Source organism: Pseudoxanthomonas yeongjuensis (assembly GCF_010093345.1).
GTDB classification, from domain to species: domain Bacteria; phylum Pseudomonadota; class Gammaproteobacteria; order Xanthomonadales; family Xanthomonadaceae; genus Pseudoxanthomonas_A; species Pseudoxanthomonas_A yeongjuensis.
This window is the reverse complement of the sequence record NZ_PDWT01000003.1, coordinates 115,004-172,674: the sequence shown is the minus strand read 5'-3', so window position 1 is coordinate 172,674 and position 57,671 is coordinate 115,004. Positions and strand designations below refer to the sequence as shown.

General features: G+C 65.7%; 48 protein-coding genes, 2 pseudogenes and 1 riboswitch (2 of these 51 running past the window's edge). Of the genes and pseudogenes, 14 read left to right on the top strand and 36 right to left on the bottom strand.

The features are described 5' to 3' along the window. A protein-coding gene (ilvC, locus tag CSC74_RS10520; protein ID WP_162314417.1) for a ketol-acid reductoisomerase crosses the window boundary here: on the bottom strand, positions 1-474 show its 5' portion. It extends 549 nt beyond the left edge of the window; the window shows 474 of its 1,023 coding nt (coding positions 1-474); the start codon lies at positions 472-474; its stop codon lies off the left edge, out of view. Positions 475-863: 389 nt separating this feature from the next. Here ilvC and ilvD point away from each other — a divergent pair, with 389 nt between their 5' ends. From ilvD to CSC74_RS10495, 5 genes are all read left to right on the top strand, one after another. Beyond that, positions 864-2,747, top strand: a complete 1,884-nt coding sequence (gene ilvD, locus CSC74_RS10515) for a dihydroxy-acid dehydratase (protein ID WP_162314416.1) — start codon at positions 864-866, stop codon at positions 2,745-2,747. 3 nt (positions 2,748-2,750) lie between these two features. Beyond that, positions 2,751-2,852, top strand: a riboswitch (TPP riboswitch). A gap of 111 nt (positions 2,853-2,963) precedes the next feature. Then, positions 2,964-4,841 (top strand): phosphomethylpyrimidine synthase ThiC, encoded by a 1,878-nt coding sequence (gene thiC, locus CSC74_RS10510; RefSeq protein ID WP_162314415.1) that lies wholly within the window; start codon positions 2,964-2,966, stop codon positions 4,839-4,841. A 128-nt stretch (positions 4,842-4,969) separates the two neighbouring features. Continuing rightward, positions 4,970-5,554, top strand: a complete 585-nt coding sequence (locus tag CSC74_RS10505; protein WP_162314414.1) for a DUF4136 domain-containing protein — start codon at positions 4,970-4,972, stop codon at positions 5,552-5,554. A 117-nt stretch (positions 5,555-5,671) separates the two neighbouring features. After that, positions 5,672-6,367, top strand: a complete 696-nt coding sequence (locus tag CSC74_RS10500; protein ID WP_162314413.1) for a two pore domain potassium channel family protein — start codon at positions 5,672-5,674, stop codon at positions 6,365-6,367. Positions 6,368-6,660: 293 nt separating this feature from the next. Continuing rightward, a complete protein-coding gene (locus CSC74_RS10495; protein WP_246193187.1) occupies positions 6,661-9,426 on the top strand; it encodes a TonB-dependent receptor plug domain-containing protein in 2,766 nt (921 codons plus the stop codon). A gap of 60 nt (positions 9,427-9,486) precedes the next feature. Here CSC74_RS10495 and CSC74_RS10490 read toward each other — a convergent pair whose 3' ends face one another. Then, positions 9,487-11,091, bottom strand: a complete 1,605-nt coding sequence (locus CSC74_RS10490; protein WP_162314411.1) for a tetratricopeptide repeat-containing sulfotransferase family protein — start codon at positions 11,089-11,091, stop codon at positions 9,487-9,489. Between the two features lie 471 nt (positions 11,092-11,562). Between CSC74_RS10490 and CSC74_RS10485 the strand changes: the two genes are divergently transcribed. The 4 genes from CSC74_RS10485 to CSC74_RS10470 all read left to right on the top strand — a co-directional run bounded on the left by CSC74_RS10485 (position 11,563) and on the right by CSC74_RS10470 (position 19,808). Beyond that, on the top strand, positions 11,563-13,839 hold the full coding sequence (locus CSC74_RS10485; RefSeq protein ID WP_162314410.1) for a winged helix-turn-helix domain-containing protein: 2,277 nt from the start codon (positions 11,563-11,565) through the stop codon (positions 13,837-13,839). 144 nt (positions 13,840-13,983) lie between these two features. Then, the gene (locus tag CSC74_RS10480; protein WP_162314409.1) at positions 13,984-14,913 is read left to right on the top strand and encodes a helix-turn-helix transcriptional regulator; all 930 of its coding nucleotides are present in this window, start codon (positions 13,984-13,986) and stop codon (positions 14,911-14,913) included. Positions 14,914-14,962: 49 nt separating this feature from the next. Continuing rightward, positions 14,963-17,734 carry a TonB-dependent receptor gene (locus CSC74_RS10475; RefSeq protein ID WP_162314408.1) on the top strand — a complete coding sequence of 924 codons (2,772 nt, stop codon included), beginning with the start codon at positions 14,963-14,965 and terminating at the stop codon, positions 17,732-17,734. A gap of 205 nt (positions 17,735-17,939) precedes the next feature. Then, complete coding sequence (locus tag CSC74_RS10470; RefSeq protein ID WP_162314407.1) at positions 17,940-19,808, top strand: sulfotransferase; 1,869 nt, start codon at positions 17,940-17,942, stop codon at positions 19,806-19,808. A gap of 75 nt (positions 19,809-19,883) precedes the next feature. Here CSC74_RS10470 and ppa read toward each other — a convergent pair whose 3' ends face one another. The 3 genes and pseudogenes from ppa to CSC74_RS10460 form a co-directional block, all read right to left on the bottom strand. Beyond that, a complete protein-coding gene (ppa, locus tag CSC74_RS10465; protein WP_162314406.1) occupies positions 19,884-20,432 on the bottom strand; it encodes an inorganic diphosphatase in 549 nt (182 codons plus the stop codon). A 264-nt stretch (positions 20,433-20,696) separates the two neighbouring features. Beyond that, positions 20,697-21,086 (bottom strand): OmpA family protein, encoded by a 390-nt coding sequence (locus CSC74_RS17670; protein WP_281349758.1) that lies wholly within the window; start codon positions 21,084-21,086, stop codon positions 20,697-20,699. Further along, positions 21,081-23,123 (bottom strand): annotated as a pseudogene (locus CSC74_RS10460) (sodium-translocating pyrophosphatase); the annotation flags it as partial. The gene CSC74_RS17670 and the pseudogene CSC74_RS10460, both read right to left, overlap by 6 nt. Before the next feature lie 313 nt (positions 23,124-23,436). Here CSC74_RS10460 and fnr point away from each other — a divergent pair. Further along, entirely contained in the window at positions 23,437-24,201 is a 765-nt protein-coding gene (fnr, locus tag CSC74_RS10455; protein WP_162314404.1) for a fumarate/nitrate reduction transcriptional regulator Fnr, read from the top strand. A 181-nt stretch (positions 24,202-24,382) separates the two neighbouring features. On the opposite strand, the gene CSC74_RS10450 is transcribed toward fnr, so the two are convergent. From CSC74_RS10450 to CSC74_RS10395, 12 genes are all read right to left on the bottom strand, one after another. Beyond that, positions 24,383-25,108 carry a sulfite exporter TauE/SafE family protein gene (locus CSC74_RS10450; RefSeq protein WP_162314403.1) on the bottom strand — a complete coding sequence of 242 codons (726 nt, stop codon included), beginning with the start codon at positions 25,106-25,108 and terminating at the stop codon, positions 24,383-24,385. Next, positions 25,098-25,319, bottom strand: a complete 222-nt coding sequence (gene ccoS, locus CSC74_RS10445; RefSeq protein ID WP_162314402.1) for a cbb3-type cytochrome oxidase assembly protein CcoS — start codon at positions 25,317-25,319, stop codon at positions 25,098-25,100. Before ccoS ends, CSC74_RS10450 begins: the two co-directional genes overlap by 11 nt. Then, positions 25,316-27,745: a heavy metal translocating P-type ATPase gene (locus tag CSC74_RS10440; protein WP_246193153.1), complete on the bottom strand. Its 2,430-nt coding sequence runs from the start codon at positions 27,743-27,745 to the stop codon at positions 25,316-25,318. Before CSC74_RS10440 ends, ccoS begins: the two co-directional genes overlap by 4 nt. Positions 27,746-27,756: 11 nt before the next feature. Next, a complete protein-coding gene (locus tag CSC74_RS10435; protein ID WP_162314401.1) occupies positions 27,757-28,281 on the bottom strand; it encodes a FixH family protein in 525 nt (174 codons plus the stop codon). After that, positions 28,281-29,834, bottom strand: a complete 1,554-nt coding sequence (locus tag CSC74_RS10430) for a 4Fe-4S dicluster domain-containing protein (protein WP_162314400.1) — start codon at positions 29,832-29,834, stop codon at positions 28,281-28,283. The genes CSC74_RS10435 and CSC74_RS10430 overlap by 1 nt, the downstream gene beginning before the upstream one ends. A gap of 6 nt (positions 29,835-29,840) precedes the next feature. Beyond that, positions 29,841-30,137 carry a hypothetical protein gene (locus CSC74_RS10425; RefSeq protein WP_162314399.1) on the bottom strand — a complete coding sequence of 99 codons (297 nt, stop codon included), beginning with the start codon at positions 30,135-30,137 and terminating at the stop codon, positions 29,841-29,843. Further along, entirely contained in the window at positions 30,134-31,093 is a 960-nt protein-coding gene (ccoP, locus tag CSC74_RS10420) for a cytochrome-c oxidase, cbb3-type subunit III (RefSeq protein ID WP_246193151.1), read from the bottom strand. Before ccoP ends, CSC74_RS10425 begins: the two co-directional genes overlap by 4 nt. Next, positions 31,090-31,245, bottom strand: a complete 156-nt coding sequence (locus CSC74_RS10415) for a cbb3-type cytochrome oxidase subunit 3 (protein WP_162314398.1) — start codon at positions 31,243-31,245, stop codon at positions 31,090-31,092. Before CSC74_RS10415 ends, ccoP begins: the two co-directional genes overlap by 4 nt. Before the next feature lie 3 nt (positions 31,246-31,248). Then, positions 31,249-31,863, bottom strand: coding sequence for a cytochrome-c oxidase, cbb3-type subunit II (gene ccoO / locus CSC74_RS10410; RefSeq protein ID WP_162314397.1), 615 nt, complete (start codon positions 31,861-31,863; stop codon positions 31,249-31,251). A 9-nt stretch (positions 31,864-31,872) separates the two neighbouring features. Continuing rightward, the gene (ccoN, locus tag CSC74_RS10405) at positions 31,873-33,348 is read right to left on the bottom strand and encodes a cytochrome-c oxidase, cbb3-type subunit I (RefSeq protein ID WP_162314396.1); all 1,476 of its coding nucleotides are present in this window, start codon (positions 33,346-33,348) and stop codon (positions 31,873-31,875) included. Positions 33,349-33,483: 135 nt separating this feature from the next. Beyond that, positions 33,484-33,690 carry a twin transmembrane helix small protein gene (locus CSC74_RS10400; protein ID WP_162314395.1) on the bottom strand — a complete coding sequence of 69 codons (207 nt, stop codon included), beginning with the start codon at positions 33,688-33,690 and terminating at the stop codon, positions 33,484-33,486. Further along, the gene (locus CSC74_RS10395; protein ID WP_162314394.1) at positions 33,687-34,034 is read right to left on the bottom strand and encodes a hypothetical protein; all 348 of its coding nucleotides are present in this window, start codon (positions 34,032-34,034) and stop codon (positions 33,687-33,689) included. Before CSC74_RS10395 ends, CSC74_RS10400 begins: the two co-directional genes overlap by 4 nt. Positions 34,035-34,136: 102 nt before the next feature. Here CSC74_RS10395 and CSC74_RS10390 point away from each other — a divergent pair, with 102 nt between their 5' ends. Next, positions 34,137-35,552, top strand: a complete 1,416-nt coding sequence (locus CSC74_RS10390; RefSeq protein ID WP_162314393.1) for an aminotransferase-like domain-containing protein — start codon at positions 34,137-34,139, stop codon at positions 35,550-35,552. A 153-nt stretch (positions 35,553-35,705) separates the two neighbouring features. On the opposite strand, the gene azu is transcribed toward CSC74_RS10390, so the two are convergent. From azu to CSC74_RS10365, 5 genes are read right to left on the bottom strand one after another with little or no spacing between them, the layout of a single operon-like run. After that, complete coding sequence (gene azu / locus CSC74_RS10385) at positions 35,706-36,164, bottom strand: azurin (protein WP_162314392.1); 459 nt, start codon at positions 36,162-36,164, stop codon at positions 35,706-35,708. Positions 36,165-36,202: 38 nt separating this feature from the next. Beyond that, complete coding sequence (locus tag CSC74_RS10380) at positions 36,203-36,781, bottom strand: SCO family protein (RefSeq protein ID WP_162314391.1); 579 nt, start codon at positions 36,779-36,781, stop codon at positions 36,203-36,205. Continuing rightward, on the bottom strand, positions 36,778-37,548 hold the full coding sequence (locus CSC74_RS10375; RefSeq protein WP_162314390.1) for a formylglycine-generating enzyme family protein: 771 nt from the start codon (positions 37,546-37,548) through the stop codon (positions 36,778-36,780). The genes CSC74_RS10380 and CSC74_RS10375 overlap by 4 nt, the downstream gene beginning before the upstream one ends. 3 nt (positions 37,549-37,551) lie before the next feature. Then, the gene (nirK, locus tag CSC74_RS10370) at positions 37,552-39,069 is read right to left on the bottom strand and encodes a copper-containing nitrite reductase (RefSeq protein ID WP_162314389.1); all 1,518 of its coding nucleotides are present in this window, start codon (positions 39,067-39,069) and stop codon (positions 37,552-37,554) included. Then, positions 39,066-39,497 (bottom strand): cupin domain-containing protein, encoded by a 432-nt coding sequence (locus CSC74_RS10365; RefSeq protein WP_162314388.1) that lies wholly within the window; start codon positions 39,495-39,497, stop codon positions 39,066-39,068. The genes nirK and CSC74_RS10365 overlap by 4 nt, the downstream gene beginning before the upstream one ends. Before the next feature lie 390 nt (positions 39,498-39,887). On the opposite strand from CSC74_RS10365, the gene CSC74_RS10360 reads away from it, so the two are divergent. Both CSC74_RS10360 and CSC74_RS10355 read left to right on the top strand, forming a co-directional pair. Then, entirely contained in the window at positions 39,888-40,055 is a 168-nt protein-coding gene (locus CSC74_RS10360) for a hypothetical protein (RefSeq protein ID WP_162314387.1), read from the top strand. A gap of 7 nt (positions 40,056-40,062) precedes the next feature. Beyond that, entirely contained in the window at positions 40,063-40,308 is a 246-nt protein-coding gene (locus CSC74_RS10355) for a DUF6522 family protein (RefSeq protein WP_162314386.1), read from the top strand. A 417-nt stretch (positions 40,309-40,725) separates the two neighbouring features. Here CSC74_RS10355 and CSC74_RS10350 read toward each other — a convergent pair whose 3' ends face one another. The 7 genes from CSC74_RS10350 to hemN all read right to left on the bottom strand — a co-directional run bounded on the left by CSC74_RS10350 (position 40,726) and on the right by hemN (position 47,886). Then, complete coding sequence (locus CSC74_RS10350; RefSeq protein WP_162314385.1) at positions 40,726-41,127, bottom strand: SirB2 family protein; 402 nt, start codon at positions 41,125-41,127, stop codon at positions 40,726-40,728. Positions 41,128-41,227: 100 nt separating this feature from the next. Further along, positions 41,228-42,490 (bottom strand): NnrS family protein, encoded by a 1,263-nt coding sequence (locus tag CSC74_RS10345; protein WP_162314384.1) that lies wholly within the window; start codon positions 42,488-42,490, stop codon positions 41,228-41,230. Positions 42,491-42,494: 4 nt separating this feature from the next. Then, positions 42,495-42,695 carry a hypothetical protein gene (locus tag CSC74_RS10340; RefSeq protein ID WP_162314383.1) on the bottom strand — a complete coding sequence of 67 codons (201 nt, stop codon included), beginning with the start codon at positions 42,693-42,695 and terminating at the stop codon, positions 42,495-42,497. A 104-nt stretch (positions 42,696-42,799) separates the two neighbouring features. Further along, entirely contained in the window at positions 42,800-45,127 is a 2,328-nt protein-coding gene (locus CSC74_RS10335) for a nitric-oxide reductase large subunit (protein WP_162314382.1), read from the bottom strand. Between the two features lie 90 nt (positions 45,128-45,217). Further along, positions 45,218-45,697 (bottom strand): pyrimidine dimer DNA glycosylase/endonuclease V, encoded by a 480-nt coding sequence (locus CSC74_RS10330; RefSeq protein WP_162314381.1) that lies wholly within the window; start codon positions 45,695-45,697, stop codon positions 45,218-45,220. Positions 45,698-45,707: 10 nt separating this feature from the next. Next, positions 45,708-46,460, bottom strand: a complete 753-nt coding sequence (locus CSC74_RS10325; protein ID WP_246193149.1) for a helix-turn-helix domain-containing protein — start codon at positions 46,458-46,460, stop codon at positions 45,708-45,710. Between the two features lie 19 nt (positions 46,461-46,479). Beyond that, the gene (gene hemN / locus CSC74_RS10320) at positions 46,480-47,886 is read right to left on the bottom strand and encodes an oxygen-independent coproporphyrinogen III oxidase (RefSeq protein WP_162314380.1); all 1,407 of its coding nucleotides are present in this window, start codon (positions 47,884-47,886) and stop codon (positions 46,480-46,482) included. A gap of 141 nt (positions 47,887-48,027) precedes the next feature. Between hemN and CSC74_RS10315 the strand changes: the two genes are divergently transcribed. Continuing rightward, a complete protein-coding gene (locus CSC74_RS10315) occupies positions 48,028-48,546 on the top strand; it encodes a hypothetical protein (RefSeq protein WP_162314379.1) in 519 nt (172 codons plus the stop codon). A 52-nt stretch (positions 48,547-48,598) separates the two neighbouring features. On the opposite strand, the gene CSC74_RS10310 is transcribed toward CSC74_RS10315, so the two are convergent. The 7 genes and pseudogenes from CSC74_RS10310 to CSC74_RS10280 all read right to left on the bottom strand — a co-directional run. After that, positions 48,599-49,189: a DUF2846 domain-containing protein gene (locus CSC74_RS10310; protein WP_162314378.1), complete on the bottom strand. Its 591-nt coding sequence runs from the start codon at positions 49,187-49,189 to the stop codon at positions 48,599-48,601. A 4-nt stretch (positions 49,190-49,193) separates the two neighbouring features. Next, on the bottom strand, positions 49,194-49,934 hold the full coding sequence (locus tag CSC74_RS10305) for a hypothetical protein (RefSeq protein ID WP_211369619.1): 741 nt from the start codon (positions 49,932-49,934) through the stop codon (positions 49,194-49,196). A 179-nt stretch (positions 49,935-50,113) separates the two neighbouring features. After that, the gene (gene alr / locus CSC74_RS10300) at positions 50,114-51,376 is read right to left on the bottom strand and encodes an alanine racemase (RefSeq protein WP_211369618.1); all 1,263 of its coding nucleotides are present in this window, start codon (positions 51,374-51,376) and stop codon (positions 50,114-50,116) included. Between the two features lie 58 nt (positions 51,377-51,434). After that, positions 51,435-54,332, bottom strand: coding sequence for a TonB-dependent receptor domain-containing protein (locus CSC74_RS10295; RefSeq protein WP_162314376.1), 2,898 nt, complete (start codon positions 54,330-54,332; stop codon positions 51,435-51,437). Positions 54,333-54,950: 618 nt separating this feature from the next. Then, positions 54,951-55,964 (bottom strand): serine hydrolase domain-containing protein, encoded by a 1,014-nt coding sequence (locus tag CSC74_RS10290; protein WP_162314684.1) that lies wholly within the window; start codon positions 55,962-55,964, stop codon positions 54,951-54,953. Positions 55,965-55,997: 33 nt separating this feature from the next. Next, positions 55,998-56,576, bottom strand: a pseudogene (locus CSC74_RS10285) (M15 family metallopeptidase); the annotation flags it as partial. 267 nt (positions 56,577-56,843) lie between these two features. Beyond that, positions 56,844-57,671 carry the 3' portion of a 6-phosphofructokinase gene (locus CSC74_RS10280; RefSeq protein WP_162314375.1) on the bottom strand. Its footprint extends 429 nt past the window's final position, so only the last 828 of its 1,257 coding nucleotides appear in the window; its start codon lies off the right edge, out of view; the stop codon is at positions 56,844-56,846.

Genomic DNA, 57,671 nt, shown 5'->3' with positions numbered 1-57,671 from the left:
GGCCAGGGCCAGCGCTTCGGCATTGCCGCTCTTGTCCTGGTGCACGGCATAGATGCAGGGCACGCCGCGGCCGATCTCGTATTCGCGGCGGACCAGCGCGCCCGGGCCTTTCGGCGCCACCAGTACGACGTCGATGTCCTCGCGCGGCTTGATCAGGTCGAAATGCACGTTCAGGCCATGCGCGAACAGCAGGCAGGCGCCGGGCTTCAGGTTGTCCTTCAATACCTCGTCGTAAAGCTTGCGCTGGACCATGTCGGGCGTCAGCACCGCGACCAGGTCGGCGTCCTTGACCGCTTCAGCCGGCGTCTTCACCACGAAGCCATCGGCTTGTGCCTTGGCCGTGGTCGGGCCGCCCGGGCGCAGGCCGACGGTGACGTCGAAACCGGATTCGCGCAGGTTCAGCGCATGCGCGCGGCCTTGGCTGCCGTAGCCGACGATGGCGATCTTGGTGTTGGGAAGGGTGCTGGTGGTCATTGCGCTGGATTCCATGGAAGGTTGAAGGGAAGGGCTGGAGAACGTGTTTGAAAGGTCCGAAAACAAAAAACCCCGCACTTCTCAGTGCGGGGTTTTGCGAATCTGGCGAGCTTTTCTGCTTACGCGCCGGTTCGTCCCGCACCTGTTGGCGAGGTAATAAGTACGAGTACGAGGAGCGAGGCCGCCGCGCCGTGGGGCGCAGTCGTGTCGGTCATCGGGGGCATGTGGCGTTGCAGCATGGGTGTAGAGAAACATGCGCCAATGAGCATTGTCAAGCGCCTCCGCGCCAACATCGACGAATGGATGGCGAACGGAAATATAGTTGCAACTGAAACATTGGAAACGCCGCAGAATCGACGTCCCCACTCGCGATCCCTTTGCATACCCGCATGCCCGACTATCGTTCCCGCACTTCCACCCACGGCCGCAACATGGCCGGCGCCCGCGCACTGTGGCGCGCCACCGGCATGAAGGACGAGGATTTCCACAAGCCCATCGTCGCCATCGCCAATTCGTTCACCCAGTTCGTGCCGGGGCACGTGCACCTCAAGGACCTGGGGCAGCTGGTCGCGCGCGAAATCGAGCGCGTCGGCGGCGTGGCCAAGGAGTTCAACACCATCGCCGTGGACGACGGCATCGCCATGGGCCACGACGGCATGCTGTATTCGCTGCCCAGCCGCGAGATCATCGCCGACTCGGTCGAGTACATGGTCAATGCGCATTGCGCCGACGCGCTGGTATGCATCTCCAATTGCGACAAGATCACCCCGGGCATGCTGATGGCCGCGCTGCGCTTGAACATCCCCACCGTGTTCGTTTCCGGCGGGCCGATGGAAGCGGGCAAGACCAGACTCTCGGAACACGGACTGGACCTGGTCGATGCGATGGTGGTGGCCGCCGACGAGAACTCGTCCGACGCGAAAGTAGCCGAATACGAACGCAGCGCCTGTCCGACCTGCGGCTCGTGCTCGGGCATGTTCACCGCCAATTCGATGAACTGCCTGACCGAAGCGCTGGGCCTGGCCTTACCGGGCAATGGGTCCACGCTGGCCACGCATGCCGATCGCGAACAACTGTTCCTGCGCGCGGGCCGGCTGGTGGTCGAACTGTGCCATCGCTGGTATGGCAGCGAGGATGCCTCGGCGCTGCCGCGCTCCATCGCCAGTTTCGAGGCCTTCGAGAATGCGATGACCCTGGACATCGCCATGGGCGGTTCCACCAACACCATCCTGCACCTGCTCGCTGCCGCGCAGGAGGGCGAGGTCGCCTTCGACCTGCGCGACATCGACCGGCTGTCGCGCAAGGTGCCGCAGCTGTGCAAGGTGGCGCCGAACATCCAGAAGTACCACATGGAAGACGTGCATCGCGCCGGCGGCATCTTCTCGATCCTCGGCGAGCTGTCGCGCGGCGGGCTGCTGCACACCGGGGTGCCGACGGTGCACGGCAAGACGCTGGCTGATGGCATCGCGCAGTGGGACGTGACCCGGACCGAGGACGAAGCGGTGCACACTTTCTTCAAGGCGGGACCGGGCGGCATCCCGACGCAGGTGGCCTTCAGCCAGGCCACGCGTTGGCCGACGCTGGACACCGACCGCAGCAACGGCTGCATCCGCGATGTCGAACACGCCTATTCGCAGGAAGGCGGCCTGGCCGTGCTGTACGGCAATCTCGCCGTCGATGGTTGCGTGGTGAAGACCGCGGGCGTGGACGAATCCATCCATGTGTTCGAAGGCAACGCCAAGGTGTTCGAGAGCCAGGATGCGGCGGTGAAGGGCATCCTTGCCAATGAAGTGGTCGCCGGCGATATCGTGGTGATCCGCTATGAAGGGCCCAAGGGCGGTCCGGGCATGCAGGAGATGCTGTACCCGACCAGTTACCTGAAATCCAAAGGCCTGGGCAAGCAATGCGCGCTGCTGACCGACGGGCGCTTCTCCGGCGGCACATCGGGTCTTTCGATCGGGCATGCCTCACCGGAGGCCGCCGCGGGCGGGGCGATCGGCCTGGTCCGCGAAGGCGACCGGATCCTGATCGACATCCCGCAGCGCTCGATCAACCTGCTGGTCTCCGGTGAGGAACTGGCCGCACGTCGTGCCGAGCAGGACGTCAGGGGCTGGAAGCCGGCCGAGCCGCGCCCGCGCAAGGTCACCACCGCACTCAAGGCCTATGCCCTGCTGGCCACCAGCGCCGACAAGGGCGCGGTACGCGACAAGACGCTGCTGGACGGCGAGCCGGCGCGCCCCGGCTCCGACACTCCATTGTGGGGTGTGTTCTAATTCGTCCCGAAGCGGGGGTATCGCCGGCCTTGGCCGGGGATTGAGACAGACCCTTCGAACCTGATCCGGTTAAGACCGGCGTAGGGAAGCTTCGCAGGATGAACATGTAGGAGGGGCTTCAGCCCCGATGCTTTTAAAGCTGTCGGGGCTGAAGCCCCTCCTACAAGTGCAGTCCATGCGCCGCCGCTTCGTCCCGCAGCCTTTTGGACGAACGCCATGAACGCAGTGCCTTCCTCGCTGTTGCAGCAGACCGAGCAACTTTCCGAATCCGTGACCCGGCCGATCCCCGGTTCGCGCAAGATCTTCGTGCAGGGTTCGCGCCCGGACCTGCAGGTCGCGATGCGCGAGATCGCCCAGACCCAGACGCCCACGCTGTTCGGCGGCGAGGAGAATCCGCCGATCACGGTCTACGATCCATCCGGCCCTTACACCGATCCCGATGCGCGCATCGACCTGCGCAGCGGCCTGCCGGCGTTGCGCGCGAAGTGGATCGAAGAGCGCGGCGATACCGAGCGGCTGTCGCAGCTGAGTTCCGAGTTCGGCCGTGGCCGCGAGACCAACGCGCGCCTGGATGCGGTGCGTTTCCCCGGCCGCACGTTGCCGCGCGTGGCCAGGGCCGGCGCCAACGTCAGCCAGATGCACTACGCGCGCAAGGGCATCATCACCCCGGAAATGGAATACGTCGCCATCCGCGAGAACCAGCGCCTGGACGCGGTGCGCGATGCGCTGTTGCTGAAGCAGCATCCCGGCGAATCCTTCGGCGCCAGCATCCAGAAGTCCATCACCCCCGAATTCGTGCGCGATGAGATCGCCCGCGGCCGCGCGATCCTGCCGAACAACATCAACCACCCGGAAAGCGAGCCGATGATCATCGGCCGCAACTTCCTGACCAAGATCAACGCGAACATCGGCAACAGCGCCGTGTCTTCCGGCATCGCCGAAGAAGTCGAGAAGCTGGTCTGGTCGATCCGCTGGGGCGGCGACACGGTCATGGACCTGTCCACCGGCAAGCACATCCATGAAACCCGCGAGTGGATCATCCGCAATTCGCCGGTGCCGATCGGTACGGTGCCGATCTACCAGGCGCTGGAAAAAGTCGACGGCCGCGCCGAGGAACTGACCTGGGAGATGTTCCGCGACACCCTGGTCGAGCAGGCCGAGCAGGGCGTGGACTATTTCACCATCCACGCCGGCGTGCTGCTGCGCCACGTGCCGCTGACCGCCAGGCGCGTCACCGGCATCGTCTCGCGCGGCGGATCGATCATGGCCAAGTGGTGTCTGGCCCACCACAAGGAGAACTTCCTCTACACCCATTTCGAGGACATCTGCGAAATCATGAAGGCCTACGACGTGGCCTTCTCGCTCGGCGACGGCCTGCGCCCTGGCTGCATCGCCGATGCCAACGACGCGGCCCAGTTCGGCGAACTGGAAGCGCTGGGCGAGCTGACCAAGATCGCCTGGAAGCACGATGTGCAGACCATGATCGAAGGCCCCGGCCACGTGCCGATGCAGATGATCAAGGAAAACATGGACAAGCAGCTGGCCGAGTGCGGCGAGGCGCCGTTCTACACTCTCGGTCCGCTGACCACCGACATCGCGCCGGGCTACGACCACATCACTTCCGCCATCGGCGCGGCGATGATCGGCTGGTTCGGCACCGCGATGCTCTGCTACGTGACGCCGAAGGAGCACCTGGGCCTGCCGAACCGGCAGGACGTGCGCGACGGGATCATGGCCTACAAGATCGCCGCGCATGCCGCGGACCTTGCGAAAGGCCATCCGGGCGCGCAGGTGCGCGACAACGCGTTGAGCAAGGCGCGCTTCGAGTTCCGCTGGGAGGACCAGTTCCACCTGGGGCTGGATCCGGAGAAGGCGCAGGAATTCCACGACGAGACCCTGCCCAAGGACGCGCACAAACTGGCCCACTTCTGCTCGATGTGCGGCCCGCATTTCTGTTCGATGAAGATCACCCAGGACGTGCGCGATTACGCCGCCGAACATGGCGTCGAGGAAACCGCGGCGCTGGAGGAGGGCATGGCGGAGAAGTCGGCGGAATTCCGGGCGGCCGGTGCGCAGGTCTACCACCAGGGCTGAACACGGCCGGGGAAGGGGTTGCGACCCTTCCCCGGTCTTCTCCGTACCTGTTTTCACCAGGGGCGAATGGACCGGTGGTAGGTTCAGGCCCGCCATGAAACACCACTTCGGATAATGGGAGACAGGCCATGCAGCTTTCAAGACGTTTCGCCATCCAGGCAATGGGATTGTTGGTGCTGGCGCTCGCCGGTTGCGCGACCGGCCCGAAGATCAGCAGCGAGGTCGACCCGGAAGCGGATTTCGGTCGTTACCGCACTTTCGGCTTCTATGCGCCCCTGGCACTGGAGAAGGAAGGCTATGCCACCCCCACCACCGACCGCATCAAGGCGGCGGCGCGCGCGCAGATGGAATCGCGCGGTTACGTCTTCAGCGCCGGGCAGCCGGACCTGTGGGTGAACCTCAACGCCTATATGCAGGAGAAGACCGACGTCACCTCCATTCCCACCGTCGACTACAACTACTACTACAGCTACCGCGCGCGCAGCTATTTCGCGGTGCCGTACTGGCGCGACCGGACCGATGTGCGCCAGTACACGGAAGGCACCTTGAACGTGGACCTGGTCGACCGGGCGAAGAACAGGCTGGTGTGGGAAGGCATCGCGGTAGGCCGGGTATCGAAGGTCAAGCCGGAAGAGCGTGGGGCGCGGATCGATTCGGCGGTGGCCGAGATCTTCGCGCGCTTCCCCTACCGTGCGTCCGCTTCGACGCCCTGATCCTGGCGTCGCGAAGTCCGTTGCGGGCGCGTTCCCGGTCCACCGCAGGCCGGCGCACGGTTTGAACTTGCGCGTGCGCATGGTCTACTGCCGCCTGGCAATGGCGGGAACCTGCGGATGGCCCTGTACACCCGATTGAAATGGCTGGTCACCGCACGCCGTCATCCGTCTGCGTTCCTGCTGGCGGTGCAGCTGTTGGGCGTGCTGTTGTACCCGGCGATGGAAAACACCGATGCCGGGCGCGCGATGTTCGGCGCCTTCGGCATCGTGGTGTTGGCGCTGGCGTTGTGGGTGGTCAACCGCAGCCGGTCGATCAACTGGATCGCGTGGTGCCTGGCGATCCCCGCGGTGGGGTTGTCGCTGCTATCGGTATGGGCGGAATATCCGGGCCTGCTGGTCTATGCGCACCTGCTGGAAGGCGCGCTGTATTTCTATACCGCCGCCAGCCTGACCCGATACATGCTCGACGACCACAAGGTCACCAGCGACGAACTGTTCGCCGCGGGAGCGACCTTCACCCTGCTGGCGTGGGCGTTCGCATTCTGCTTCTCGGTGTGCCAGCAGTGGTATCCGGGCAGCTTCATCGCCGCGGTCGCTCCGCAGGATCCGCGCAGCTGGGTGGAATTGCTGTTCCTCAGCTTCAGCGTGCTTTCCAGCGTCGGCCTGAGCGATATCGTGCCGGTGCTGCCGCAGGCGCGCGCGCTGGTGATGCTGGAATCGTTCGCCGGGGTCATGTACATCGCGCTGGTGGTATCGCGGCTGATCGGGCTGACGACGTTGCGCAGGGCCTCAAGGGACGCCGACCAGAAATAACCGCACTGGCACGATGCGATGCCGCTGATTGGGCAAGCATGTAAAAGTCCTGGGAGCCCGCTTTGCTGTCGCCAGGAAAACCGGCCGAAGCATTACTGCGCGTATCGGGTAGCCGATGTATAACGCCAACATCCGTCAATCACGACAGCAATCCCCATCAAATGCGGCCCCGGCCCGGATGTCATCGTACGGACTCTCGCGGAATGCGATGCCGTTCGATAGCAAAGGGGAAATAGATGGACCGAAAGATTCTGGCTACCGCAATATGTGCGGCGCTCGCGCTTCCGCTGACGATGCAGATCGCCAAGGCGCAGGAAGCGGAGCCCGCCACTTCCCAGGATCCCGCGCGTGACGAAGGGAAGGATCCGGACGTTGCAGAACTGGATCGCGTCCTGGTAACCGGCTCGCGCATCCCGCGCTCGCAGGTGGAGACCGCATCGCCGGTGATCGTGATCACCTCGGAGGACATCCAGAAACAGGGTTTCCGCAACGTATCCGACGTGCTGCGCGCGCAGCCGCTGGCGACCGGCGCCGTGCAGGACAACCAGTACGCGGGCAGCTTCACGTCCAACGCGACGACCATCAGCCTGCTCGGCCTGTCGCCCAGCTTCACCCTGATCCTGATGGATGGACGGCCGTTGGCCGACTATCCGCTGCTGTACAACGGCCAGAGCAACTTCACCGACCTGACCAGCATTCCCACCGCGATGGTGGAACGCATCGAGATCCTGCCCGGCAACCAATCCTCGATCTACGGGTCGGCGGCGATCGCCGGCGTGGTCAACATCATCCTCAAGAAGCGCCTGGACGGGATGCAGCTGGACGCGCGCGTCGGCGGCTATTCCGACGGCGGCGGCGACAACGAGCGCCTGCAGTTGACCGGCGGCAAGGCCTGGGACGACCTGGACATCACCTATGGCCTGCAATACAGCCACCAGAAACCGATCTACATGCGGCAGCGCGACTTCACCGACACGACGGACGACAATCCGAACCCGGACCTGCGCTATGCCAGCCGCACATTCATCATCCTCAACGGCTTCACCAACCAGTACGACGACCCGGGTACGGCTTGCGACAACGTCGCCGACAACTTCGACGGCACCACCATCCGCGATTTCCGGCCCGGCCGCGGCTTCTTCTGCGGCAGCCGCGCCCAGCCCGGCTACGCCACGCTGCTGAACGAGGAAAGCGGAGTTTCGGCGTACTTCAATTCGACCTACCGCCTGAACGACGACGCCAACCTTTATGCCAGCGTGCTGTACGGACAGAACACGGCGAAGAACGATTCCGGCTCCCGTTTCTGGATACCGAACTACAACGACAACACCGGCGGCTATATCTGGAACCAGACCGAGCAGACGCTGGAAACCTACCAGCACATCTTCTCGCCGGAAGAGCAAGGCATCACCAACTACACCACCAAGTCGCGTTCCTACAACTTCGCGGTGGGCGTCAACGGCACCATCGCCGATTCCCGTTGGGATTACGACGCCTACTACAGCCGCTCCGGCTACGAAGTGAAGTCGGACCAGCTATGGCCGCTGGTGGACGAAATGGATGCGTTCTTCCAGGACCAGTTCCTGGGGCCGCAACTGGGGACCTACTACGGTTATCCGGTCTACGAGCCGAACAAGTCCGCGTTCTACCAATCGATAACGCCGGCGCAGTTCCGTGCGTTCTCGGGCAATATCAAGAACACGTCCTCCACCTGGACCCACAACCTCAACCTGCAGTTGACCAATGCCGACCTGTTCCAGTTGCCTGCGGGCTCCGTCGGCGTGGCGGGCGTGGTCCAGTTCGGCTACCAGAACTGGGACAACCCGGTCGATCCGGGCGTGAGCGGGGACGATTTCTTCGGCCTCAGCGGCACCAGCGGGAAAGGCAGCCGCGCCAACCGCGCGGTCGGCGTGGAGTTCAACATTCCGCTGCTGAAGACGCTCAGCGCCAACCTGTCGACGCGCTACGATTCCTACAAGAACATCCGCGCGGGTTCCGACGCCAAGGCCACCTACAAGATCGGCCTGGAGTTCCGTCCGATCGACAGTCTGCTGATCCGCGGCAACTACGCCACCGCGTTCCGCGCACCGGACATGGGCTATGTATTCACCGGGGGTAACGGCTTCTTCTCGCAGCAGACCGACTACTACAAGTGCGAAGAATACGGCGAGCCCGGCGAGCCCTGCGATTTCGACGGGCAGTCGCTGGAGGGCGTGCAGGTAGCCAACCCGGACCTGAAATCGATCAACGCCAAGTCCTATGGCTTCGGTTTCGTCTGGTCGCCGAACGAGCGCTACACGCTTCGTGCCGACTACTACAACGTCAAGATCGAGGACGAGGTTCTGCCGCAATCGTTCTCGCGCACGCTGTTCGACGAGAACGAATGCCGGCAGGGTCGGCTCGACATCGATTCGCCCACCTGCATCGACGTGCTGTCGCGCGTGCAACGCGGCCCCCTCAATGCCAATCCGCTGCTGAGCGAAGCGGTGCAACTGGTCACGATCAAGGCGATCAACATCGCCGAGGAACAGATCAGCGGCATCACCGCCGGTGGCAGCGCGCGCTTCGACTGGGGTCGTTGGGGCGAATTCGGCTTCGGCCTGGACTACAACGTCACCCTGGACCATACCACCGTGACCTTCCCGGGCGATCCGGAAACCGATCTGCTGTCGCCAGCGCAGGCCTTGAGCGCCGAATTCAAGACCGTGCTCACCGGAGACATCAGCTGGGAGAAGGGCGACTGGTCGGCCAATGTGCATGGAATCCGCTACGGTTCCCTGCCCAACTACGCCGCGCAGTTTGGCGTCGACACCACCCCGGGAACCTCGCAAGGCCGCGTCGGCCCGCACATGCTCTACAACGTGAGCTTGAGTTACGACCTGAGCGAGAAGAGCGCGCTCAGCCTGACGGTCAACAACGTGCTCAACACCCGGCCGCCGTTCGACCGCACCTACGACGGCTCGCAGGGTTTCGCGCCGCCGTTCTACAACATCTTCGCCTACAACGGCTATGGTCGTGCCTTCTGGCTGCAGTACCGGATCGATTTCGGCACGAACTAGCGGCGACCCGGGAAAAGAATGGGCCGGGTTCGCCGGCCCATTGCTTTTTTGCGGTCGATGCTAAGCCAGTGCGTGCCGTAGCGGTTGGAGCTGGCGCTCATAGCGGCACCATTCGCCCAGTGATCGCTGGTGGATGGGCATCCGCACTTGTGCGCTGCTCAGGGTCGCGACCGGGGACTCGTTGCCGGTGGTGTCGAGGCAGGCCGGTTCGTAGGCAAGGCCGCAGAATCCAAGCAGCTTCCGGGCCGCCGATTCTGTGTCCCGCACCAGTTCGTCGTAGTCGACGTCCAGCACGGCGCCCGGCAGGGTCCGATGCCAGTGCTGCATGAGCCTCTGGTATTGCCGATGGTGATGGCCAAGCGATTCCAGATCGTAGCTGTAGGCGTAGGCGTCGCCGAACAGTGCGCGGTAGTTGGAGAAACAGACATCCATCGGATCGCGGACCATGTGCAGGATCCGGGCGTGCGGCAAGGCGCGACGGATGAAGCCGATGAGCATGAAATTGGGCGGCAACTTGTCCACGTAGAAGCGACGGCCTTGCGCGCGCCACCGGGTCTGCTCCAGGTAGCGACGACCGAGCAGCGGGAAGTCCAGGTGCGCACAAGCCCCGAGCAAGGGCAGGTCGACCAGGGCATGGCCGTGCAGGTTGGCCGCCCAGCGCAGTTGCCGCGGGAAATCCGCAAGTTCGCCGGCAGGCGCGACCATGGAGTGATTGCCGAGGATGCGTTCCAGCAACGTGGTTCCCGAGCGGGGCATTCCCACGATGAAGATCGGAACGGGGCCTGCCGGTGTCGCCTCTTCCGCCGCAACGCTCTCCGCGTCGAACCCCGTGACCAGCGCATCGAAGATCGCGCGTTCGGTGGACGGGTCATGGCCAAGCCGGCTTCGCATGACTTCATTGCCGCGTTGCAAGGCGGACCACGCCTCCTCGTATCGGCCCAGGTCGTCCAGTTCCTTGTGCAAGGCGAACTCGAAGGCGGCGTGGTCTTCGCTTCCTTGTTCCACCGCCGCGAGCCGCGAGCGGATGAATCGGACATGGTTGCTGGCCACCGTCTGCCTGCGCACGCGCGCCAGGGTCAGCGATGCGCGGCCGAAGGTGGGCCCCATCGCCAGGCAGGACTCCATTTCCGCTTCGGCCTCGGCGATCCGCCCGTTGAACTGCAACTGCAGCGCATGGAAGTAGCGGAAATCCGCGCCGTCCAGCCCGAGACCGCGCGCGCGTTCCATCAACGCCAGGGCCTCCGCATGCTGCCCCAGGCCCTGGAAAACGTGCGCCAGCATGAGCAGTGCCCGTGCATTGGCGGTGCGTGCGATTTCCGGATGCAGCAGGCATGCGTGTGCGGCACGGGTTTCACCGACCCGGGAAAGCGCCTGGGCGACGCGGCCGATCGCGTCGATGTCGTCCGCAAGCGACGCAGCCGCTTGCTGCAGATGGGCGACGGCGTCGCGCACGCTTCCGGTCGCCAGGGAAACGCTGGCCAGCAGGAGCAGCACGGGTACGGCCTCGACTTGGCTGCGCAGCAGCGCATCGAGGGCGTGGGTGGCCTCGTCCCAGCGGCGCTGCGCTATGTGCGCCCGCGCCTGCGCCCAGAGTCGTTGCCCGGTCGGCGCCGGACCGGCAGCGGCGGGCCGTGCTTGCCGGGAAAGAAGGCCGTTCTGCGTCATTTTCAGGGTCCGGAATGCCATGGGTCGCCACGTGACCTAGAGTGCCGCAAGCGGGAGCGGACCGGCGTCGAGGAAGGCCAGCCGCCAAGCTCGGCAAAGCTCGATGCCCGCGGATTCATGCAAGCATGAACAGGGCCACGACTGCGGTAGTGGCCCATACCTGTGGCACATGCGCGCGATGGCGGCCGGCCGGATGCTCGGGGCCGGCAGTGCGGTGCGCGCCAATCCTGCAACCAGGCCCGCAAAAAAAATTGCGCCCGAAGGCGCGAGGGGTGAGCCAGGTGCGGACGGAGAGAGAGGTCGTCGGCGGCTCGATAGCCAGATCTTATGGTTCCAACTCTACCCATCGCGCCACGCCGGCGTTATTCAAGACGCCAACAGGTGTTTTGCGTATCTTGTCGACAATATCGCAGGATGAAACCTCGCTTTGCCCGATCGATGATCCAATCAGAATAGGAATTCATTTCCCCCATGCTGAACCCACGCTCCTATCCACTGCATCAGGAATCGGACCGGCTGAAGGTAGGCGAGTTCGTGGTCGATCTGCCGCGTCGCGAGGTGGTTTCCGTGTCGCAGGCGGAACCGGTCCGGCTCACGGTCAAGGCGATGCATGTGCTGCTGGCGCTGGTCGGCCAGCACGGCAAGGTGGTCAGCCGCGAAGCGTTGCTGGAATGGGTGTGGCCGGACACCCTGCCGACCGACGACGTGCTGACCCAGGCCATCGGCCAGTTGCGCAAGGCCTTCGCCGACGACCGCGATGCGCCGCGTTACCTGGAAACCATTTCCAAGGGCGGTTACCGGTTGCTGGCGCCGGTGCAATGGCTGGATGCGGGAACCGTCGAAGCCGCGGCGCCGATCGTTCAGATCGCGCCGCCGGCGATCGCCGGCGGAACTCCGGTGCGTTCCACAACGACCGGTCGAAAGCCGGCACGCTCACGCCTCGTTCCGGTCGTGATCGCAGTGGCCTGCCTGGCTGTCGCCGGGGCCTGGTATTACCTGCGTGGCGACAGCAGCGAGGTGGCGACGAAAACCGTGGCCGCCGCCAAGGCCGATGCCGCGCCGGAATCGCTGGCCTTCACCACCATCACTTCCCGGCCCGGACGCGAAACCAACCCCAGCCTCTCGCCCGATGGGGCGTTGGTGGCCTACGAGCAGATGGACGAAGAGAACTACGGGCGGATCATGCTGCAGGCCAGCGCGCACGTGCCGGCCCGCGCCCTGACCAATCCACCGCCCGGCCACAGCGACGTGATGCCGGTGTGGTCGCACGACGGCCGCCGCCTGGCCTTCGTGCGCTACGACCAGTCCAGCCACTGCCGGATCATGACCGTGGCCTCGAGCGGCGGCAACGAACGCGCGATCGCCGACTGCTTCGGTGGCGGCGCTTCCACCTACGACTGGACGCCGGACGACAGCGGCCTGTTGATGGGCACGGTGGTCAAGCCCGCCAGCGAACCCAGCAGTCCGCTGCGCCTGCTGGACATCGCCAGCGGCAAGTGGCGCACCTTCGATTACGCGATCTCCAACGGCGACATCGACCTCGACCCGCGCTATTCGCCGGATGGGCAGTGGATCGTGTTCCGGCGCAACATCTCGCTTTCCGATCTGTGGAAGATGCCCGCCAGCGGCGGCAAACCGCAGCGCCTGACCAGCATCAGGAGCGACATCCGCGGCTGGGACTGGCTGCCCGATGGCAGCGGCCTGATCTTCAGCTACATCGGCAGCGCCACCTTCATGCATCGCTACGACATGGCGAGCGGCCGGATCACTCCGCTGGAGATGAGCGAAGTCGCATTGACCCCCGACATCGCCCGCGCTTCGCCGTCCATGGTCTTCACCGTGGACCGTTCGATGGCCGGGATCTTCCGCGTATCGCTCACCGAGTCGAAGGATGGACAGCCGGTGCGCGAACGCGTGTTCGATTCCAGCCGCTCGGACATGCTGCCCGCGATCTCGCCGGACAACCGCATGCTGGCCTTCCTCTCGGACCGCGGCTCGCGCCAGGCGCTGTGGATCGGCGAGCTGGACAAGCCCGATGCCGCCAGGGAAATCGAATCGTTCATGCCGGTGCCGCGGCATAACCCGGTGTGGTCGGAGGACAGCCGCAAGCTGCTGGTCATCGGCAAGCCGGCGACCCAGCAGGTGCTGTACGAAGTGGACGCGGAAAGCGGCCGCGCCGAGGCCTTGCCGGTGCCCGCGTCCAGCCCGATCTACGCCGCCTATACCGACGACCCCAAGCGACTGCTGGTGGGCGCGGACAGCGGCGAAGGGCGTCTGCGCGTGGTCCTCTACGATCGCTCGGTCTCGCCCTGGCGCGAACTGGCCAGCCTCGAGGACGTGGCTTTGGTGAAATACGACGCGGCCCACCGCCAGGTCTATTTCACCCGCATGTCCAAGCCCGGGTTGTGGCGCACCGACATGCAACTGGGCGGAGCCGAGGTGGTCGACGCGTTCCGGCCACGCGTCCCCAGTGAGTACAAGCGCTGGAGCATCGGCCCCGACGGGGTCTATTTCCTGGACTGGAACGAAGGTTGCGCCACCGGCTGGATCAAGATGGGCGAGCCCAGGTCGCGCTCGCCCCTGTGCCTGGAGCGGAAGATCGAATCCTGGCCGCTGGGTCCCAGCCTGGATCGTTCGGGCAAGTACCTCTACGTCACCATGGACGTCAGCAACAGTTCCGATATCGGTCTGGCGGACCTTTCAGCCATGACTTCCGGCACGGCCGCGGCGACAACCGCCAAGCGTTGACGCTGCGCCGACTCATTCGCAAGTCGTTGAAGCGGGTAGGTTTCGGGGCGGCACAGAAAGATATCGGAAAAATTTCGGCCCGAATTCCTGAGATTCGGGACCGCATGGATCAAACCAGTGGCCAATCCCCCAACAGGAATGGCCATGAAGATGCAAACCGCGTGGATCGATCGCAACCAGCTGCTCGAGGCCGCTGGCGACTACTGCAACCCGGAACTGATCAGCGTGATGGCGGCCAGCCGCACCGGCAGCATCGTCGCGCAGGCTTCGCTCGTTTCGTTCTGGGTGGTGGTGCGCGGCAGCGCCGACCTGGATGCGAGAGAAGGTCGCTTCCATCTGCAGGCCGGCGAATGGGTCGTGCTGGAACCCGACTCCCGCCCCTCCGTCTACGCCAGCCGCAGCAGCCTGGTGCTGGGGGTGATGATGCCGCCGGCGATGCGCGCGCGGATCAGGCAGTTCACCCACCTCGACCTGCACACCGGGCGCGGCAGGCTGGGCAAAGGCGAGATACGCCAATGCGTGCAGCTATGGCGGCAGACCGGGATATTCGGCAGGAGCGGTCGCGCCGTGCCCGGCGATGACGTCAATCCGCTGGTGCCGCTGCTGCGCCACATCTGCAACGTGCAGTACGACTTCCGGCGGATGATCGACCACTGCCCGGGGCGTTCGCTGCGGCGCAAGAGCCAGGTGTTCGACCGCATGCAGCGCGCGCGGCTGTTCCTGGAAGGCAACGTCGACCGCAACGTGCGCCTGGCCGAGCTGGCCGAGCTGAGCAACGTCTCGACCTGGTATTTCACCAAGATCTTCCATGCCCTGTACGGCGAAGGACCGCAGGCGATGGCCGCGCGCCTGCGCCTGAGCCATGCCGCGCACCTGCTGCAAGGCACTTCGCTGTCGGTCGGCGAGGTCGGTGCGGTATGCGGATTCGAGAACAACTGCAGTTTCTCCCGCGCCTTCCGCGAACGCTACGGATTGCCGCCATCGACCTACCGCCTGAACGCAAAGGCCTTCACGACAGATCATGCAAACCCACGCAGCCGCGAACGCAAAGCAGTCCTCGCCTTCGGTACGTAACTTCGTCGGGCGTTAACACACTCATAACGAATACCGGAGAAATAACCTGATGATTCACAGAAAATTACGCCACGCATCGTTGTCGGCGGGTATCGCGATGGCCCTCTTCGCACCCTGCGCTTTCGCCCAGGATGCGGCGCCGGCCGACGAGACGACCAACCTGGACAAGATCGTGGTGACGGGTTCCAACATTCCCCGTACCAATACCGAGACCGCGTCGCCGGTCCAGGTCATCACCCGCCAGGAAATAGACCGTACCGGCAAGAACACGGTCGCCGAATACCTGCAGACCCTGACCGCCGATGGCGCCGGCTCGATTCCCAAGAGCTTCGGCAATGGTTTCGCCGGCGGTGGCGCGGGCGTCTCGCTGCGCGGCCTGGGCGCCGGTTCCACCCTGGTGCTGTTGAATGGCCGCCGCCTGGCGCCGTTCGGCCTGGCCGACGACGGCCAGAAAGTATTCACCGACCTCAGCACCATCCCCCTGGAGGCGGTCGAGCGCATCGACATCCTCAAGGACGGCGCCTCGGCCATTTATGGTTCCGACGCGATCGCCGGCGTGGTCAACATCATCCTGCGCAAGGATTTCACCGGCGTGGTGGTCAAGGGTTCGGTCGGTACCTCCGGCGACAGCGACGGCGACCAGCGCAAGGGTTCGATCACCGCCGGGTTCGGCGACCTCGCCGAGGACGGCTTCAACTTCTTCTTCAGTCTGGAAGGTTCCAAGACCGATGCCATCGGCATCAGCGACCGCGGCAATCGCAAGTGGATCGGGACTGGCGACATCCGGCCATGGGGCTATGCGATAGGCACCAACCTGCCGGGTCGCATCACCGGCGGCGGCACCGGCGCGGGCGGCGGTCCGACCGGCGCCATCGAGAACCCCAACACCGGTCTTTTCGAATCGCTTCCCGGCTGCGCAGCACTTTCCGATGTGACGCCGCAGGATCCGGCGGGCGGCTGCCTGTGGGATGTGGGCCAGTTCCGCGACCTCTCCCCGAAGGAGCAGTTCGTCAATTTCTTCTCGCGCGGCACCTTCGCGTTCAACGACAGCGCCGAGCTGTACACCGAGTTCAGCTACTCCAAGAAGAAGACCGAATTCAACAACACCCCGTCCGGCGTGTCCGGCGCCTGGGGTTATCCGGGCGGCCCGGTCAACGCTTCCGATCCGGGCCCCGGCGCGGTCATGCTCGGTGCCGACCACCCCGACAATCCCTACGGTGAAGCCGTCAGGCTGCGCTACACCGCGTTCGACGTGGGGCCGCGCGTGATCAACAACGACAGCCAGCTGGTGCGCTTCCTGGTCGGCGCACGCGGCAGCTGGGGCGCGTGGGACTACGACGCGGGCCTGATGCATTCGGAAACCAGCCTGACCAACAAGCGCAATGGATTCCTGCAGTACAGCCACGTGCTGACCGCATTGAGCGACCCCAACAGCCCGGTCGGGTACTGGCGCATCGGCGACGATGCCGGGCTCAACAGCCAGGCGTTGTACGACTACATCGCGCCGACGATCAGCGCCAAGGGCGACACCAAGCTGGATGCCTTCGACGCCAAGGCCTCGCGTTCGCTGATGGACTTGTCCGGCGGTTCGATGGGCCTGGCGCTGGGTGTCGAGTGGCGCAGGCAATCGGTGTCGCTGACGCCGCAGACCTTCACCGACCTGGGCGATATCATCGGCCTCGGCTACTCGGCCTATACCGGTACCGAGGAAGTGGGAAGCGCTTACGCCGAGCTGGTCGCACCGGTGCTCGAATCGCTCGAGCTCAATGCCGCCGTGCGTTTCGACAGTTACAAGGGTGGCGAGAATTCGACCACGCCCAAGCTGGGCATCAAGTGGAAGCCGGCCGACTGGATCGCCCTGCGCGGCACTTATGCCGAAGGCTTCCGCGCGCCGAACCCGGCCGAGAACGGCGTCGGTGGCCTGGCGGCCTTCAGCACCGCGGTGGATCCGATCCGTTGCGCGGCGCCGGGCCACGAGCCGCAAGACTGCGAAGCCGGTGCGATCGCGCTGATCACCTCGCCCAATCCTGATCTGAAGCCCGAGCAGTCCAAGAGCTACACCGTGGGCCTGGTGCTGGATCCGACGCCCACCACCTCGCTGACGCTGGATGCGTTCCGGATCAAGCGCGAGGACGAGATCTTCGGCGGCAGCGCCGATGCGGCGATCGAGGCCGGTGGCGCCAACGTGGTCCGCGGCACCAACAACATTCCCGGCACGCCGGGCAGCGGCACCATCCTGGCGGTGCTGGTCGGCTACGAGAACGCCAGCGCCACCACGGTGGAAGGCCTGGATTTCGACATCCGCCAGCGCTTCGACATGGGCAATGCCGGCAAGCTCTCGCTGGACCTGCAATGGACGCACCTGTTCTCGTTCGAGCGCGAGGACGTGGACGGGTCGAAGCACGAGTTCGTCGGCACGCACGGCAACTGCGACGTCACCAACTGCATCGGAACGCCCGAGAACAAGGCCAACTTCGGCGCGACCTGGGATATCGGCAAGTTCAGCGTGAGCAGCGTGGTCAACTGGCGCGACAGCATCAAGAACATCGCCGAGGAAGGCGCGGCCTGCGCCAACCGCTTCGCCGACGGCACCACGCCGGCGCCGAAGGGTTGCGTGCTGAAGTCGTTCTACACCATCGACCTGTCGGCCCGCTGGAAGCCGACCGATGCGTGGGAGATCTTCGGCTCGGTGGCCAACGTGACCGACCGGATCGCCCCGCTGGATCCGCTGACCTACGGCGCGATCAACTACAACCCGCTGGACTTCAGCGGCGCCATCGGCCGCTACTTCACGGTGGGGGCGAAGTACACCTTCAACTGAGCAGCGATACGCGCACAAGGCAAAGGCCCCGGCATGTCCGGGGCCTCTGTTTTTCGCAAGGATCGCGGCCCGGTCCGAATAAACGCCTAAAACTAGGCGGAAACATGCAATTTCCCCGAGAAATACCGCAATCCGGCCGCTTCCGGCTTTACTCCCATGCGTGCGGGCAGCAGAATTACACCGCTGTTTTCCCGCCGAGTACCCGATGAAGCTGCAGGTCCCGTTCGTCCAGTTGCCCATTTCCTTCGATGCTGCCGCTCTGGCCGCGGAGGTCTCGCGGATAGACGAAACGACCTGGCGCTCGCATCCCGACGGGATTCCCGGCAACAGCGCGCTGACCCTGATCACCACCGGCGGCGATCCCGACAGCGACGAATTGTCCGGACCGATGCGTCCGACGCCCGCGCTGTTGCAGTGCCCGCAACTGATGCAGGTGCTGGAGGCGCTCGGCGCCACCTGGGGCAGGAGCCGGTTGATGCGCCTGTCCGGGCAGTCGGAAGTGACCCCGCATGTCGACGTCAACTATTACTGGCGCGAACGAATGCGCGTGCATGTGCCGCTGGTCACCACGCCGGGAGTGCGCTTCCAGTGCGGCGAAGGCGAAGTGAACATGGCCGCGGGCGAGTGCTGGATCTTCGATACCTGGCGGCGGCACCGCGTGCTCAACCCGGGCAACGACCAGCGCATCCACCTGGTCGCCGACACCGTCGGCGGCGATGGTCTGTGGAACCTGATCAACAACGGACGCGCACCGGGGCAGAACCGGCCCGGCTGGACTCCGCAAGCGATGGTGCCGCGGCAGGGGCATGAGGCGCGGCTGGATTTCGAGAGCGTCAACGCACCGCTGGTGATGACGCCGTGGGAAGTGCGCGACCACATCGTGTTCCTGTTGGCGGATGCCGTGCCTGCGCCGCAATTGCCGGCACTGCAACAGGCGTTGCTGGCTTTCTCCCGGCGCTGGCATGCGCTATGGTCGTGCCATGGCGAAAGCCGCGAGGGCTGGCCGCGCTATCGCGCATTGCTGGACGCGACCTGGCAGGACCTGCTCGCCAAGGGCGTGGACCAGTTGGGATTGAAGAACGAACTGGGGCTGGCGCGTGCGTTGTCCTCCTACGTCTTCGACATGGCCCTGGCCGACAAGGACACGCGCAGCGATGCCGCCAGGCTCGACCGGCACGGCGAATACGCCGCCAGGAACGCGACCGCAGCCGTTGCACCGGCGGTGCACACGGCCAAGGGCGGCGCCGATCCGCGATTCGACCGCCCGGTGTTCATCGTCAGTCCGCCGCGTTCGGGTTCCACCTTGCTGTTCGAGACACTGTCCGCTGCGCCGGAGGTGTTCACCATCGGCGACGAAAGCCACCAGTTGATCGAAGGCATACCGGGACTGGCGCCAGGGCAGGGCAATCATGACTCCAATCGTCTGCTGGCCGCCGATGCGACGCCCGAGGCGGCGGCCAGCCTGCGCGAGCGGTTCTTGCGCGAGCTACGCGATCGCGACGCGCGCGCGCCGGGCGCCGCTGCCGTGCGCATGCTGGAGAAGACCCCCAAGAACGCCCTGCGGGTGCCGTTCCTTGCGGCGGCGTTCCCGGAGGCGCGCTTCATCTACCTGCATCGCGATCCGCGCCAGGTGCTGGGCAGCATGATCGATGGCTGGCAGTCGGGTCGCTTCGCGACCTATCCGAAGCTCCCGGACTGGCAGGGATTGCCCTGGTCGTTCCTGCTGACTCCCGAGTGGCGCGAACTCAGCGGCCTGCCGCTAGGGGAAATCGTCGCCCGGCAGTGGGATTGCACGACGCGGATCCTGCTCGACGACCTGGAGGCATTGCCTGCGGAGCGTCGCATCGCGATCGACTACGGCCAGCTCCTGGCCGACCCGCAAGGCCAGGTCGCGCGCCTGTGCGAATGGGCGGATTTTGACTGGGACAAGCCGCTGGGCAAGCAGTTGCCGCATTCCCGTTCCACCACCTCGATCCCGGATCCGGAAAAGTGGCGGCGCCATGCGGACGAGATAGAACCGCGGTTGCGGGCGTTGCAGGCTACGGTCGAACGCGCGGCGGCCATGCTGGGCTAGGTTTCGCGTGTGCCGCAAGGGGAATGCGCTCGCGCATTCCCCGCATGTGCGCACCGGGCATATGCCAGTACGGGTTCAGAACTTGGGCTTTTCCACGCTCGATTCGTAGCGGGTCATCGAGTCGCGCAGGATCTGCTTCGCCTCATCCGCGCCGCCCCAGCCGTCCAGCTTGACCCACTTGCCCTTCTCCAGGTCCTTGTAGTGCTCGAAGAAGTGGCCGATGCGCTCGAGCCAATGCGGGGACACCTGGCCGATGTCGTCGATGTGCGAGTAGCCGTTGAACACCTTGGTGATCGGCACGGCCAGGATCTTCTCGTCGCCGCCGGCCTCGTCGCTCATGCGCAGCACGCCGACCGGACGGCAGCGGATCACCGAACCGGGGATCAGCGGCAGCGGCAGCACCACCAGCACGTCGGCCGGGTCGCCGTCGCCGCATTGGGTATGCGGCACGTAGCCGTAATTGCAGGGGTAGCGCATCGGCGTGGAGAGGATGCGGTCGACGAAGATCGCGCCGCTTTCCTTGTCCACTTCGTATTTCACCGGCTCGGAATCCTTGGGGATCTCGATGACGACGTTGATTTCGTCGGGCGGGTTCTTGCCGGTGGAAACGTGGTCCAGGCCCATGCGGTGCTCCGAAAGCTGCGTTGTAAGTGAGGGTCGGCATTCTACGCGCTTGCGTGTTGCGTCGCAGCAGGGGTTGTTCCGGCAAGGAAAAGGACCTTCCCTGTAGGAGCGCCCATGGGCGCGAGCCCTTCGAACAGGTCGCGAAAAGCCCAGGAGCTCGCGCCCATGGGCGCTCCTGCAGATAACGATGCTCCCGGAAGGTTCGAGAGCCAGGAAAAAGGCGGCCATGGCCGCCTTTTTCCACTTGCTCGCCTCGATTGGGGCCTATTCGACCAGAACCTCGACCCGTCGGACTTCGTCGGCACTGCCGTCGCCGGTGCTGAGCACCGGCTTTTCCAGCACGATTCGGTCTTCGCCGATGCCGTTTGCGATCAGCAGCTGCTGCACGGTCTGGGCACGCTGCTTGGCGAGCTCCTCATTGCGGGCCGCACTGCCGGTGGCATCGTGGTAGCCGGAAACGCGTGCCTTGCTGTCCGGGTTGGCCTGCAGGGTCGCCAGCACCAGGCCAAGTGCGGCCTCCGCGTCGCTGGGCGTAGCGGCATCGACTGCGAAATACAGCTTCGCCAAGTGCGCCGGGTCCGCGCTGGCGCTGATCGCCGCAGGCGCATGCGCGTTGGCATCGCTGCTTCCCAGCCAGCCATTGACCGGCAACACCGGCACCAGCAGCAGGGCGACGATGTTGATGATCTTGATCAGCGGGTTGATCGCCGGGCCGGCGGTGTCCTTGTACGGATCGCCGACGGTGTCGCCGGTGACCGCGGCCTTGTGCGCCTCGGAACCCTTGCCGCCGTGATGACCGTCCTCGATGTACTTCTTGGCGTTGTCCCAGGCGCCGCCGCCGGTGGTCATCGAAACCGCCACGAACAGGCCGGTCACGATGGTGCCGATCAGCAGTCCGCCCAACGCCTGCGGGCCCAGCAGCATGCCCACGATCACCGGCACCGCGACCGGCAGCAGCGAGGGCACGACCATTTCCTTGATCGCCGACTTGGTCAGCAGGTCGACCGCCTTGCTGTAGTCGGGTTTGCCGGTGCCTTGCATGATCCCCGGGATCTCGCGGAACTGGCGGCGCACTTCCTCCACCACCGAACCGGCCGCGCGGCCGACCGCTTCCATCGCCATCGCCCCGAACAGATACGGAATCAATCCGCCGATCAGCAGGCCGATGATGACCATGTGGTTGGACAGGTCGAAGGTGAAGACGCTGTCCGGATGCGCGGTCTGCAGGTTGTGGGTGTAGTCGGCGAACAGGACCAGCGCGGCCAGCGCGGCCGAACCGATCGCATAGCCCTTGGTCACCGCCTTGGTGGTGTTGCCGACCGCATCCAGCGGATCGGTGATGTTGCGGATCTCCGGCGGCAGCTCGGCCATTTCGGCGATGCCGCCGGCGTTGTCGGTGATCGGGCCGTAGGCGTCCAGGGCCACGATCATGCCGGCCATCGACAGCATCGCGGTGGCGGCGATGGCGATGCCGAACAGGCCGCCGAGCGCGTACGCGCCCCAGATCGCCGCGCAGATCACGATCACCGGCAACGCGGTGGATTTCATCGAGATGCCTAGGCCGGCGATGATGTTGGTGCCGTGGCCGGTCGTGGACGCGGCGGCGATGTGCTGCACCGGCTTGAACTGGGTGCCGGTGTAGTACTCGGTGATCCACACGATCAATCCGGTCAGCACCAGGCCGATCAGCGAGCAATGGAACAGCGCTTGTCTGGTGATCGCCACGCCGTCGCTACCGGTCAGTCCCTGCGGCAGCAGGTTGTCGGTGACGAACCAGAACGCGACCGCCGACAGCACCGCCGAGACGATCACGCCCTTGTACAGGGCGCCCATGATCGAGCCGCCTTCCTTCACCTTGACGAAGAAGGTGGCGATGATCGAGGCGATGATCGACACCCCGCCCAGCACCAGCGGATACAGCACCGCCTTCGGATCGCCGGCGAAGCTCAGGCCGGCCAGCAGCATGGTCGCGATCACCGTGACCGCATAGGTTTCGAACAGGTCCGCGGCCATGCCGGCGCAGTCGCCGACGTTGTCGCCGACGTTGTCGGCGATCACCGCCGGGTTGCGCGGGTCGTCCTCGGGAATGCCGGCTTCGACCTTGCCCACCAAGTCGGCGCCGACGTCGGCGCCCTTGGTGAAGATGCCGCCGCCGAGTCGGGCGAAGATCGAGATCAGCGAGGAACCGAAGGCCAGGCCGACCAGCGCGTGCAGCGCTTTTTCGCCGCTGATGCCCATCTTGTCCAGCGCCAGGTAATAGCCGGCCACGCCCAGCAGGCCCAGGCCGACCACCAGCATGCCGGTGATGGCGCCGCCGCGGAAGGCGACGTCCATGGCCGCGCCGATGCCCTTGCGCGCGGCTTCGGCGGTGCGCACGTTGGCGCGCACCGAGACGTTCATGCCGATGTAGCCGGCCGCGCCGGACAGCACCGCGCCGATCAGGAAGCCGATCGCCGCGGGCCAGCCGAGGAAGAATCCGACCAGCACGAACAGCACCGCGCCGGCGATGGCGATGGTGGTGTATTGCCGGTTGAGGTAAGCGCTGGCGCCTTCCTGGATCGCCGCGGCGATTTCCTGCATGCGGGCGTTGCCGGCAGGTTGCTTCAGGATCCAGCGTGCGGAAACGATGCCGTAGAGAATTGCGATAGCGGCGCAGACCAGCGCCAACGTCAAACCATATTGTTCCAGCATGACCCCTCCCAAGGTTGGTGGATGCAATCCAGCGAACCGCTTGAGGAACGTCAACGCGACAACCGGGCAAGTCACTCGAACTAGGCAGCGGACTTGGCGACCACCGATGATCGGCGGCCCGTGTCGCGGTGTGTTCAGCAATCCCTGGAGCCCGCCGAGTATGCCCGGATGGCCTGCGGCATGCCACAGCGGGCGCAATACCGCGGGAATGGATGCGCAAGCGAAGAAAAAGGCTCGAATTGCGGGCGGGTCGCGACATCCGCGCCGTTTCGCAGGTCCCGGTCGGGAGCGCTTCATGGCACCATGGCGGGCAATGAGCGACCCCATTCCCCTGGATCTTGCGCATCTGCGCAAGAGTTGCGCGCATTGCTCGCTGCAACAGCTGTGCCTGCCTGCCGGCATCGATGCGGACGAATTGCGGCGCCTCGACGAGATCGTCAAGCTGCGGCGCCCGACCCAGCGCAACGAGCGCCTGTTCCGCATCGCCGATCCCCTGGTCTCGCTGTACATCGCCCGCGATGGCGCCTTCAAGACGGTCAGCATCAGCGAACAGGGCGAGGAACAGATCGTCGGTTTCCACCTGCCGGGCGAGCTGATCGGACTGGATGCGCTGGGTCAGGGTGTCCACCGTTGCGAAGCGATCGCCCTGACCAACGCCAACGTCTGCGAAGTCCCGCTCGCCCAGCTGACCTCGGTGGCCGCGCAGCTTCCACGTCTGCAGCAGCAGCTGTTGCGGGTCATCGGCCAGGGCATGGGCCTGGACCAGGACCATCTCAACATGCTGGTGAAACGCCAGGCCAACGAACGCATCGCCCTGTTCCTGCATGGACTGGGCGAGCGCTACCAGCTGATCGGACAGTCGGCATTGCAGTTCAAGTTGCCGATGAGCCGCGAGGACATCGCCAACTACCTGGGGCTGGCCCTGGAAACGGTGAGCCGCGGCTTCACCCGGCTGCAGGAAGACGGGGTCATTTCAGTGCATGGACGACTGATCGGGATCAGCGATCGCCCGCATCTGAATCGCCTGGCCCATGTCGAGGAACCTGCGGCAACGCCGCTGCGCCGGATCGGCGGCTGAGCAAGGTCTGGATAATTTCCTTTTTCGCGTCGATCCGGACTGTCGAAGCTGCTGCGGTAGCCGGAAACGAGGAACGAGGAACGGGAAACGAGGAACGAGGAACGAGGAACGAGGAGCTGCTCTTCGTCGCCCCTCTCGCGCAGGGAGGACAGCAGTCACTGAGAGGCTCCCCCGAGTTCGATCAGGAAGGCAGGCTGGCGCAGCCGAGCGCGCTGAGCAGTGCATGCGCGCCCGGTACGTGGACCAGCCACGGCGCGGCCAGGGTCAGCAGGCCGGCCAGCAGGATCATCGCGGCCGCCATGCCGCGCCACGCAGGCCGTTGCAGCCAGCGCCCCAGGCGCGCGCCGGACCAGGTCAGCGGCAGCATCACCGGCAGGGTGGCCAGGCCGAACACGGCCATGGTCAGGCCGCCATTGACCGCATCGGCCTGCAGCCACGCGGCGGCCAGCAACGTGGTGCTGAGTCCGCACGGCATCCAGCCCCACAGCATGCCCAGGGCGATGCGCTTGCCGCGGCTGTCGGCGGGCAGCAGGCGTCGCTGCAGCGGCTGCAGTTTCTGCCACAGTCCGGCGCCGGGACGGGACAGGAAGCCGAGCCGGCCGCGGCGGTCGAGCAGGCGCAGCGCGGCGACGATCAGCACCAGTCCCACCGCCGCGCGTAAACCCGTACTCAGCCAGTCGATCCGGGCCAGGTCGAGGAGGCCGTGGCCGAAGGCGCCGGCGATGATCCCGGCCAGGATGTAGCCGAGCACGCGACCGAGGTTGGGCTCCAGCGCCGCAATCCAGCCGCCGCGTGGCGCCATCGCCGAAAACCCGGTGGCGATGCCGCCGCACATCGCCGCGCAATGGACGCCGCCCATCAGTCCGGTCAGCGCGGCCGCAGCCAGGGTCAGCCAGTCAATCGGCATGGTCGTCGCGCGCTTCGGCATGGTCGGCCGGCGCGCCCTCGTCGGCGCTTGCGAGGATGCGCGGCCGTTCGTGCGGGTCGTCGCGCAGGATGTCGATCGCCGGGGTGTCCAGGTCCTCGAACTGGCCGCGCCTGACCGCCCAGACGAAGGCCCAGGCCGCGGCGACCAGCAGCAGCAGGCTGAGCGGGATCAGGAACAGCAGGATGTTCACGGCGCCATCCCGTTCGCCGGCACGCGGGTCAGGCGCAGGGCGTTCACGGTCACCGCGAGCGAGGACAGGGCCATGCCCAACGCGGCCAGCCACGGCGTTACCCAGCCGGCCGCGGCCAGGGGCAAGGCCAGCAGGTTGTAACCCAGCGCCCAGCCCAGGTTCTGCCGGATCACCCGCTGCGTGCGACGGGCCACGCCGATCGCCTGCGGCACCCGCTGCAGCGAATGCCCGGTCAGGACCAGGTCGGCGGCGCGCTGGGCCAAGGCCGCGCCTTCGGCCACCGCCAGCGAGACATCGGCGCCGGCCAGCACGGGCGCGTCGTTGAGGCCGTCGCCGACCATGGCCACGATCCGGCCCTGGCGCTGCAAGCCATGGACGAAGGCGAGCTTGTCCTCCGGCGACTGTCGTGCGTGGGCATCGGCGATGCCGACCTGGCGGGCGAAATCGCGTACCGCCGCTTCGGCGTCGCCGCTGGACAAGTGCACGGCCAGTCCCTGCCTTCGCAGCGCGTCGATCGCCGCGCGGGCATCGACGCGTTCGGATTCCTGCAGGGTGAAACAGGCGGCGGCGCGATGGCCGTCGCCGAGCCATACGCGGCCATCATCCGCATTGGTCGAGGCGGCGAAGCCGGCCTGACCGAGGCGCCAATGCCGGCCGTCGACCACGCCTTCGATGCCCTGACCCGGCACCGCGCGCACTTCCTGCGCCTGGGTGGAATCAGTGGAACGACCCACGAATGCGCGGGCGATCGGATGGCCGCTATCGCGTTCCAGCGTGGCGGCGATGCGCAAGGCGCGGTCTTCGTCCATTCCCGGAAACACCTCGACCTTGGCCAGGATCGGTCGTCCATCGCTGAGCGTGCCGGTCTTGTCGAAGACGATGTCGGTCGCCTGCGCCAGCCGCTGCAGTGCGTTGTCGCGCAACGGCAATACGCCCAGCCTGGCCAGTGCGCCCTGCGCGGCGGCCAGCGCCGCCGGCACCGCCAGCGACAACGCGCAGGGGCAGCTGATCACCAGCAGGGCGAGGGTGACTTCGAAGGCGCGCGCGGGATCGTAAGCGCGCCAGCCCAGGTACACGACCAGCGCCGCCAGCAGCAAGGCAACGACGAAATGGCGGGCGATGCGTTCGGCGCCGCGGGCCAGGGCCGGACGCTGCGCCTGCGCCTGTTCGACCAGCCGCGCCAGCTGCGACAGGCGCGTGGCGCTGCCGGTTCCGGTGACCCGCAACCGCGTCGGCTGTTCGCGGCACACGGTCCCGGCGAAGACCCGATCGCCGGCGGCCTTGTCGATCGGGTGCGATTCGCCGGTCAGCAGGGCTTCCTCGAAACGCGCCGGTTCCAGCAGCAGGCCATCGGCCGGGACCGTTTCGCCGACCGCGACGCAGGCGATGTCGTCGTGGGCGAGGGCGCTGATCGGCACGGTCTCGCGGCTGCCGTCGCTGCGTTGCCGGGTCGCGAATGCGGGCCGCGCGCGGGCCAGGGCATCGACCTGGGCGCTGGCGACGTTGCGCGCGCGCCGTTCCAGCATGCGCGCGCACAACAACAGGAACACGAACATCACCGCCGCGTCGTACCAGACGTGGGCGCCGCCGCGCAGGGTCTCGAACACGCTGGCGAAATAAGCCAGCAGGGTCGAGCCGGCGATCAGCGTGTCCATCCCCGGCTGGCGCTGGCGCAGTTCGCGCCAGGCCCCGGCCAGGAACGGCCCGCCGGCGTAGAACACCACCGGGGTCGAGACCAGGAAGGTGATCCAGCGGAGGAAATCGCGGGTCGGCAGAGCCATGGTGTTGCCGAAGTCCAGGTACAGCGCTTCGGCGAACATCATCGCCTGCATCGAACCGAGCCCGGCGATGCCGAGGCGGATCAGGTCGCGGTTGCGTTCGCTTCGGCGCGCCCGTTCGCGGGCCTCGCCACCGGCCAGGTACGGGCGATAGCCCAGCGCGACCAGCCGCTGCAAGGGTTGCGACAGCAAGGTCATGCGCGGATCCCAGGCCAGGCGGATGCGCCCGGTGACCGCATTGGCGCCGGCTTCGATCACGCCCGGTTCGCGCGCCAGCGCGCGGTCGATCAGCCACGCGCAGGCCGCGCAATGCATGCCGTCGGTGAGCAGGGTGATTTCGCGGCCGCCTTCGATGTCGTGCGCGTGTTCGGCCAGCACTTCATCGCGATCCCACACGCTGAGGTCGAGCGGTTCGGTGCCGACGCGGCTGGCGCGTTCGCTGCGCAGGCGGTAGTAGTCGCCGAGGTCGGCTTCACCGATCCATTGCGCGGCGGCGGCGCAACCGTCGCAACAGAACAGGCGCGGCGTGCCGTCGAGCACGAACCGCGCCGGCTGCGACGGCAAGGTTTCACCGCAATGGTGGCAACCGTCGCTGTCGGCCAGGCGCGCGTCGTCGCATGTGGACGCGACCGGATTCAGCGCAATCACCTTGGCATGCCCTACTGCGCCTGCAGCCGCGGGCGCAGGTTGGTCGCCAGCTGTTCCTTGGGCAGGCGGCCCTGCAGGCGCCAATGCGCGTCGATCGGGCCGAGGCGCACGTTCCAGTCGTGGTCGCCGTCGAGGCTCGCCGCAGTGCGCCAGCCGAGCTCGGTGGGCTGCAGTACCAGGTGGCGATCCTGGCCCTGGTCTGTCGGATGCAACAGGTCCAGCTGCAATGGCGCGGAATGATCGAAGGCACCGTTTACCGGCAGCACTTCCACCAGTTTGTTTTCCGGGTCCAGACGCACGATCGCGCTGAGTTTTTCTTCGCTGGCGAACTCATCCGGGCCCAGGTCGGTGGTCTGGATCTGGGCCATCCGCCGGACCTGGTCGGGACTGGTGTCGATGGCATCGCTGCCGCCGGCGACCACGACCATGATGATCCCGGCGACCACCACCGCGGCCGGCAGGCCCAGCACCAGCCACATCACCGGCTGCTTCCAAGGCGATGATTTCTTTTCCGGTAGTGGCGCTTGCGGGTTCATCACAGGGGTCCGAAGAAACTGCTGGGTATCGTCTTGCGGGTCTTGCCGTCGGCCGATTCGACCACGAAGCGGATCTTGTGGCGGCCGCTTACTGTTTCCGGTGCGCTGACTTCAAGCGGCAGGGACAGAACTTGCTCGGCCTCGGCCCGGACCGTCGCCGGCGTGCCGCGGGCCAGGGCCATGCCATCGACGTCGGTTTCCAGCGTGATCCGGTACTGCTGGGCCTGGTCGGTCTTGTTTACCAGCTTCAGCGTATAGCCGTTGTCGATGCCATCCTCGCCCACCCGGTACAACGCATTGCGGTCGCGTAGGACCTCGGCGATCAGTGGGCTGCGGTGGCCGATACCCCAGGCGAAAGCGACGATCAGTCCGAGCAACAACAGGCCGTACACCACGATGCGCGGGCGCAGGATCCGCGAGGGCTTGCCGTCGATCGCGTTCTGGGTGGAGTAGCGGATCAACCCGCGCTTGAAGCCCATCAGATCCATTACGTTGTCGCAGGCGTCGATGCACAGCCCGCAGGCGATGCACTCGTACTGCAGGCCATTGCGGATGTCGATGCCGACCGGGCACACCTGCACGCAGATGGTGCAGTCGATGCAGTCGCCCAGTTGCTCCGCAGCGAATCCGGGCAGCGGTTGCGCCCCGGCGGCGGCCTGGTCGAAGCTGATGGTGCCGCGGGCCTGGGCGCGCGAATCGGCAGCGCTCGGGTGCTGGGCCGCGCGGAACACATAGTCGTAGGCGGTGAATTTTTCCAGCAACCCGCGGCCGCGCGCGGCTACGTCGCCGAGGCCGCGCTTGCGCGGGCCGCGCGGCTCGCCGCGCATCGGGTCGTAGGCGATGATCAGGGTATTGCGGTCGAACATCGCGCTCTGGAAGCGCGCGTACGGACACATGTACTTGCACATCTGCTCGCGCAGGATGCCGGCCCACATCCACGTGGCGAACGAGTAGAACAGCACCCAGAAGGTTTCCCAGCCGTTCCACGCGAACGGCCACAGGCGCGTGGCCAGACCGGTGATCGGAGTGAAGAAGCCGACGAAGGTGAAACCGGTCCACAGCGCGAACGCCAGCCACAGGAAATGCTTGCTGCCCTTGCGCAGGATCTTCTCGCGGTTCCACGGACCGGCATCGAGCTTCATCCGCCTGGCGCGGTCGCCCTCGGTCCAGCGCTCCATCCACAGGAAGGTTTCGGTCCACACCGTCTGCGGGCAGGCGAAGCCGCACCACAGCCGCCCGCCCAGTGCGGTGACGAAGAACAGCACCAGCGCCAGGATCACCAGCAGCATGGCCAGGAAACTGAAATCCTGCGGCCAGAAGGTCAACCCGAAGATGTAGAACTTGCGTGCGGGCAAGTCGAACAGTACCGCCTGGCGACCGTCCCAGTTCAGCCAGGGGAACAGGTAGTACATGCCCAGCAGCCACACCACCGCCAGCTTGCGCAGCTTGTCCATGCGACCGGAAACATCGCGCGGATAGACCTTGCGCTCTTTTTCGTAGTGGGAGCCATGACTGCCGTCGTCCAGCAGGTCGATGTCGATTTTCCTGGTCACGACTCTCTACTCGGGCGGCAAGGCCCGGTTGAAACGGCTGGAAGGACGCAGCAGCAACCAGGTGAAGAGGCTCGACGAGGCGGTAGCCAGCCAGAACATGAAAAACGCGATCGTGTAACCCATGCTCCTGCTGATCTCGATCCCGGGGAAGGTGATGTCGCGCAGGTCCAGCGGGTCGACGAAGGCGAAGAACACCATCGAGGCCACGCACGCGGCGAAGAAGCTCGGCCACAGGATCGCACCGACCCGCTGCGCCAGCGGACGCGGCGGGTGATCGAACTCGCGCGTGGTGAAGTCGGTCATGGCCGGGCCGGAGCTGGAGTGTCCGTGGGCGCGGCCTTGGTTGCGGCCGGCTGCGACAGCGACCAGACATACGCCGCGACCAGGCGCGCGCGGGTTTCGCCCAGCAGATCGCGGTGCGCCGGCATCACCCCGTGACGGCCCTTGGCGATGCTCTGGCGCAGGCTTTCCTTGCTGCTGCCGTACAGCCAGTATTTGTCGGTCAGGTCCGGCGCGCCCAGTTCCTGGTTGCCCTTGCCGTCGACCCCATGGCAGGCCACGCAGACGCCGTCGTACAGTTTCTTGCCCTGCGCGGCGAGGTAATCGTTCTGCACCGACTGGCCCGGCGTGCCGAGTGCGCGCACATAGGCGACGGTGTAATCGATCGCATTGTCGCCGCCCATGCTGGTCAGCACCGGACCCCACTCGGGCATCACTCCTTCGCGGCCATCGAGCACGGTCTGCAGGACGCGGTCGGGTGCGCCGCCCCAATGCCAGATGTCGTCGGCCAGGTTGGGGTAGCCGATCGCGCCCTGGGCCGAGGAGCCGTGGCAGGTGGCGCAGGTGTTGGCGAAGATCGAACGTCCCAGTTGTAAGGCCTGCGGGTCTCCGGCCAGGCGCTCGATCGGCCGGCCGTCGTAGGGACGGAAGGTCACGGCCAGGTTGGCGTCCGAGGCCGCCTTGTCCAGCGCATGCTCGCGCTGCGAACTCCAGCCGCTGATGCCCGCGTACTTGCCCAGGCCGCCATACCAGAGCACGTAGCCGATGGCGAAGACGATGGTCAGGTAGAAGCCCTGGATCCACCAGCGCGGCATCGGCTTGTTGTACTCGGTGATGTCGCCGTCCCAGTAGTGGCTGGTTTCCTCCGGCCCGGGGTCGCCCGGGCGCCGCTTGGCCGTGTACCAGAGCAGCCAGACCAGCCCGAAGATATTCAATGCCGCCAGCGCGATGACGTACCACGACCATCCGGTTGCGATCATCGCGGTTCTCCCTTGCCTTGCGCCTGTTCGTGCTCATCCAGCGCCAGCCGCGCGGCGGCGTCGAAGCCGGCCTTGCGCGCCGGCCGCCAGGCCCAGATCCAGCCGCCCACGAACAACAACAGCAGCACGATGGTGATGATTCCGGAAAGCATTCCTCAACCTCCCTTCGGCGCGTGCTTGCCGAGGCCTTGCAGATAGGCGACCACGGCATCGAGTTCGGAGCTGTCGGCCACGTCCTTGGCCGCCTGCGCGATCTGCGCATCGGTGTACGGATCGCCCATGCGTTGCAGCGTGCGCATGCGCCGGGTGAGATCGGCGCCGTCGATGGATTGATTTACCAGCCAGGGGAATGAGGGCATGTTCGATTCCGGCACCACCGCGCGTGGATCGGTCAGGTGCACACGATGCCAGTCGTCGGAATAGCGGCCGCCGATCCGCGCCAGGTCCGGGCCGGTGCGCTTGGAGCCCCACAGGAACGGCCGGTCGTAGACCGATTCGCCGGCCAGCGAATAATGGCCGTAGCGTTCGGTTTCGAAGCGCAGGGTGCGGATCATCTGGGTATGGCAGTTGCCGCAGCCTTCGCGCACATACACGTCGCGACCGGCCAGCTGCAGCGCCGGGTAGGGCTTGACCCCGGGCAGCGGAGTGATCGCCTCGGCCTGGTACATCAACGGCACGATCTCGGCCAGCCCGCCCAGCGACAGCGCCACCGCGATCAGCACGATCAGCAGGCCGACGTTCTTCTCGATTTTTTCGTGTCCAAGACTCATGTGTCGTCCTCAGGCCCGTGCTTCGCCGGCGTCGGGCACCAGTACCGGTTGCGGTGCGGCTTCCCGGCCCAGTTGCGCGGTGCGCCAGAAGTTCCAGGCCATCACCACCATGCCTGCCAGCACCAGCAACCCGCCGGCCAGGCGGCCCAGGTAATAGGGATAGGTGGCGTTGAGCGATTCGACGAAGGCATAGGTGAGCGTGCCGTCGGCATTGGTCGCGCGCCACATCAGGCCCTGGGTGATGCCGGCGATCCACATCGCGCAGATGTAGAAGACCACGCCGATGGTGTGCATCCAGAAGTGCGCATCGATCAGCTTGATCGAATACATGCTCTTCAGGCCCAGGGTGCGCGGATACATCGAGTACAGCGAGCCGATGGTGATCATCGCCACCCAGCCCAGCGCGCCGGCGTGCACGTGGCCGATGGTCCAGTCGGTGTAGTGGCTCAGCGAGTTGACCGTCTTGATCGAAAGCAGCGGGCCCTCGAAGGTCGCGATCATGTAGAAGCTCAGCGCCACGATCAGGAACTTCAGGATCGGGTCGGTGCGCAACTTATGCCAGACCCCGGACAGGGTCATGATGCCGTTGATCGCGCCGCCCCACGACGGCGCCAGCAGCACGATCGAGAACACCATGCCCACCGACTGCACCCAGTCGGGCAGGGCGGTGTAGTGCAGGTGGTGCGGGCCGGCCCACATGTACACCGAGATCAGCGCCCAGAAATGCACGATCGACAGGCGGTAGGAGTAGATCGGGCGTCCGGCCTGCTTGGGCACGAAGTAATACATCATGCCCAGGTAGCTGGTGGTCAGCATGAAGCCGACCGCGTTGTGCCCGTACCACCACTGCGCCATCGCATCGACCGCGCCGGTGTAGACCGAATACGATTTGGTCAGGCTGACCGGCACCGCCAGGTTGTTGACGATGTGCAACAGGGCGATGGCGATGATGTAGGCGCCGAAGAACCAGTTCGCCACGTAGATGTGCCTGACCTTGCGTCTGGCGATGGTGCCGAAGAACAGCACCGCGTAGGCGACCCAGACGAGGGTGATCAGCACGTCCACCGGCCATTCCATCTCCGCGTATTCCTTGGCCTGGCTCATGCCCGCGGCCAGGGTGATCACGGCCGCCACCAGGCACAGTTGCCAGCCCCAGAACACGAACGAAGCCAGCCTGTCGGAGATCAGGCGCACATGGCAGGTACGTTGGACTACGTACAGGCTGGTGGCGAACAGGGCCGAACCGCCGAAGGCGAAGATCACGCCGTTGGTATGGATCGGGCGCAGCCGGCCGAAGCTCAGCCAGGCGGTGTCGAAATTCAGCGCCGGCCAGTACAGCTGCGCGGCGATCAGCGCGCCCACGCCCATGCCGACGATGCCCCAGACGATCGAGGCGATCGTGAACTGGCGCACCACCTTGTCGTTGTAGAAGCCGGACGCGCCGGTATCTGCACCGGCCGTGGACCGGATTGCTTGTTCGCTCATGCGTGTGCCCTTGCTGTGCCGCAGCCTATTCTCCGGACCTGGCTGCGGAGCGACTTGATCTGGATCAAACCGGTCCGGCCAGAAGCAGGTCCGGGTCAGGGCTGCGCTGTCGCCGCTCGCGCGGCCGTGGATGACTCAGTGGTTGATGCCGTGCGGCTCGATCACGCCGCTGGCGATGCCCGCGGCGACCAGCGCGATCAGCAGCACCGACAGACCGATGCGCTTGGTCAGCGCGTTGACCGTGCGCTTGCTGCCGCCGGTGTCCACCAGCATGTAATAGAGCCCGGCGCCGAGCTGGTACACGATCAGTCCGAGGAAACCCAGGATGAGGACGGTTTTCATGCTTTGGGTCCCGTGGGAAGGGAGGCGGGAGCGGTGATCGATCGCGACAGCCAGATCCAGCGCACCATCACTGCGACCGTCATGACCATCAGGAAGCCGCCGTAGGCCATCATCGTGGCCAGGATCTGTTGCCACATATGGCCGTAACCGGGTTCGGCGTTGTGCACGCTCCACTGCATGCCGAAGGTCGCGACCGCCGTGGCCAGGACCAGCGAAATGGTGTCGAAAGCCTTGCGCATGGGACCACGCGGCTGCCGCGGGAACATCCAGAACAGGATCGCCAGGATCGAGAACCACGGCACGAACAGGATCATGGCCAGGTTGAGTTCAACCACGGGATTCACGGCGAGGCCCTCCACGGGCTATTCGGGACCCGGCCATGGTCCCTTGACCGTATCAGTTTTAGTAGAATCAGATCCAATGAAAAAAACCGGATCAGTTCAGCCATGAAGCGTTACGAGTCGCTGGCCGGGGATATCGCCCATTCGATCCGCGACGGCCTGCTCAAACCGGGCCAGCGCCTGCCTTCGGTCCGCCAGGCCGCGGCGACACGCCAGGTCAGTCCTTCCACCGTGTTCCAGGCCTATTACCTGCTCGAGGCACGCGGCCTGGTCCAGTCGCGGCCCCGGTCCGGCTATTACGTCACCGCCCATGTGCAGCCGCTGCCGCCGGAACCGGAAACCGCCTCGCGCCCGGACGGCGAGTCGCGCGATGTCGATGTCAGCGAACTGGTGTTCGAGGTGCTGCAGTCGGCCATGGCCCACGACGTGGTCCCCTTGGGATCCGCCTTCCCCAGTCCGCTGCTGTTCCCGCTGGCCCGGATCGGCCGGGCGGTGGCCACGGCCGCGGTGCACCTGGACCCCTGGAGCACGGTCGATGACCTGACTCCCGGCAACGCCGACTTGCGGCGGCAGATCGCGCTGCGCTACCTGATCGACGGCATGGACGTGGGTGCGGATGAAATCGTCATCACCAACGGCGCGCTGGAGGCCTTGAACCTGTGCGTGGCCGCGGTGACCCGGCCCGGCGACGCGGTGCTGGTCGAATCGCCGTGCTTCTACGCCACGCTGCAGTCGCTGGAACGCAACGGCCTGCGCGCTATCGAGGTACGGACCCATCCGCGCGACGGCATCGACCTGGACGCGCTGGAGGCGGCGATCGCGCGCCACGCGCCACGCGCCTGCTGGCTGATGCCGACCTTCCACAATCCGCTGGGCAGCAGCATGCCGGAGGAACGCAAGCGCGCGCTGGTCGCGCTGCTGACGCAACACGGCATTCCGCTGATCGAGGACGACGTCTATGCCGAACTGCATTACGCCGGCCAGCGCGCATTGCCGGCCAAGGCCTTCGACCGCGACGGGCTGGTGATGCATTGCTCTTCATTCTCCAAGAGCCTGGCGCCGGGCTACCGCATCGGCTGGGTCGCGGCCGGGCGCGAAGCGCGCAGGATCGCCCGGCTCAAGCTGACCACGACCCTGAGCAGCAACGTGCCGACCCAGATCGGCATCGCCCGTTACCTGGAGCGCGGTGGCTTCGATCGCCACCTGCGGCGCCTGCGCAAGACCCTGGCGGAACAGCAGGAGCAGTACATCGCCGCGATCGGGCAGGCGTTTCCGCCGGGCACGCGGGTCACCCGTCCGGCCGGCGGTTATTTCCTGTGGATCGAAATGGATCGCGGTGTGGATGCCTTGCGCCTGCAGCGCGCGGCATCGAAGCTGGGCATCAGCATCGCGCCGGGGCCGATGTTCTCGGCCAGCCGCGGCTTCGGTCATTGCCTGCGGATGAATTGCGGGCATCCGCTGGATGCGCGCATCGCTGCGGCTTTGGTCACGCTGGGACGGATGGCAGCGCAAGCCGGTTGAGCGGAACCCCTGGAAAAGGGTTCTTCGCCGCTGCCCGGGAAAACCCATCATGGCGTAGGAGCGTCCATGGGCGCGAGCTCTTCGTCCCGATCGCGAGAAGATCAAGAGCTCGCGCCCATGGACGCTCCTACGGGGACCGGAAAGACGAACGATCTACCTGGTGACCACCAGCTTGCCTTTCATGATCCCCGAGTGGCCCGGGAACGAGCAGAAGAAGCTGTAGTCGCCACCGGCCTTGAGCTTGCCGCCAGCGAACTTCGCCGAGGTCTTGCCGCCACCGCCGATCATCGGGGTCGCGGCGATCACCCGGGCATCGCCCTTGGGCATGTAGTGGGCGGCGGCACCGGCTTTCATCCCGGCCATGCTGAGTGCGCTCACATCCGTGGTCGCGCTGACCACCACGTTGTGGCCCATCGCGGCGATCGGCAATTTACCGGTGTGGACCAACTGGATGTCGATCGTGGCGCAGGACGCGGAAACGGTGGCGGTCTTCAGGTCGAACTGCATCTGGTCGTTGGCCTGCAGCTTGATCGTGCAATTGGGCGCGGCGCTGGCATGTGCGGCGACGCCGAGCAGGACCAGGCCGAGGACGAGGGCGGGAATGGTTTTCATACGAGGTACTCCGTGGATTGGGAATTCGGGCTCAAGGATCAGGGGTTGGCAGTAGCGCGGCGCACCGCGGCGACGAATTCGGGATCGGGCCTGCTGCCCATCTGTTCGGTGCGGGCGAGGATTCGGCCTTCGCCGTCCAGCAGGACCAGCGCGCTGGTGTGGTTGAACTCGCCGTCGGCCAGGGCGCGGTAGCGGATCCCGAGCACGCCGGCGATTTCGCGCACGTCGGCCGGTGCGGGGCTGGCCAGGGTCCAGCGCGCGCGGTCGAGCTTGCGCTTGTCGACGATCGACATCAGTGCCGCGGGCGTATCGCGTTTCGGGTCCATGCTGACCAGCAGGATGCCGAGGCGTCCGCGCTCGGCCGGCGCCAGGTTGTGCTCCACCGCCTTGCCGCTGTCCACGATCAACGGGCAGATGTACTGGCACGAGGTGTAGAACATCGCCACCAGCTGCACCTTGCCGCGTCGACTGGCCCATGCGAAGCGCTTGCCGTCCTGGTCGGTAAGCCGCACCGGCAGTTGATAGACCGAATCGCGCGGCAGCGGCGCGGGTCTGGTGGCCGCGAGCGTTGGCAAGCACATGGCCAGGGCCGCGAACAGGCAGAGCAATCTTTTCATTTCAGGTCCTTGGCGCAGCGGAAGCCCAGGTTGACGGTGGTGTCTTCGGCGTCGAGCGAGGACAGCATCGCCACCCGCATCAGCACCGCGTAGTTGTCGCGATCGTCCATCGACAGCGCGCCGGCGCCGCAGAACTTCGCGTTGTCGGCATCGCCCTGGTTGCGGTTGTCGGCGGCGACCAGCAGCGAGGAGAAATCCTCGGTCCATTCCCAGACCAGGCCATGCAGGTCCTGCACGCCATACGCATTCGGCGCCTGCAGCCCGGTTCGCGCCAGGGCCTGGTTGGACGGATGCGAATACCAGCGCAGGATGCGCTCGCGCCAGGCCGGGTCGCGACGCGCATCGCGGCGGGTTTCATCGGCCGCCGCGGCGTATTCCCATTCGTCCCAGCTCGGCAGGCGCGCGCCCTGCGATTCGCAGTAGGCCTGCGCGGCGAACCAGCTGACCTGGACCACCGGCTGTTGCGGCAAGGCCTTGGCCCCGAGCACGTCGGCGCCGGTCCAGTGCGCGAGGTAGCGCGGTTCGGCGAACACGCGCGCGACACGATCGCGCCGCCATTGCGGATGGGACCGGACGAAGGCCAGGAACTCCGCATTGGTCACCGGCTTGCGCATCAATGCGAACGGGGCGATGCGGGTATCGCCCTTGCGGTCCTCGTACTTGAGCGCGGTGCGGAAGTTGCCGCCCGGCAGCTGCGCGTAGTCCGCCGCGCCGGCCGCCAGGCCGGCGAGGGGGATCAGCAACAGCAGGGCAGCCAGGCGGCGCATCGCTCAGTGGCCTTCCGAGGCGTTGGCGGGCTTGGCCTTGCGTGCCTCGGCCGCTTCGGCCTTGGTCACGTGACCACCGGGGTTGCCCCAGCTGTTGAGCACGTAGGTGGCCAGTTGCGCGACTTCGTCGTCGGTGAGCTGGCTCATCGGCGGCATGATCGAGTTGTACTCCTTGCCGTTCACCGTCACCGGGCCCTGCAGGCCGTGCAGCATCACGCTGGTCAGGCGCTTGCGGTCGGCGGCGATGTAGTCGGACTTGGCCAGCGGCGGGAATACCCCGGGCATGCCTTCGCCATTGGGCTGGTGGCAGGTGGCGCAGGTGCCGTTGAACAGTTCCTTGCCGGCGGCGACCTGCTCGTCCACGGTGAGTTCGCCGGCGTGCGCGGATTTCGCCGCCGTCGTCACCGCCGCCATATTCGGCTGCGCACGGTTGCCCAGGTATACGTAGTCGACTTCCTTGCCGGAGTAGATCGCCTTGTTCTCGGTGCCGTCGGCCTTGAGGATCGCCAGCGCGCCCTTGTTGAACGCACGGAAGATGCTGTGGTCGACGAGCACGTAGCTGCCCGGCACTTCCAGGTGGAATTCCATCATCGCCGCGCCACCGGAGGGGATCAGCGTGGTCTGCACGTTCTCCTGGTAGTGACGGCCGCCCTCGTACCAGACCTTGTCGAAGATCTCGCCGATGACATGGAAGCTGGACACCAGGTTCGGCCCGCCATTGCCCACGTACAGGCGCACGTTGTCGCCGACATGGGCGGTCAACGCGCTGTCGCCGGTCAACGCGCCTTCCTTGCCGTTGAACAGGACGTAGGTCGGGTGCTCGTCGATCGCCTTTTCCATGTCGAAGGGTTGCAGGCCTTTCTCGCGGTACTTGCCGGCGGTGTAGAAATCGCCCTGCATCACGTAATACTCCTTGTCGACCGGCGGCAGGCCTTCCGGCGGTTCGATCAGGATCAGGCCGTACATGCCGTTGGCGATGTGCATGCCGACCGGCGCGGTGGCGCAGTGGTACACATAAAGGCCGGCATTGAGCGCCTTGAAGGTGAAGCGCGAGGAATGCCCCGGCGCGGTGAAGCTGGAGGCCGCGCCGCCACCGGGACCGGTGACGCCGTGCAGGTCGATGTTATGCGGCATCTTCGATTCGGGCAGGTTGCGCAGGTGGAATTCCACCGTGTCGCCCTGGCGCACGCGGATGAAGCTGCCGGGCACGGTGCCGCCGAAGGTCCAGAACGTGTAGCTGACGCCTTCGGAAATCTCCATCTCCTTCTCGATCACGTCCAGGGTGACGATGACCTTGGCCGGCGCGGTGCGGCCGGTGGCCGGCGGCACGTGCGGCGGCGAGGTCAGGATCGCGTCGACCGGCTTGCCTTGCGGCGGACCGAAATCGCCCTTGCGCGAACCGCCGGAGTCGGACGCGGCGGACGCGGCAGATTCCGCGGGTTTGTCGTCGCCGCGACACGCCGACAGGGTCAGCGCGGCGGCGGCCAGGATCAGGACCAGATAACGGGTGGCGTGCTTCATGCGGACTCCCCTAGTGCGTTCGATTTGCGTTCAACGTGCGGTTTCTTTTTCTTCTTCGGGTGCCCGGCGGCCATGGCCTCGGCCCGGGTCGCATGCACGGTGCCGGGTGCGGTCTCCGGCGGCGCGTACACGGTGTACAGATGGATGGGCTTGCTGCCGGTGTTGACCAGGTTGTGGCGGGTGCCTGCGGGCACCGAAACCAGCGAACCCTTGTCCACTGCCGAAGCGGACCCATCCAGCCTCACCTCGCCCTTGCCTTTCACCAGCACCAGCAACTGGTCATTGCCCGCATGGGTTTCTTCGCCGATGTCCTCGCCAGGCTGCAGGCACATCAGCACCACCTGGCTGCAGGCGTTGGTGAGGATCTCGCGGCGGAAGTCCGTGTTGGCCTTGGCCAGTTTCCTGATGTCGCCGTTGAACACGGACATGGCGGGCTCCTTGTAGAGAATGGGGTGGTGGTCGCGACAACCGGTGCGGTGACTGCACCGTCCGCGGTAAGCAAGTTACGTGCATGGACGAGGGCTGCGATTGATCTGGATCAAAAGCGGGTCCGACGATTCGCAGCGGAGGCGCCTTTTGCTGGTGCTCTTGATCCAGGTCAACCTGCGGGTACCGGCCGGATGGGCGCGACGCAGGCTGGTAAGGAACGGGGACGGCCCTTGCGCGTCGAAATCCGGATTCCGCAGCGGAGCAGTTGCGACGGCGATGCGCAAAGCGGGGCAATGCCGCATGGCTTGACCAGGGTCAAGGCGGATGCCCACGCGCAATGGTCTGCTGGGACCCTGCACCAATAGCAGTGCGGCAATGAGGATAGGGTGATGGCATACGAACCGGAGTGGCAGGGCTACGCCTCGCTGGCGGAGTCCGGTGTGCGCGAGGCGTTGTTCGCCGCGGGCGTGGATTGCGCCATGTCCGCATGCCGCGAACCGGAGTGCATGCCTGCCCACGAACTTGATCGCAGTACGGATGGCCAGCCGACCTGCTGAGCGTCCCATGCTGGGACGAACCGGGGTCGCTGCCGGCAAGCGATCGATGGAAATCGACGCCCGCGTGATCGGCGCCGGACTCGGGCTGGAGCCCGCGCAGGTGCAGGCCTTGATGCAGGCGGAGAAGATATCCCTGCTATGCGAGCGCGGCACCGGCGAGGATCAGGGCTGCCACCGGGTCACGTTCTATTATTCGGGCCGGCGCTTCCGCATCCTCATCGACAGCGCCGGCCGCATCTTCGAAGACGCATGATTGTAGGAGCGCCCCTTGGGCGCGATGCTTTTCGGCCAGGTCGCGCAAGAGCATCGCGGGCAAGGCCCGCTCCTACGGAGTGTTGTAGGAGCGCCCTTGGGCGCGATGCCCTTCGGTCAGATCGCGCAGAAGCATCGCGGGCAAGGCCCGCTCCTACGGAGTGTTGTAGGAGCGCCCTTGGGCGCGATGCCCTTCGGTCAGATCGCGCAGAAGCATCGCGGGCAAGGCCCGCTCCTACGGAGTGTTGTAGGAGCGCCCTTGGGCGCGATGCCCTTCGGTCAGATCGCGCAGAAGCATCGCGGGCAAGGCCCGCTCCTACGGAGTGTTGTAGGAGCGCCCCTTGGGCGCGATGCCCTTCGGTCAGATCGCGCAGAAGCATCGCGGGCAAGGCCCGCTCCTACGGGGCACCGCATCCGCTCAGCCAAGCCAGTAATTGATCCAGCCCAGCGGGTGATGGGCGCGGGCGATGCCGATGATGACCAGGTAGACCAGTACGGCGGCGCCGTAGCACCAGGCGCGCATGCGCGCGCCGCGGCCGCGCTTCAGCGCCAGGCTGCCCAGCACCACATACGTCACCAGCAACACCAGCTTGGTGCCCAGCCAGCCGTTGCCGAACATCGCCCACGGCAGGATCGTCAGCAACATCATCGCCGCGGTCAGCAAGGTGGTGTCGATGGCGTAGCTGGTCCAGCGCACCGGCAACGACTGCGGCCAGCGCGCACCGGCCAGTACGCCGATGCCGCGCAAAGCGAACAGCGCGCCGCTCAGCAGCACCATCAGCACGTGCACGTATTTGATCTGCGGGTAGAACTCGATCATCGCGGGATCCCCGGGGGATTATTTCGGAAGGCGAGGAGTGAGCGGTGAGGAGTGAGGAGTGAGAGGGAAGCTAGAGCCGCTCCCGCTCACTCCTCACTCCTCAGTCCGGCTTTCCATCGGCACGCGGACTCAAATAGATGCGGCCGATGCGCAGCAACCACGGCGCGAACGCGAGCAGCCAGCCGCACGCAGCCAGCGCTTGCCACGCGCCCGCATCGGGCAGCACTTCCGCGGCGACCCGCATCGCCGCCACGACCTGGATGGCGACGAACGCGAACCACGCCGCTGCCGGCATCAGCAGCGGCCGTCCGGAATGGCCCTGGGTCACCCGCGTCACCATCGCGATCAACACGCTGCCGAAGAAGCCGACGAACAGCGCGTGCGCCGGGCCGCGGCCCAGCCAGTACACCCCGGTCAGCGCATAGGCGATGCTCTGCGCCGAATACAGGGCGAAGGCCAGCGGCAACCAGGTCAGGCCGATGAACAGCACCATCAGCAGGCCAGGCTTGGGCCCGCGCGGCCGCTCCTGCGCATCCTGCGCTCGCGGCACTCGGGCATCCATGCCCTTCGGCCACCAGCGCCACAGCATCGTCACGAACAAGGCCAGCAGGGGCACGTCGACCAGCCATGACCAGGCGTAGGCATGGACCAGTTCCAGCAGCAGGTGTCCCAGGCACAGCGGCCAGAACACGGCCAGCAGCCACAATGGCCGCCAGGGCGTGTAACCCGGAACCACGCCGCCGGCGAAGAACGGGAACATGCGGTGGGCCACGGTCATGTAGATCGGCAGCAGCAGGCCGAAGGTGCCCAGCTTGATGCTGGCGAATACCCACAGCGGCGAGCCGCCGAGCACGAACACCAGGAATCCGATCAGGCCCACGTAGCCCAGCAGCAATGCCGCGAAGCACGAGCGTGCGTGCCAGGTCGCGCCTTTTTCCCGCCACAACAACGGTGCAAGAGTCGCCAGTGCCGCGCTCCAGCCAGCGATCGTCATCAGCAGGCCGACCACGATCCCCGCTTCCCAGCCCAGCGCCCCCAGCAACACCGCGACCTGGCCACCGAAGATGCCGATGCCGACCGGCAGGTAACGCCAGCGCTCGAAATCCGGCTGGCCCATCCAGCGCGGGAAGGTGGTCAGCAGGAAACCGAAGATGAAGCTCGGCAACACCTGGTACTGCATCACGAAGGCATGCAGCCAGCCCGCATACGGCGTGGGCTGAGGCATCGCCAGCGTCGGCCAGCGCGCGGCGATCAGCCACGCCGACCACCACAGCATCGCCAGCAGCAGGTTGCTGGCGCCGATGAAGAACATCAGCCGATGCGGCGCCTTGGCCAGCAGGCGCGGCGACAGTGCATCCGCCATCGTTTCAGCCACCACAGCCGCCGCAGCATTCCGAAGGCAGGCGCACGAATTGCCCTGCTGCGGCGCCGACGCCGGCCTGTTGCAGGCAGTCGAGCAGTTCCGTTTCCGTCGCCACCGACGAGATCCTTACCATCGACGCGCGCGCATCGAAATCGAGCATGGCCGCGGGATCGAGCTCGACGATGGCGCGTTCGATCGCGGTCATATCCGGCGCGCCGGAGGTGCTGAGCGTGTATTGCATGACGCGATGGCTCCGGTCGGAGAGGGTAGAGGGGGCAGCGGCCCGGCGGGAGCCGGGCCACCGCCGGTTCAGCGCTGGATGTTCTCGGTCTGGACGTCCGCGATCGCCTCGCGCTTCGGCGCGATCCACAGCCGCAGCACGAACCAGGCCAGGGCCACCGCGCCGATGCTGAAGATGGTGTCGCCCGGCACCCGCATCCACACCAGCATCTCCACGATCGGCCGCTGCATGAACTCGGCCGAGCGCGCATAGGCGTAGCCATGCTCGATCGCCGCCAGCAACTGCATCGTGCCCAATGGCAGCAAGGTCAGCGCCGCCATCAGCGCCAGGCCGATGTTGAGGCACCAGAAGGACACCTTCAGCGGCCTGGCATCCCACACCATCTGCCCGCGCAACCCGCGCAGGCAGAACAGTACGAGGGCGATGCCGAGCATGCCGTACACGCCGAACAGCGCGGTGTGGCCGTGCAGCGGGGTCAGGTTGAGGCCCTGCATGTAGTACAGCGACAGCGGCGGGTTGATCAGGAAGCCGAACAGTCCGGCGCCGACCAGGTTCCAGAACGACACCGCGATGAAGAACATCACCGGCCACCGGTAACGCGCCATCCATGGCGTCGACTTGCCCAGCTTCCAGGTGTGGTAGGCCTCGAAGCCGATGTAGGCCAGCGGCACCACTTCCAGTGCGCTGAAGCTCGCGCCCAACGCCACCACCGAGATCGGCGTGCCGACGAAGTACAGATGATGCAGGGTGCCGAGCACGCCGCCAGCCATGAACACGATGGTCGCGAACAGCACCGCGGCGGTCGCCGTCGAAGTCCTGATCAGGCCCAGGCGGGTGAAGATCAGCGACATCACCGCGGTCGCGAACACTTCGAAGAAGCCTTCGACCCACAGGTGCACCAGCCACCAGCGCCAGTATTCGACTTCCGAGATGTGGGTGTGCTCGCCCCACATCAGCGCGGCGCCGAAGAACAGGCCGATGGCCGCGGTCGAGGCGAACAGCAGGGCGATGATCGACTTGGATTCGGTCGCCGGCCCGCGCAGCACCGGCCACAGCGCGCGTCCGACCAGGGTCACCCACAACAGCAGGCCGACGAACAGGAACCACTGCCAGAAACGACCCATGTCGGCGTATTCCCAGCCCTGGTGGCCGAACCAGAAGTTGTACTCCAGCCCCATCTTCTGCATCACCGCGAACCACTGGCCGGCGAACGAGCCGACCACGATGACCAGCAGCGAGACGAACAGGAAATTGACCCCGAAGCGTTGGAACTTCGGCTCGTGCCCGGACAAGGCCGGAGCGATATACAGACCGGTACCCAGCCAGGCCACCGCGATCCACAACACCGCCAGCTGCGTGTGCCAGGTCCGCGACAGCGAGTACGGCAGGTAGTCGGAAAGGGCGAAGCCATAGGCCTGCTGTCCCTCGACCTGGTAGTGCGCGGTGATCGCGCCGAGCAGGATCTGGGCCAGGAACAGCGCCAGCACCACCCAGAAATATTTCGCCACCGCGCGCATCGACGGGGTGATCCGCAACGCCGCGAACGGATCGCTGGCCGGAATCCTGTGCGCTTCCTCGCCACGCCCGTGGGTGACCGCATGGTGCCAGCCGAGGATGGCGATGCCGGCGATCAGGAACAGCACGCTGAAGGCCGACCATACCCACAGGGCCGGGGGCGGGGTATTGCCGACCAGCGGTTCGCTGGGCCAGTTGTTGGTATAGGTGACCTTCTTGTTGGCGATGCCGTCCTGGGCCGGGGTCAGGGTCCCGCCGTTGCTGGCGCGCTCGGTGGTCGCGGCCCACGCGGTCCACCAGAAGAAAGCGGTCAGCGCGCGCCGGTGTTCGAGGGTATCTACCGTGTCCTGCTTCATCGCATAGGCTTCGCGCAGTTCCAGCGTTGCCGGATCGTTGCCGAACAGGCTCTCGTAATGCGCGGCGACATTGGACAGCGCGGCGACGCGGTCCCGGGTCAGGGTGATCGTTTTCGTGGCCGGGTCGTAGGTGTTGGCCCGCATCATTTCCTGCAGGCGGCTGCGCAGCGCGCCTTGTTCTTCGGCCGGAAGTTCGGCGTAGCTGGCCATGCCGCCGTCGCGGCGCGCCCAGATATCCAGCACGCCCACGGCTTCGCGATGCAGCCAGTCGGCGCTCCAGTCGGGGGCGACGTAGCCGCCATGGCCCCAGATCGAGCCCAGTTGCATGCCGCCTATCGATTGCCAGACTTGGCGTCCTGTCTCGATGTCGGCGCGGGTGTAGACCACGCTGCCGTCCTCGGCCAGGACTTTCTCGGGCATAGGTGGCGCCGCGCGGAAGATCTCGCCTCCGGCCCACAACAGCACGCTGAACGACGCGATGAGCAGGACCACCAGGCCCAGCCATAGCTTGCGGGTATTGCCCATTGCAGCTCTCCCATTGGGTTGGCGACATGTTGCTACGCTACCGCCGGGGTTACCCTGATCTGGATCAAGTCATGCTATCGGCGAAAGGTCTCAGGCCAGGCGGCGGAGCAACTTCGGCAGGGGCGAGGGATCGGACGTTGCCGGTGCCCGCTCCCATGGTGCCACAGGCCCCGGATCCGGATGGAACAAGGGATGGCATTCAGGCGCGCGGAGGTCGTTCCAGCGGACGAAAAGCGCTGGGCTGCGGATTTCCAGTTTGCGCAGCAGATGCTTCCACTCGTGATCGATCTGGCCCGAAGTCGCCGGGATCGGCGCGACCGGCCGCAGCGGACCGATCTTGCCGCGATCGAAGGCGTAGCCGCGCGAAGTCGCCTCGGCGTGGACCGCAGCCAGATACGCATTGATCGCCAGGCGCGGGGAGGCGTGCGCCTTGAAGCGCTCGAGTTGCGGATGGTGCTTGTAGCCGCGTGTTTCATCGCGAAGCACGGCTCGTGCCAGCAAAGCCTCGCGCCACAGTGCGACCAGTCCTTGCGGATCCAGGTACTTGGGATGCAACGTCCACAGCCGCATGCGCGGGCGCCTAGTTGCGCAGGATCGGCGCGGCCAGCTGCTGCAGGCGCGCGTGGTCCGCCAGTTCCACTTCGCGCCGGTCCACGTTCAGCAGGCCTTCGTCCTGGAAGCGCTTGAGCACGCGGCTCACGGTTTCCGGGGCCAGGCGCAGGTAGTTGGCGATATCGGTGCGCGCCATCGTCAGCTGGAAACGATCGGGCGAGAAACCGCGCGCGGCCAGGCGCCGCGACAACCCGACCAGGAACGCGGCCATGCGCTGGTCGGCGGTCCAGTCCCCGGCCAGCAGCGCGGCATTGCCGATATCGCGGCTCATCAGCCGGAACAGGTGTTGCTGCAGGCCCGGCAGGCGCGCGGCCAGCACCGAGATCTTGGGAAACGAGAACCGGCATAGCATCACCGTATCCAGCGCCACCGCATTGCACGGGTAGCGGTCGCCATCGATCGCATTCAGCCCGATCACCTCGCCGGGCAGATGGAAGCCGAGCACGTGCTCGTGGCCGTCGCGGTCGATGGTGTAGGTCTTGACCGTGCCGGCGCGGACCGCGGCGATCGCTTCGAACGGATCGCCTTCGCGGAATGCATGGTCGCCGGCGTGCAGCGGGCCGACGTGTTCGACCAGCATGTGCAGGTCCAGCAACGCGCTCTTGTCCATGCCCTGCGAGAGGCAGGCCTGGGAGAACGCGCAGGTCGAACAGAATTTCAGCGCATCGCCATCGTCGGCGAGGATGCTGCGGTCCAGCCGCGGGAACGCGGTACCGCTCACGCCAGCGACCCCGGTGCGATCAGATCGCGCGCGAGAAGCGCTGCGGAACGATGTCCGCCGGGTTGGCCGGAGTTTGCAGGTAATGGTCGAAGCACATCGCAATGTTACGCAACAAAAGCCGGCCCTGCCTGGTCGCGACGATGCGCCCGGGCTCGAAGCGCACCAGCCCGTCCTCGCGCAAGGGCCGCAACTGCACCAAGGCGTCGGCGAAGTAGCTGTTGAAGTCGATATCATGGCGGCGCTCCAGCGCGCCGATCGGGATTTCGCCCTGGCACATCAGTTGCTGGATCAGGTCGGCGCGCAGGATGTCGTCGTCGGACAGGCGCATGCCGCGGAACACCGGCAGGCGGCCCTCGTCCAGGGCGACCTGCCAACTGGGCAGGTCGCGCGGATTCTGGCTGAAGCTGTCGCCGATGTGGCTGATCGCGCTCACTCCCATGCCGACCAGATCGGTATCGGCGTGGGTGGTATAGCCCATGAAATTGCGGTGCAGGCTGCCGCGCTGCTGGGCCAGCGCCAGCTCGTCGTCGGGCAATGCGAAATGATCCATGCCGATGTACACGTAGCCGGCGGCGGTCAGCTTGTCGATCGCCAGGCACAGCAGTTGCAGCTTCACTTCCGCCGGCGGCAGGTCCTCGGCGTTGAGCTGGCGCTGGGCCTTGAACATGGCCGGCAGGTGCGCATAGCCATACACGGCCAGGCGACTGGGACGCGCGTCGATGACCGTGTCCAAAGTGCGCGCGAAACCTTGCAAAGTCTGCTTCGGCAGGCCGTAGATCAGGTCGACGTTGACCGAGCGCAGGCCATACATGCGGCAGGCCTCGATGATGGCCAGGGTCTCCTCCACGCCCTGGATGCGGTTCACCGCTTCCTGCACCGCCGGATCGAAGTCCTGCACGCCCAGGCTGGCGCGGTTGAAACCGGCCGCGGCCAATGCGCCGACGTCGTCGGGTTTCAGGAAGCGGGGGTCGAGTTCGATGGAGATATCGCGATTGGCCGCCTCGCTGAAGCGGAACTGGCCGCGCAGCACATCCACCGCCTCGGCCAGTTGCGCCGGCGACAGGAAGTTGGGCGTGCCGCCACCGAAATGCAGCTGGACCACTTCGCGGTCGCGGTCGAACAGGGCCGAAGCCAGTTCGATCTCGCGGTACAGCCGCGCCAGGTAGATTTCGCCTCGCCCTGCGTCGCGGGTGATGATGCGATTGCAGCCGCAATAGAAGCACGGGCTCATGCAGAACGGCACGTGCAGGTACAGCGACAGGCGGCGCGGGATCGGGTCGCCGTTGCTGAGTTGCACCGCCTCGCGCAACTGCGCCTCGCCGAAGCTTTCGCTGAACTGCGGTGCGGTCGGGTACGAGGTATAGCGCGGTCCCGGGCGGTCGTAACGCCGCAACAACTGCGCATCGAGGGTCGGTTCGCTGATCATGCGGGACAGGCTAAATGCGGAGTCGGGCCGCCACCTTGATCCGGATCAAGACGCGGCCTGCAATCGCGCGATTTCCACGCCGGGCGGGGTTCAGCCGGGTCGTGGCAGCCTGCGGCCCCCGATACGAGCTTGGAGTAGCCCATGCGATTGTTCCCGATCCTGCTGGCGGGCGGCCTCGCCATGGCGGCAGGTCCGCTGCTCGCCGCCGATCCCACGCCCGAAATCAAGCGCGACCCCGGCGCGCCGCAGGCGGTAGGCGCCGCGCACACCCTGCGTACCATTCCCGAGGCCTGCGCGCGCCTGGAAGGCGTGTTCACCGGCGAGGCGGCGCAGCCGTACAAGTACGCCGTGGTCCGCACCGACCCGCAATGCCAGCCGCGCGCGCGTTTCGTCGATTACGCCAAGGCGCAGCCGACGGAAGCGAAAGGCTGGAAGCTCAACGACGTGATCCGCGCGCCCAGCGCTGGATGTCCCTCGCAGCAGGCCGTGGTCCGCGTGTGGCGGAAGCCGGTGGACAACAAGCCGGTGCTCGATGGCCAGGGCAGCGCGCGCGTATACCTGCAGGAAGCCAAGGAAGCCGCTGCCGCGGGCAAGCAGCTTCCCGCGGTGACGATGTATGCGGCGGAGATGAAGGTGGAAGGGAAGGGCTGCGGTGGCTGAGCCGGAAACACGAAAGGCCGCTTGTGCGGCCTTTCGTCGATGGCATGGATGCTTATTTCTTCTTCAGAGGCTTGGCGGGTTTCAACTTCCCTTCGAGGGCATTGAAGGCGACCTCGTCGGAAGGCGAAAGATTCGGCCTGCCCGCGAAGACGCCCATGGTGATGCCGCCCGTCACGTAATAGGTTTCGCCTGCCTCGACTTCCATGTTCAGGATGTCCTTGGCCTCGGAATGCACGGTGTATTGATGCGCGCCCGGCTCGGCGATGTACACGAAATAAGTGCCGTTGCTGAGTTTTCCTAATTCGGTTTCGCCTTCGCGCACCTTGTAGCTGACGCCGCCACCCACGAATTTCTTGTCGCGGAAGAACACGATCTGGCCCTTGCCGGCCGGCGGCGATGCGATCTTGGATTCCGTGCTCGCGGCAACCGCTTCTTCGCTGGCCGCTTCCGCAGCTGCCGGTGCTTCCGCAGGAGTCGCGGCTTCGGCGGTTGCAGTTCCTTCAGCAGTCGCGGCGGCTTGGGGCTCTTCGGCAGGAGTCGCGGCTTCGGAGCCAGCGGCTTGCTCGGGAGCGGTTTGCGCGTGCGCGAATGCGGGACAGGCCAGGGCCAGGCACAGCAGTGAACGGTGCAGCATAGGATGCATGGTGTTACTCCTCGGGGTGATGGTCGGCTTCGCCGTCGACCGTGGGCGACAGCGCGGTTGCTGGAAGGGTTGCGGAAAGCGCAGGTGGGGACGGTCCCGTTGCGGATGGTGTCGTCGCGGCCTGTTGTTCGGGCGCGGATGCAACGATCGCGACGGGAGCGGCATCGGTGAGCTGCGGCATTGCAGGCGCCAGTTGCATTTCCTGGGCGGTCTTCGCCTGCGCGAGCGTGCCGGCAGGGATGATTATTTCTCGGCCATGGACGAAAAGTCCGACGGGCCCCAGCGCCAAGGCGACCGCTAACGCAGCTCCCGTATTGTCCTTCCCTTTGCCGCCCAGCTTGAGGCCGCGCAAGTTCACGTGCGTGCCGTTGCGGTCAAGGTACCTCGCGGCGATCAGCAGCTCGCCACCCTTGCCGCCGCTGCGGGATTTTTCCGCATGGACGATTTCGCCCACGCCTTCGACGCCGGGATCGAGGACGACATTCCCGTCGACGGACAGCGGTTCGGCGAGGCGGATCCTGAACTTGTCGCCGCGCAGCACGCGCGAGGAATCCAGGGGCTCCATGATTTCGAGAGTCACCAAGGTGCCCTCGGCGACCCGGCAGCAGGCACCGGTGACGGGAATCGCTGCCGGATCCAGGGTTGGCGCGACAGGCATTGTTTCGTTATTGACGATCCGGGTTTCCTGCGCCCAGGCGCTGGGTACTGCCAGGAAGGCAAGCACAAAACATCCGATCTTGAACATCGATCCGCGCGCCCCTGTCATTTCCCCTGACAGGAAGGCTAACCCAATCCCCGTATCCTTCCAATAGGTCCTGCAGGCCCGGTCACCGCACTTCGTTTCGAGGTGATCGCGACCCGGGCGGCCAGCCTAAAGGGGAGGCAATTAAACGATGGCTGGCCGTGTAATTGCCTCCGTCCCCTTTAAGTCGCTTTAAGCCGCAGAATCTTTGGATTGGAGTTGCCCCACACCGTGTACTGATCGGCGAGTATCACGCCCGTCAGCTCTTCGATTTCCGCCTGGGTGATTTCGCCTGTTCCTTGCTTGCCGAACAAGACCACCTCATCGCCTGCCTGCACGCCCGGAATATCCGTGACGTCCACCATCGTCGTATTCATGGTGACACTGCCCACGACGGGCGCGCGTTGCCCGCGGATCAGCACGCTTCCCTTGTTCGAATAGGCGCGTCGGTAGCCGTCCGAATAACCCACGGGAAGATTGGCCAGCAGCGAGTCCCGCGCCAGCGTGAAGGTGCGGTCATAACTTACGGTGTTGCCGGCAGGATAGGCATTGACCGAGGCCACCCGCGACTTGAACGACGCCACATGCGCGAACGGCGGTTTGGGCGTCCCGCCGTAGCCGTACAGCGCGCCGCCAGGACGCACCATGTCCAGGTGCGATTCGGGAATGTGCTGGACGGCGAACGAATTGGCGGCATGCAGGATCACGTCCTCGCGCCGCAATGCGGTGTTGGCGAAGAGCCACGCGGCCTGCGACTTGAAGGTTTCCAGGTTCTGCAGGATGTCCTTCCGGTCTTCGGTCGGGAAGTGCGTCATCAGGCCGACGATCTGCAGGCCCTCGGTCTTCACCAGCGCTTCGGCGTCCCGCTGCCCTTGCACGGTATTCATCTCGATCCCGTTGCGGCTCATGCCCGCCGAGTTCAGCGCCAGGTGCACCCGCAGCGTGCGCCTGCGCTTGCGGGCGATGCCGCCGACGGCTTGCGCCTGCGCGAGGTTGCCCACCAGTTCCTCGACCCTGTAGGCCAGCGCGTCCTCGACCTCGGCCAGCGTGGCGGCGCGCACGCGCATCAGTCGACCCTTGAAGCCGCAGGCCCGCGCCATGCGCGCTTCCTCCGTGCTCGCGATGCCGACATAGGGCAGGCGCGCCTGGAGGATGCCGGGCATCACCATGTCGATGCCCACCCCGTAGGCATCGGCCTTCATCACGGCGCAGATCCCGGCGCCGCCGGCTACAGCGGCCCGGACGAGCCGGAGGTTGTTTTCGAAAACCTCCGGATCGATCTCGATCCAGGCATTCGGCGCCCCCGCCTTCCGCTTCCCCGGCAGGCCGAGCATCGGCGAGGAGTGCGCTTCGATGGACGCGGCAACCGCCGTGCCCGCAGCCGCCGCCAGGAAGCGGCGACGACTGAAGGAGGTAGAACTGTGTTCTGGCATGGTGTGCTCCAAGTCGCCGCCGGTCTCCCGGCGGCGACTTGACCCGGGTCGGATCAGGCGACGGACGACGTCAGTCGAACTTGTATTCGACCATCAGGTTGAACGAACGGCCACGCGGATCGGCTACGCGCGGTTCCCAGGCGGCGCCCGAGGCGAAGTCGACCTGGTGCGCGGTGAACGGCGGGTCGGTATTCAGCAGGTTGCGCATCGCCAGGGTGAAGCGCGCGTTCTCCAGGCCGGTCCAGCTCAGGCTGTAGTTGTAGGTGATGTAGTCGTCGACATCCGGGTTCCAGTTCGCCGGGGTGTAGGAGCCGCCTTCGACGCTGACCGGCTCTTCATCCTTGTAGCCGGCCCGGTAGACCTGGGTCAGCGTATGCGCCCAGTCGCCCTTGGCCCAGCCGAGGGTCAGGGTGTGCTTCCACTTCAGCGGCAGGTTGTAGAAGCGGACGTACTCGCCCACCAGGTTGTCGCCGTAGGGCACGTTGGACAGCGACTTTTCCTTGAAGGTGTCGATGTAGCTGCCGTTGAGGTTGACGTACCAGCGGCCGTCGCCCAGTTCGCCGGTGAGGTTGGCGTCCAGCTCCACGCCGCGGGTCAACGTGCCGCCGGAGTTGATGTAGCGCTGGTCGATCGCGGTGACCTTGCCGCTGCTGTCGCGGATCCAGTTGGCGGCGAACAGGTCGTAGTTGGCGGTCAGCGTCGCCAGGTTGGGCACGCGGATCGAGTCGATGCGTTCGATCTCCCACCAGTCGAGGCTGATGTTGAAGTTGCCGGTGGGCGCATAGACCAGGCCAAGGCTCTTTTGCTTCGATTCTTCCGGCCGCAGATCGGTCTTGCCGCCGGTGATGATGGTCGGCTGGATCAGTTCGCACCCCGGTATCGCCGAATTGACCGAGCCGCTGGGGCAGCTGGCCGGGTCGACCAGGTCGCGGCCGAAGTATTCCACTTCATTCACGCCGGCGAACAGCTTGGTGAACTCGGGCACCTTGAACCCGGTGCTGTACGCGCCGCGGAACGCCAGCGACTCGAGCGGCTGCCACTTGAACGCATACTTCGGGTTGGTGGTGCCGCCGAAGGTGTCGTACTCGTCGCGGCGCACGGCCAGGGTCATGTCCAGGGTCTTCACGATCGGCAGATAGACTTCCGCGTAAACCGCCTTGACGTCGCGATGCACCTTGGGCAATTCGCTGGTTTCGTCGAATGGCGCCTGGTAGATGGTGTCGTAGTTGAGCGGCAGCCCGTCGAGGACCTGGACCCCGCCGAACTCGAACTCCTCGCGCCGCATCTCGATGCCGGTCGCCAGTTGCACCTCGTCAGCCCACAGGTTGAAGCCGAGACCGCCGCCGAAGCTGGCATCCAGCGAAGTGACGGTGGACTCTCCGCCGTACAGATGGACCCCGGTGGCCGAGGCCGCCTGCAGCGCGGCGACGCCGGCCGGGTTCTGCTGCTGGCCCGGCATCAGGAACGGGTTCAGCAGGCCGCTGCCGAGAACCTGCTTGAGCCCGCTCGAGAAATAATAGCCGCCAGCGAGCACCGACTCGGCCTTGCTGGATGCGCGCGACAGACCTACGTCGTAGTCCCACGTGCCGATGTTGCCCTCCACCCCGACCAGCAGCCGGTAGGCCTTGGTCGTGGTCTCGATCTGACGCGGACCGCAGGTCACGCACCGCCAGCGGTAGGGGATCTTGTTGCCATAGATCAGGTCGGCCGTGCCGAAGTAGTCGGCCATCGCGTTGTATATCTGGTCATAGGTTTCCTGCGTATCCGCATTCAGCGGAAACCAGGTGCTCGGATCGAGCACGGCGGTCGTCGATGCGCTTGAAGAGAGCTGCAGCGGCTCGTACTCGCGTTTTGATTTCACCCGCGAGCCCATTGCCTCGGTATAGAACTGGTGGTTCTCGCCGATCTTGAAGGTGGCCCGGCCGAGGAACTGCACGCTTTCCTGCGGCTGCTGAAGCGGCTGCGCGGCCGGGTAGTCCCAGGCGCAGGCGTACTTCGCACTGCCGCTGTCCCACAGCCGGTAGTCGTACGGCCCCATGTTGTCGCCGCCGTTCTCGCAGCCCGCCCCGCCCGGCAGGTTGAGGATGTTGATGGAGCGCATGGGGCCGCCGCCGTCGGGATCGACCAGCGCGCCGTTGATGATGCCGCCGGCGACATTGGTCACCGTGGCGAACGGCGTGCCACGCGTGTCGGGCGATACGCCACGGTCGGGCTGGAAGCTGTTGGCGAAGTCGCGCTGGTAGCTGCGCAGGAACTCGCTGCGCCTGTAGTTGACCGTGCCCCAGGCGTTCCAGCGGTCGGTGTCGAGGTCGCCGACGCCACCCAGCACGCTGTAGTTGTAGATGGCGCCGCCGCCGTCCTGGGTCACATCGATGCCAGCGTTGAGAGTGATGCCCTGGTAGTCGTTGCGGGTGATGAAGTTGATCACGCCACCGATGGCGTCGGTGCCGTACACCGCCGAGGCGCCGTCGCGCAGCACTTCCACGCGATCGATCGCGGCGAACGGAATCGAGTTCAGATCCACCGCCTGGCCGCGCAGACCATGGCTGGCGACGCGGCGACCATTGAGCAGCACCAGCGTCGCGTCGGAACCCTGACCGCGCAGATTGGCGCCCGACACGCCGGCGGTACCGCGCAGTTCGCCGAGATCCATGTCGACGGCGCCCGAGGTGAGGCCGTCGGCGCCGTTGCCGGCGATGTTGAGGAACTGCAACAGTTGTTCGGCGGAGGTGATGCCCTGCGCTTCTATTTCTGTTTTTTGAATGATGGTGATCGGCAGCGCCGCTTCCACGTCGGTGCGCTTGATCCGCGAGCCGGTGACGGTGACCGTTTCCAGCGTCTTGGAAGCCGGTTCCGGGGAAGCTGCGGCATTATCGGATTGCGCAAATGCGATGCCTGGAGCCGTCAGGCCCAACAGGATCGCGGTGGCGAGTGTGTGCTTACTCGATGAAAGGCTGCGAACAGGCATGCGATGTCCCCTAGTGTTTGAAAAGACGCTGCAACTAATAATGTGGCGATTGGGATCCGCCTGCGAACAGCCCGCATTCCCGAGGTGCGAGCCCCATGCCATCCCAGCGGAAGCGCTTTGCGTAGCAGCTACTCCATCGTCCGCGGCAGCCCTCGCCGCCGCTCGCATCCCTGATATGCACCGCGAATTTCCCCCGTTTCAATCAGGCAGGTTCGTCTTCCCCGGCGCGATGCCGAACGATCGCGCCATGCCTGCCTTGTCATTGCATATAGCACGCACTTTTTGGGGGGTCAATAAAATATTCCGCAACGTGGAGCGTTCCGGCATAAATATTCCCCGCTTGTGGGGCGGGGATTATCTGGCTGTCCGGTTGCATGACCTTGCCTGGGACATTCCGCACGCGCAGTCCGGGCTTTCCCCGTCGACCTGTTCAATGCTGCGGAAAGTTACCGGTGAAACATAAGGTGAGCGGAGGGGTCGCTGGATGACCTTGTTGGCCGCATGCGACGCCGCCCAGATGCAATCAGTCTGTGGACGCACCCGCTCTATTACCGGACACCTATATCCACTTCCGTATGTTTTCAACAGATTGGAAATATTTTCCAGGCATGGGCCCGGTCAGGGGTGTGCAGGCGGGTCATCGCTCAGAAACAGCGCGCCTATCCTGGACGCAAGGTCGTAGGGCGTCGGATCGTTGCGGTTGCTCAGCACGATCACCGTCAGGTGTTGCTTCGGCCAGCGTACCAAGGTGTTGCGGAAACCGACGCTCTCGCCGGAATGCCATTGCCTGTCGTCGGTGACGCGCCAACCGAAGCCGTAGTACGTCGCATCAGGTTCGCCCGACACCTGCACGTGCTTGCCGAATGCCAATGCGCGCGAGGCATCACTGAGTAGGCGGTCGTCGTACGACGCGGCATCCCAGCGGGCAAGGTCGTCGATGCTGGAATAGATGCCGCCGTCGCCAAGCACGGCGCTGTACGCATTCTGATCCGTGCGCGTCCATTTGCCGTCCTTTTCGCTGTAGCCCCAGGCGCGAAGCCGGACCTCCGGGCCGTCGGCGACATAGGCCAGGGTGTCGTGCATGCCGAGTGGCGCGAAGATCCGGGTGCGCAGGAACTCGGGAAAACTCAACCCGGAAGCGCGTTCAACCACCAGGGCCAGCAGCGCGTAGCCGCTGTTGCTGTACCGGTAAGTGCTACCCACGGGGAAGTTGAGCCGGTCTTCTTTTTCGAGCAGTGCCAGCACGCCGGCGTCGCGGATCTGGCCATCGTAGGGTTTGGCCATCAGGTCTTCGTAATCAAGCAATCCGGAGGTGTGCTCAAGCAGGTGGCGCAGGGTCATGCCATCCGTCGACCGGGGTAGCGTGGGCAGCCATTTGCGCACTGGATCATCGATGGAAAGTTTTCCGTCCTGCGCAAGCAGCAGGATCGCGGCGGCGGTGAACTGCTTGGTCACGGAGGCGAGCCGGTAATTGGTCGCCGGTCCGGCCTCGATGCCCTTCTCCAGGTCGGCTCGTCCGTAGCCACGGCGGACCACGGCCTTGCCGTCCTTCAGCACCAGCAGCGAGGCGCCCGGAACATCGCCATCATAGGGCTGCATCAGGCGTTCGATTTCGGCCTGGTGGCTGGGCATGCCGGAAATCGATACGGGAACGTCGTAGAGGGTCGTAGTGTCCGACTCGGCGCGGAGCGTGTAGTGCCACCACTCTTTTTCGTAATTCCTGAAGCCCTGCGCCTCCATGGCTTCACGCAGCAGGTTGCGGTTGGCGCGTTGTTCTGCGGTGACCTCGGGCGAATCGGTATTGGCGCGGGTGGCGAAGAAATCGAAAGCGGTGCCCATGTCCAGGGGTCCGCAGCCGTTGCCACGCGCATCGCATTTCAAAAGAGTCAGGTCCACCGTGCCGCCGCGGCTGTGGCCGGACACGGGAGCGATGTATCCGCCGGTCAACTGCGACTTGTCCAGGTCGGGGTAATGCGTGGCTTTTGCACGAAGGTCGCCAGGATCGTTCGCCCATCGCATGAAATGCGCCACCGCACGTGCCGGGCGGTAGCAGTCGAACACACGAAGGCGCATGTGGTTCGCGTGCAGGTCGGATTCGACCCGTGCCAGCGCCTCGGCGGTCTCGCGCTTCAACCAGCAACGTGGCGCTTGATAGCCCTCGATCGGCTCGCCAATGAAGTTGTCGCTGCCGGCGTAGGCGATGGATTGCGACATGTCGGGCACCAGGCTGCGGATATCCACCATGCCGGCCTGCTCCATCCCGGTGGCTGGCGAAAGTTGCGGCGCCTCGCCGGCGTGAGTGAGTACCGGTGCCATCACCAACGTAAACGCCAACAAAAGTCGCATCATGCTGCGTAGTCCTCATTAGACTTGATTGCGGAAAACCCGGTGGAAAACGGAATCGGTTTGACGGACCGCGGCAGTACTGGCCGGCAAGTGAAGTCCGTCCCGATTCCCATCGTTGTTGAGTGCTGCTCCATGGAAGAGCAGGGGCCATGATCGCCGACGCTATCAGCCTTCCCACTTCGGCAATTTCTTCTTCACCGCCACATTCTTCAGCGTCACGTAGTTCGGCAAGCCATCGCGCCCATACGGCGGATACGCCTCGCCGCGGATCAGCGGCTCCAGGTATTTGCGTGCCGCGGCGGTGATGCCGTAGCCATCCTTGCGGATGAAACCGTTCGGCATCTTCTTCTCGTGGTTGGCGACCTTGCTCAGCGGCGCGGCCTCGATCTTCCAGCGGTACGGCGTATCGGAAGTGCGCACGATCACCGGCATCACCGCGTTCTGTCCCTTCAGCGCGAACTGCACCGCCGCCTTGCCTGCGGCCTGCGCCTGTTCCCAATCGCTCTTCGAGGCGATGTGCCGCGCCGAACGCTGCAGGTAATCGGGCAGGGTCCAATGCACTTTCATCCCCAGTTCGTTCTTGACCCGGCCGGCGAGATAGGAAGCGACGCCCCCGAGTTGCGTATGTCCGAACGAATCCTTGCCGCCGCCGGCATCGGCGACGAAGCGGCCATCGGCGTACTGGATGCCTTCGCTGGCCACGACCACGCACCAGCCCACTTTCGCGACCACTTTCTTCACCTGGGCGAGGAAGGCGGCTTCGTCGTAGGCGCGCTCGGGGAACAGGATGATCTGCGGCGCTTCATCCGCATTCTTCCCGGCCAGTCCCGCGGCGGCGGCCAGCCAGCCGGCATGGCGGCCCATGGCTTCGTAGACGAAGACCTTGGTCGAAGTCTCGGCCATCGCGGCCACGTCCAGCGCGGCCTCGCGCACCGACACCGCGGTGTACTTGGCCGCCGAGCCGAAGCCCGGGCAGGTGTCGGTGACGGCCAG

Bases quoted from the DNA above. Each gene is read 5' to 3' on its own strand.
- CSC74_RS10295 (WP_162314376.1), bottom strand. From the start codon at position 54,332: ATGCCTGTTCGCAGCCTTTCATCGAGTAAGCACACACTCGCCACCGCG.
- CSC74_RS10500 (WP_162314413.1), top strand. From the start codon at position 5,672: ATGGCCCTGTACACCCGATTGAAATGGCTGGTCACCGCACGCCGTCAT.
- CSC74_RS10380 (WP_162314391.1), bottom strand. From the start codon at position 36,781: ATGAAAAGATTGCTCTGCCTGTTCGCGGCCCTGGCCATGTGCTTGCCA.
- CSC74_RS10495 (WP_246193187.1), top strand. From the start codon at position 6,661: ATGCAGATCGCCAAGGCGCAGGAAGCGGAGCCCGCCACTTCCCAGGAT.
- CSC74_RS10335 (WP_162314382.1), bottom strand. From the start codon at position 45,127: ATGGGCAATACCCGCAAGCTATGGCTGGGCCTGGTGGTCCTGCTCATC.
- CSC74_RS10375 (WP_162314390.1), bottom strand. From the start codon at position 37,548: ATGCGCCGCCTGGCTGCCCTGCTGTTGCTGATCCCCCTCGCCGGCCTG.
- CSC74_RS10330 (WP_162314381.1), bottom strand. From the start codon at position 45,697: ATGCGGCTGTGGACGTTGCATCCCAAGTACCTGGATCCGCAAGGACTG.
- CSC74_RS10490 (WP_162314411.1), bottom strand. From the start codon at position 11,091: ATGACGCAGAACGGCCTTCTTTCCCGGCAAGCACGGCCCGCCGCTGCC.
- CSC74_RS10415 (WP_162314398.1), bottom strand. From the start codon at position 31,245: ATGCTTTCCGGAATCATCACCATCGTGCTGCTGTTGTTGTTCGTGGGC.
- CSC74_RS10345 (WP_162314384.1), bottom strand. From the start codon at position 42,490: ATGGCGGATGCACTGTCGCCGCGCCTGCTGGCCAAGGCGCCGCATCGG.
- CSC74_RS10480 (WP_162314409.1), top strand. From the start codon at position 13,984: ATGAAGATGCAAACCGCGTGGATCGATCGCAACCAGCTGCTCGAGGCC.
- nirK (WP_162314389.1), bottom strand. From the start codon at position 39,069: ATGAAGCACGCCACCCGTTATCTGGTCCTGATCCTGGCCGCCGCCGCG.
- CSC74_RS10485 (WP_162314410.1), top strand. From the start codon at position 11,563: ATGCTGAACCCACGCTCCTATCCACTGCATCAGGAATCGGACCGGCTG.
- ccoN (WP_162314396.1), bottom strand. From the start codon at position 33,348: ATGAGCGAACAAGCAATCCGGTCCACGGCCGGTGCAGATACCGGCGCG.
- CSC74_RS10400 (WP_162314395.1), bottom strand. From the start codon at position 33,690: ATGAAAACCGTCCTCATCCTGGGTTTCCTCGGACTGATCGTGTACCAG.
- fnr (WP_162314404.1), top strand. From the start codon at position 23,437: ATGAGCGACCCCATTCCCCTGGATCTTGCGCATCTGCGCAAGAGTTGC.
- CSC74_RS10340 (WP_162314383.1), bottom strand. From the start codon at position 42,695: ATGACCGCGATCGAACGCGCCATCGTCGAGCTCGATCCCGCGGCCATG.
- CSC74_RS10425 (WP_162314399.1), bottom strand. From the start codon at position 30,137: ATGACCGACTTCACCACGCGCGAGTTCGATCACCCGCCGCGTCCGCTG.
- CSC74_RS10365 (WP_162314388.1), bottom strand. From the start codon at position 39,497: ATGTCCGTGTTCAACGGCGACATCAGGAAACTGGCCAAGGCCAACACG.
- thiC (WP_162314415.1), top strand. From the start codon at position 2,964: ATGAACGCAGTGCCTTCCTCGCTGTTGCAGCAGACCGAGCAACTTTCC.
- CSC74_RS10505 (WP_162314414.1), top strand. From the start codon at position 4,970: ATGCAGCTTTCAAGACGTTTCGCCATCCAGGCAATGGGATTGTTGGTG.
- CSC74_RS10450 (WP_162314403.1), bottom strand. From the start codon at position 25,108: ATGCCGATTGACTGGCTGACCCTGGCTGCGGCCGCGCTGACCGGACTG.
- CSC74_RS10305 (WP_211369619.1), bottom strand. From the start codon at position 49,934: ATGTTCAAGATCGGATGTTTTGTGCTTGCCTTCCTGGCAGTACCCAGC.
- CSC74_RS10310 (WP_162314378.1), bottom strand. From the start codon at position 49,189: ATGCATCCTATGCTGCACCGTTCACTGCTGTGCCTGGCCCTGGCCTGT.
- CSC74_RS10470 (WP_162314407.1), top strand. From the start codon at position 17,940: ATGAAGCTGCAGGTCCCGTTCGTCCAGTTGCCCATTTCCTTCGATGCT.
- CSC74_RS10350 (WP_162314385.1), bottom strand. From the start codon at position 41,127: ATGATCGAGTTCTACCCGCAGATCAAATACGTGCACGTGCTGATGGTG.
- CSC74_RS10475 (WP_162314408.1), top strand. From the start codon at position 14,963: ATGATTCACAGAAAATTACGCCACGCATCGTTGTCGGCGGGTATCGCG.
- CSC74_RS10435 (WP_162314401.1), bottom strand. From the start codon at position 28,281: ATGAACCCGCAAGCGCCACTACCGGAAAAGAAATCATCGCCTTGGAAG.
- ccoP (WP_246193151.1), bottom strand. From the start codon at position 31,093: ATGATCGCAACCGGATGGTCGTGGTACGTCATCGCGCTGGCGGCATTG.
- ppa (WP_162314406.1), bottom strand. From the start codon at position 20,432: ATGGGCCTGGACCACGTTTCCACCGGCAAGAACCCGCCCGACGAAATC.
- ccoO (WP_162314397.1), bottom strand. From the start codon at position 31,863: ATGAGTCTTGGACACGAAAAAATCGAGAAGAACGTCGGCCTGCTGATC.
- ilvD (WP_162314416.1), top strand. From the start codon at position 864: ATGCCCGACTATCGTTCCCGCACTTCCACCCACGGCCGCAACATGGCC.
- azu (WP_162314392.1), bottom strand. From the start codon at position 36,164: ATGAAAACCATTCCCGCCCTCGTCCTCGGCCTGGTCCTGCTCGGCGTC.
- CSC74_RS10390 (WP_162314393.1), top strand. From the start codon at position 34,137: ATGAAGCGTTACGAGTCGCTGGCCGGGGATATCGCCCATTCGATCCGC.
- CSC74_RS10315 (WP_162314379.1), top strand. From the start codon at position 48,028: ATGCGATTGTTCCCGATCCTGCTGGCGGGCGGCCTCGCCATGGCGGCA.
- CSC74_RS10355 (WP_162314386.1), top strand. From the start codon at position 40,063: ATGCTGGGACGAACCGGGGTCGCTGCCGGCAAGCGATCGATGGAAATC.
- CSC74_RS10360 (WP_162314387.1), top strand. From the start codon at position 39,888: ATGGCATACGAACCGGAGTGGCAGGGCTACGCCTCGCTGGCGGAGTCC.
- hemN (WP_162314380.1), bottom strand. From the start codon at position 47,886: ATGATCAGCGAACCGACCCTCGATGCGCAGTTGTTGCGGCGTTACGAC.
- CSC74_RS10290 (WP_162314684.1), bottom strand. From the start codon at position 55,964: ATGCCCAGCCACCAGGCCGAAATCGAACGCCTGATGCAGCCCTATGAT.